Annotated in this window: 53 protein-coding genes, 2 pseudogenes and 1 riboswitch (1 of these 56 only partly in view); of the genes and pseudogenes, 18 read left to right on the top strand and 37 right to left on the bottom strand. The window is 65.0% G+C overall.

Going from position 1 to position 56,172, the window contains the following annotated elements; translation table 11 throughout:
• Positions 1-1,244: the 5' portion of an NADP-dependent malic enzyme gene (locus F6X40_RS29655; RefSeq protein ID WP_184073528.1), read on the bottom strand. Its footprint begins 1,039 nt before the window's first position; 1,244 of the gene's 2,283 nt are visible here — the first part of the coding sequence; it begins with the start codon at positions 1,242-1,244; its stop codon lies off the left edge, out of view.
• Positions 1,245-1,604: 360 nt separating this feature from the next.
• A complete protein-coding gene (locus F6X40_RS29650) occupies positions 1,605-2,843 on the bottom strand; it encodes an MFS transporter (RefSeq protein ID WP_187630257.1) in 1,239 nt (412 codons plus the stop codon).
• A 312-nt stretch (positions 2,844-3,155) separates the two neighbouring features.
• Between F6X40_RS29650 and F6X40_RS29645 the strand changes: the two genes are divergently transcribed.
• Positions 3,156-3,842, top strand: coding sequence for an orotate phosphoribosyltransferase (locus tag F6X40_RS29645; protein WP_184073530.1), 687 nt, complete (start codon positions 3,156-3,158; stop codon positions 3,840-3,842).
• A gap of 144 nt (positions 3,843-3,986) precedes the next feature.
• On the opposite strand, the gene F6X40_RS29640 is transcribed toward F6X40_RS29645, so the two are convergent.
• Positions 3,987-4,676: a response regulator gene (locus F6X40_RS29640; protein WP_187630271.1), complete on the bottom strand. Its 690-nt coding sequence runs from the start codon at positions 4,674-4,676 to the stop codon at positions 3,987-3,989.
• 269 nt (positions 4,677-4,945) lie between these two features.
• Here F6X40_RS29640 and F6X40_RS29635 point away from each other — a divergent pair, with 269 nt between their 5' ends.
• The 4 genes and pseudogenes from F6X40_RS29635 to F6X40_RS29620 form a co-directional block, all read left to right on the top strand.
• Positions 4,946-5,542 carry a YbhB/YbcL family Raf kinase inhibitor-like protein gene (locus F6X40_RS29635; RefSeq protein WP_184073532.1) on the top strand — a complete coding sequence of 199 codons (597 nt, stop codon included), beginning with the start codon at positions 4,946-4,948 and terminating at the stop codon, positions 5,540-5,542.
• A 91-nt stretch (positions 5,543-5,633) separates the two neighbouring features.
• Positions 5,634-6,206, top strand: coding sequence for a flavodoxin family protein (locus F6X40_RS29630; protein ID WP_026225500.1), 573 nt, complete (start codon positions 5,634-5,636; stop codon positions 6,204-6,206).
• Positions 6,207-6,428: 222 nt separating this feature from the next.
• Complete coding sequence (gene argC, locus F6X40_RS29625) at positions 6,429-7,376, top strand: N-acetyl-gamma-glutamyl-phosphate reductase (RefSeq protein ID WP_184034699.1); 948 nt, start codon at positions 6,429-6,431, stop codon at positions 7,374-7,376.
• A gap of 109 nt (positions 7,377-7,485) precedes the next feature.
• Positions 7,486-7,758, top strand: a pseudogene (locus F6X40_RS29620) (OmpW family outer membrane protein); the annotation flags it as partial.
• Positions 7,759-8,000: 242 nt separating this feature from the next.
• On the opposite strand, the gene F6X40_RS29615 reads toward F6X40_RS29620, so the two are convergent.
• The gene (locus F6X40_RS29615; protein WP_187630256.1) at positions 8,001-8,636 is read right to left on the bottom strand and encodes a LysE family translocator; all 636 of its coding nucleotides are present in this window, start codon (positions 8,634-8,636) and stop codon (positions 8,001-8,003) included.
• A 106-nt stretch (positions 8,637-8,742) separates the two neighbouring features.
• Complete coding sequence (locus F6X40_RS29610; protein ID WP_184034705.1) at positions 8,743-9,612, bottom strand: NAD(P)-dependent oxidoreductase; 870 nt, start codon at positions 9,610-9,612, stop codon at positions 8,743-8,745.
• Positions 9,613-9,705: 93 nt separating this feature from the next.
• Between F6X40_RS29610 and F6X40_RS29605 the strand changes: the two genes are divergently transcribed.
• Both F6X40_RS29605 and F6X40_RS29600 read left to right on the top strand, forming a co-directional pair.
• A complete protein-coding gene (locus tag F6X40_RS29605; RefSeq protein WP_187630270.1) occupies positions 9,706-10,464 on the top strand; it encodes a Mut7-C RNAse domain-containing protein in 759 nt (252 codons plus the stop codon).
• Between the two features lie 53 nt (positions 10,465-10,517).
• Complete coding sequence (locus F6X40_RS29600; RefSeq protein WP_187630255.1) at positions 10,518-10,793, top strand: hypothetical protein; 276 nt, start codon at positions 10,518-10,520, stop codon at positions 10,791-10,793.
• A gap of 151 nt (positions 10,794-10,944) precedes the next feature.
• Here the strand turns inward: F6X40_RS29600 and F6X40_RS29595 are convergent, their stop codons facing one another.
• Both F6X40_RS29595 and F6X40_RS29590 read right to left on the bottom strand, forming a co-directional pair.
• Positions 10,945-11,154 carry a hypothetical protein gene (locus F6X40_RS29595; protein ID WP_184056380.1) on the bottom strand — a complete coding sequence of 70 codons (210 nt, stop codon included), beginning with the start codon at positions 11,152-11,154 and terminating at the stop codon, positions 10,945-10,947.
• A 265-nt stretch (positions 11,155-11,419) separates the two neighbouring features.
• Positions 11,420-12,172, bottom strand: coding sequence for an IclR family transcriptional regulator C-terminal domain-containing protein (locus F6X40_RS29590; RefSeq protein ID WP_018418696.1), 753 nt, complete (start codon positions 12,170-12,172; stop codon positions 11,420-11,422).
• 236 nt (positions 12,173-12,408) lie between these two features.
• On the opposite strand from F6X40_RS29590, the gene F6X40_RS29585 reads away from it, so the two are divergent.
• A complete protein-coding gene (locus tag F6X40_RS29585) occupies positions 12,409-13,338 on the top strand; it encodes a DMT family transporter (RefSeq protein ID WP_187630254.1) in 930 nt (309 codons plus the stop codon).
• A 79-nt stretch (positions 13,339-13,417) separates the two neighbouring features.
• On the opposite strand, the gene F6X40_RS29580 is transcribed toward F6X40_RS29585, so the two are convergent.
• The 5 genes from F6X40_RS29580 to F6X40_RS29560 all read right to left on the bottom strand — a co-directional run bounded on the left by F6X40_RS29580 (position 13,418) and on the right by F6X40_RS29560 (position 18,912).
• A complete protein-coding gene (locus F6X40_RS29580; RefSeq protein ID WP_187630253.1) occupies positions 13,418-13,669 on the bottom strand; it encodes a hypothetical protein in 252 nt (83 codons plus the stop codon).
• A 781-nt stretch (positions 13,670-14,450) separates the two neighbouring features.
• The gene (locus tag F6X40_RS29575; RefSeq protein ID WP_187630252.1) at positions 14,451-15,368 is read right to left on the bottom strand and encodes a DUF2242 domain-containing protein; all 918 of its coding nucleotides are present in this window, start codon (positions 15,366-15,368) and stop codon (positions 14,451-14,453) included.
• Positions 15,369-15,563: 195 nt separating this feature from the next.
• Positions 15,564-16,256, bottom strand: coding sequence for a lytic transglycosylase domain-containing protein (locus F6X40_RS29570; RefSeq protein ID WP_187630251.1), 693 nt, complete (start codon positions 16,254-16,256; stop codon positions 15,564-15,566).
• Between the two features lie 125 nt (positions 16,257-16,381).
• Positions 16,382-17,653 carry a cytochrome-c peroxidase gene (locus tag F6X40_RS29565; RefSeq protein ID WP_187630250.1) on the bottom strand — a complete coding sequence of 424 codons (1,272 nt, stop codon included), beginning with the start codon at positions 17,651-17,653 and terminating at the stop codon, positions 16,382-16,384.
• 23 nt (positions 17,654-17,676) lie between these two features.
• A complete protein-coding gene (locus tag F6X40_RS29560; RefSeq protein ID WP_187630249.1) occupies positions 17,677-18,912 on the bottom strand; it encodes an alkaline phosphatase family protein in 1,236 nt (411 codons plus the stop codon).
• A gap of 240 nt (positions 18,913-19,152) precedes the next feature.
• Here F6X40_RS29560 and F6X40_RS29555 point away from each other — a divergent pair, with 240 nt between their 5' ends.
• Positions 19,153-19,413 (top strand): DUF6723 family protein, encoded by a 261-nt coding sequence (locus tag F6X40_RS29555; protein WP_184035068.1) that lies wholly within the window; start codon positions 19,153-19,155, stop codon positions 19,411-19,413.
• 51 nt (positions 19,414-19,464) lie between these two features.
• Here F6X40_RS29555 and F6X40_RS29550 read toward each other — a convergent pair whose 3' ends face one another.
• From F6X40_RS29550 to F6X40_RS29525, 6 genes are all read right to left on the bottom strand, one after another.
• On the bottom strand, positions 19,465-20,064 hold the full coding sequence (locus tag F6X40_RS29550) for a rhomboid family intramembrane serine protease (RefSeq protein WP_187630248.1): 600 nt from the start codon (positions 20,062-20,064) through the stop codon (positions 19,465-19,467).
• Between the two features lie 162 nt (positions 20,065-20,226).
• Complete coding sequence (gene glmS / locus F6X40_RS29545; RefSeq protein ID WP_187630247.1) at positions 20,227-22,044, bottom strand: glutamine--fructose-6-phosphate transaminase (isomerizing); 1,818 nt, start codon at positions 22,042-22,044, stop codon at positions 20,227-20,229.
• Positions 22,045-22,103: 59 nt separating this feature from the next.
• A complete protein-coding gene (gene glmU / locus F6X40_RS29540; RefSeq protein WP_187630246.1) occupies positions 22,104-23,465 on the bottom strand; it encodes a bifunctional UDP-N-acetylglucosamine diphosphorylase/glucosamine-1-phosphate N-acetyltransferase GlmU in 1,362 nt (453 codons plus the stop codon).
• A 141-nt stretch (positions 23,466-23,606) separates the two neighbouring features.
• A complete protein-coding gene (gene ttcA / locus F6X40_RS29535; protein ID WP_187630245.1) occupies positions 23,607-24,608 on the bottom strand; it encodes a tRNA 2-thiocytidine(32) synthetase TtcA in 1,002 nt (333 codons plus the stop codon).
• A 3-nt stretch (positions 24,609-24,611) separates the two neighbouring features.
• Entirely contained in the window at positions 24,612-25,007 is a 396-nt protein-coding gene (locus F6X40_RS29530) for a dihydroneopterin aldolase (protein ID WP_090802589.1), read from the bottom strand.
• A gap of 91 nt (positions 25,008-25,098) precedes the next feature.
• The gene (locus tag F6X40_RS29525) at positions 25,099-25,926 is read right to left on the bottom strand and encodes an SDR family oxidoreductase (RefSeq protein ID WP_184065800.1); all 828 of its coding nucleotides are present in this window, start codon (positions 25,924-25,926) and stop codon (positions 25,099-25,101) included.
• 13 nt (positions 25,927-25,939) lie between these two features.
• Between F6X40_RS29525 and F6X40_RS29520 the strand changes: the two genes are divergently transcribed.
• Together F6X40_RS29520 and F6X40_RS29515 are read left to right on the top strand one after the other, a co-directional pair.
• The gene (locus F6X40_RS29520) at positions 25,940-27,142 is read left to right on the top strand and encodes a class I SAM-dependent methyltransferase (protein WP_187630244.1); all 1,203 of its coding nucleotides are present in this window, start codon (positions 25,940-25,942) and stop codon (positions 27,140-27,142) included.
• Positions 27,143-27,173: 31 nt separating this feature from the next.
• Positions 27,174-27,368, top strand: coding sequence for a DUF2905 domain-containing protein (locus F6X40_RS29515; protein ID WP_018418711.1), 195 nt, complete (start codon positions 27,174-27,176; stop codon positions 27,366-27,368).
• A gap of 50 nt (positions 27,369-27,418) precedes the next feature.
• On the opposite strand, the gene F6X40_RS29510 is transcribed toward F6X40_RS29515, so the two are convergent.
• The 4 genes from F6X40_RS29510 to F6X40_RS29495 form a co-directional block, all read right to left on the bottom strand.
• Positions 27,419-28,651, bottom strand: coding sequence for a multifunctional CCA addition/repair protein (locus tag F6X40_RS29510; RefSeq protein WP_090802586.1), 1,233 nt, complete (start codon positions 28,649-28,651; stop codon positions 27,419-27,421).
• Positions 28,648-29,301 carry a glutathione S-transferase family protein gene (locus F6X40_RS29505; RefSeq protein ID WP_187630243.1) on the bottom strand — a complete coding sequence of 218 codons (654 nt, stop codon included), beginning with the start codon at positions 29,299-29,301 and terminating at the stop codon, positions 28,648-28,650. The genes F6X40_RS29510 and F6X40_RS29505 overlap by 4 nt, the downstream gene beginning before the upstream one ends.
• Positions 29,302-29,328: 27 nt before the next feature.
• On the bottom strand, positions 29,329-30,282 hold the full coding sequence (locus tag F6X40_RS29500; RefSeq protein ID WP_187630242.1) for a complex I NDUFA9 subunit family protein: 954 nt from the start codon (positions 30,280-30,282) through the stop codon (positions 29,329-29,331).
• Between the two features lie 82 nt (positions 30,283-30,364).
• Positions 30,365-32,332 (bottom strand): lytic transglycosylase domain-containing protein, encoded by a 1,968-nt coding sequence (locus F6X40_RS29495; protein ID WP_187630241.1) that lies wholly within the window; start codon positions 32,330-32,332, stop codon positions 30,365-30,367.
• Positions 32,333-32,409: 77 nt separating this feature from the next.
• Here F6X40_RS29495 and F6X40_RS29490 point away from each other — a divergent pair, with 77 nt between their 5' ends.
• Positions 32,410-32,952, top strand: a complete 543-nt coding sequence (locus F6X40_RS29490; protein WP_262421584.1) for a 5-formyltetrahydrofolate cyclo-ligase — start codon at positions 32,410-32,412, stop codon at positions 32,950-32,952.
• Between the two features lie 51 nt (positions 32,953-33,003).
• Here the strand turns inward: F6X40_RS29490 and F6X40_RS29485 are convergent, their stop codons facing one another.
• The gene (locus tag F6X40_RS29485) at positions 33,004-33,516 is read right to left on the bottom strand and encodes a winged helix DNA-binding protein (RefSeq protein WP_184073558.1); all 513 of its coding nucleotides are present in this window, start codon (positions 33,514-33,516) and stop codon (positions 33,004-33,006) included.
• 210 nt (positions 33,517-33,726) lie between these two features.
• Between F6X40_RS29485 and pxpB the strand changes: the two genes are divergently transcribed.
• From pxpB to pxpA, 3 genes are read left to right on the top strand one after another with little or no spacing between them, the layout of a single operon-like run.
• A complete protein-coding gene (pxpB, locus tag F6X40_RS29480) occupies positions 33,727-34,380 on the top strand; it encodes a 5-oxoprolinase subunit PxpB (RefSeq protein WP_184073560.1) in 654 nt (217 codons plus the stop codon).
• A complete protein-coding gene (locus tag F6X40_RS29475) occupies positions 34,377-35,429 on the top strand; it encodes a biotin-dependent carboxyltransferase family protein (protein ID WP_187630239.1) in 1,053 nt (350 codons plus the stop codon). The genes pxpB and F6X40_RS29475 overlap by 4 nt, the downstream gene beginning before the upstream one ends.
• A 20-nt stretch (positions 35,430-35,449) precedes the next feature.
• Positions 35,450-36,202: a 5-oxoprolinase subunit PxpA gene (pxpA, locus tag F6X40_RS29470; protein WP_187630238.1), complete on the top strand. Its 753-nt coding sequence runs from the start codon at positions 35,450-35,452 to the stop codon at positions 36,200-36,202.
• Positions 36,203-36,386: 184 nt separating this feature from the next.
• On the opposite strand, the pseudogene F6X40_RS29465 reads toward pxpA, so the two are convergent.
• The 13 genes and pseudogenes from F6X40_RS29465 to F6X40_RS29405 form a co-directional block, all read right to left on the bottom strand.
• Positions 36,387-36,509 (bottom strand): annotated as a pseudogene (locus F6X40_RS29465) (tlde1 domain-containing protein); the annotation flags it as partial.
• Positions 36,510-36,728: 219 nt separating this feature from the next.
• Positions 36,729-37,979 carry a TraB/GumN family protein gene (locus tag F6X40_RS29460; RefSeq protein ID WP_187630268.1) on the bottom strand — a complete coding sequence of 417 codons (1,251 nt, stop codon included), beginning with the start codon at positions 37,977-37,979 and terminating at the stop codon, positions 36,729-36,731.
• Positions 37,972-38,991 (bottom strand): peptide ABC transporter ATP-binding protein, encoded by a 1,020-nt coding sequence (locus tag F6X40_RS29455; protein ID WP_090802569.1) that lies wholly within the window; start codon positions 38,989-38,991, stop codon positions 37,972-37,974. Before F6X40_RS29455 ends, F6X40_RS29460 begins: the two co-directional genes overlap by 8 nt.
• Positions 38,988-39,992: an ABC transporter ATP-binding protein gene (locus F6X40_RS29450; protein WP_187630237.1), complete on the bottom strand. Its 1,005-nt coding sequence runs from the start codon at positions 39,990-39,992 to the stop codon at positions 38,988-38,990. The genes F6X40_RS29455 and F6X40_RS29450 overlap by 4 nt, the downstream gene beginning before the upstream one ends.
• A gap of 2 nt (positions 39,993-39,994) precedes the next feature.
• Positions 39,995-40,912, bottom strand: a complete 918-nt coding sequence (locus F6X40_RS29445) for an ABC transporter permease subunit (protein WP_090802566.1) — start codon at positions 40,910-40,912, stop codon at positions 39,995-39,997.
• Positions 40,913-40,918: 6 nt separating this feature from the next.
• Entirely contained in the window at positions 40,919-41,929 is a 1,011-nt protein-coding gene (locus F6X40_RS29440; protein WP_187630236.1) for an ABC transporter permease subunit, read from the bottom strand.
• A 155-nt stretch (positions 41,930-42,084) separates the two neighbouring features.
• Positions 42,085-43,716, bottom strand: coding sequence for an ABC transporter substrate-binding protein (locus F6X40_RS29435; protein ID WP_187630235.1), 1,632 nt, complete (start codon positions 43,714-43,716; stop codon positions 42,085-42,087).
• Positions 43,717-43,921: 205 nt separating this feature from the next.
• Positions 43,922-45,580, bottom strand: a complete 1,659-nt coding sequence (locus F6X40_RS29430) for an ABC transporter substrate-binding protein (RefSeq protein ID WP_262421583.1) — start codon at positions 45,578-45,580, stop codon at positions 43,922-43,924.
• 166 nt (positions 45,581-45,746) lie between these two features.
• Positions 45,747-46,577 carry a methylenetetrahydrofolate reductase [NAD(P)H] gene (gene metF, locus F6X40_RS29425; protein WP_187630266.1) on the bottom strand — a complete coding sequence of 277 codons (831 nt, stop codon included), beginning with the start codon at positions 46,575-46,577 and terminating at the stop codon, positions 45,747-45,749.
• Positions 46,578-46,588: 11 nt separating this feature from the next.
• Positions 46,589-46,942, bottom strand: a complete 354-nt coding sequence (locus tag F6X40_RS29420; protein WP_090805530.1) for a phage holin family protein — start codon at positions 46,940-46,942, stop codon at positions 46,589-46,591.
• Between the two features lie 173 nt (positions 46,943-47,115).
• Positions 47,116-48,534 (bottom strand): adenosylhomocysteinase, encoded by a 1,419-nt coding sequence (gene ahcY / locus F6X40_RS29415; RefSeq protein WP_184073574.1) that lies wholly within the window; start codon positions 48,532-48,534, stop codon positions 47,116-47,118.
• Positions 48,535-48,567: 33 nt separating this feature from the next.
• A riboswitch (S-adenosyl-L-homocysteine riboswitch) is annotated at positions 48,568-48,702 on the bottom strand.
• Between the two features lie 65 nt (positions 48,703-48,767).
• Positions 48,768-49,493, bottom strand: a complete 726-nt coding sequence (locus tag F6X40_RS29410) for an LrgB family protein (protein ID WP_187630234.1) — start codon at positions 49,491-49,493, stop codon at positions 48,768-48,770.
• Positions 49,490-49,981, bottom strand: coding sequence for a CidA/LrgA family protein (locus F6X40_RS29405; RefSeq protein ID WP_090802556.1), 492 nt, complete (start codon positions 49,979-49,981; stop codon positions 49,490-49,492). Before F6X40_RS29405 ends, F6X40_RS29410 begins: the two co-directional genes overlap by 4 nt.
• A 112-nt stretch (positions 49,982-50,093) precedes the next feature.
• Between F6X40_RS29405 and F6X40_RS29400 the strand changes: the two genes are divergently transcribed.
• On the top strand, positions 50,094-51,062 hold the full coding sequence (locus tag F6X40_RS29400; RefSeq protein WP_187630233.1) for a LysR family transcriptional regulator: 969 nt from the start codon (positions 50,094-50,096) through the stop codon (positions 51,060-51,062).
• Positions 51,063-51,169: 107 nt separating this feature from the next.
• Here the strand turns inward: F6X40_RS29400 and F6X40_RS29395 are convergent, their stop codons facing one another.
• Positions 51,170-52,789 carry a GMC family oxidoreductase gene (locus F6X40_RS29395; protein WP_187630232.1) on the bottom strand — a complete coding sequence of 540 codons (1,620 nt, stop codon included), beginning with the start codon at positions 52,787-52,789 and terminating at the stop codon, positions 51,170-51,172.
• Positions 52,790-53,105: 316 nt separating this feature from the next.
• Here F6X40_RS29395 and F6X40_RS29390 point away from each other — a divergent pair, with 316 nt between their 5' ends.
• Complete coding sequence (locus F6X40_RS29390) at positions 53,106-54,791, top strand: isovaleryl-CoA dehydrogenase (RefSeq protein ID WP_187630231.1); 1,686 nt, start codon at positions 53,106-53,108, stop codon at positions 54,789-54,791.
• A 109-nt stretch (positions 54,792-54,900) separates the two neighbouring features.
• On the top strand, positions 54,901-56,172 hold a 1,272-nt coding region (locus F6X40_RS29385), incomplete at its 3' end, for a coniferyl aldehyde dehydrogenase (protein ID WP_187630230.1).

Here is a 56,172-nt window from a genome sequence, read left to right as displayed (position 1 = left end):
TACGCATCCATGTCCTGGATCGGGCGGGTCGCGACGCCCGAATCCATTGCGGCCTGCGCGACGGCCGGCGCGATCTTGATGATCAGGCGCGGATCGAACGGCTTCGGAATCAGGTATTCGGGACCGAATTCGAGCGAGTGGCCTTCGTAGGCCTTCGCGACTTCATCGCCCTGGTCGGTTTCCTCGGCCAGTTCGGCAATCGCGCGCACGCACGCGAGCTTCATTTCTTCGGTGATCGTCGTCGCGCCGACGTCGAGCGCGCCGCGGAAGATGAACGGGAAACACAGCACGTTGTTGACCTGGTTCGGATAGTCCGACCGGCCGGTCGCGATGATGCAGTCCGGGCGCACCTTGCGCGCTTCTTCCGGACGGATTTCCGGCTCGGGGTTCGCGAGCGCGAGAATCAGCGGCTGCGAGCCCATTTCGGCGACCATCTCCGGCTTCAGCACGCCTGCGCTCGAGCAGCCGAGGAACACGTCCGCGCCGCGGATCGCATCGGCGAGCGAGCGCGCTTCGGTGTGCGCGGCATAGCGCTCCTTCGACGGATCGAGGTTGCCGCGCCCTTCGTAGATCACGCCCTTCGAGTCGGCGACGAGAATGTTCTGCTTCGACAGACCGAGATTGACGAGCAGATCCAGACACGCAATGGCCGCCGCGCCCGCGCCCGAACAGACCAGCTTCACTTCGTCGAGCCTCTTGCCGACCACCTTGAGGCCGTTCAGGATCGCCGCCGACGCGATGATCGCGGTGCCGTGCTGATCGTCGTGGAAGACCGGAATCTTCATACGTTCGCGCAGCTTCTTCTCGATGTAGAAGCACTCGGGCGCCTTGATGTCCTCGAGGTTGATGCCGCCCAGCGTGGGCTCGAGCATCGCGATCGCCTCGACGAGCTTGTCCGGATCGGATTCGCTCAGCTCGATGTCGAACACGTCGATGTCCGCGAACTTCTTGAACAGACACCCCTTGCCTTCCATCACCGGCTTCGCGGCAAGCGGGCCGATGTTGCCGAGGCCGAGCACAGCGGTGCCGTTCGTGATCACGCCGACGAGGTTGCCGCGCGACGTGTACTTCTGCGCGTCGAGCGGTTCCTCGTGAATTGCCATACAGGCTGCCGCCACACCCGGCGAATACGCGAGCGACAAATCCAGCTGGTTCGACAGTGCCTTGGTAGGCGTCACCGAAATCTTGCCAGGTTTCGGATTCTGGTGATATGCGAGAGCGCTTTGCTTGAGTTGTTCGTCCATTTCTAGGCCTGCGAGACGTAAGTGATTGGGCCCGGCGACACACATCGTTGCAGCGCTTTCATCTGTCGGACGGATAGACGACCGAGGCGGTTTTCGCACGCGCCCGGTCAGGCGCGACGGCTTACCTCGACGAACACGGGACGATGTGGAGTGCTTCGCGGGTCGATCAGTGTACACCCCGGACGTGTCGATGCACTGAGTGGTTAACAGGACTCGCCATTAGCGAAACAGGCGCTCAGGACGCTGCGTCGCCACGACCCGGCCGTGCTTTTCCGCCACGCGGCGAGGCGCCATGCGGGCCGCATGGTCCACGCATTCGCAGTATTCGAAGCGATTGAAGGACGCGCTTCGTCGACGCGGTCAGTCGAGTTCGGCGCCGCGTCGCTCAGGTATCAGAACCAGGGTCGCGAGGATGTCGAGCAGGTAAATCGACGCCAGTAGCGCGAGCGCCGCGCCGAACGAGTAGCGCGCCGCCAGCGCGCCCACGACGACCGGCCCAAAGCCGCCCACCGCGCGACCCGCGTTGAACAGCACGTTTTGCGCGGTGGCGCGCGCATCGGTTGGATAGAGCTCCGAAATCAGCGCGCCGTAGCCGCCGATCATGCCGTTGACGAACACCCCCATCGCCGCGCCGCCGATCAGCAACGCCATCGGCGTCGTCAGTTGCGCATAGACGAACACCATGACGACGGCGCCCGCCTGGTAGAACAGGAACGTCGGCTTGCGGCCGAAGCGGTCGGCGGCGATGCCGAATAGCCAGATGCCGGCCGCCATGCCGAGAATCGTCGCGGCGGTCCACAGCCCCGATTTGGTCAGCGAGTAGCCGAAGGTCTTCGACAGATAGCTGGGTAGCCAGATCATCAGCCCGTAATAGCCGAAGTTCTGCACCGAGCACAGGATCGTGACGCCGAGGCTCGCGCGCGTCGTGCGTCCATCGACGAACAGCAGTTTCAGCGGCAGCTTGCGCATGCCGCGCGCGACGCGTTGGTTGAAAATCGCCGGCTCCTCGACGCGGCGCCGCACGAAGAACGACACGGCCGCCGGCAGCAGCCCGAGCGCGAACATGCCGCGCCAGCCGATCACCGGCAGCAGCAGCGGCGTCAGCAACGCGGCCGCCAGCACGCCAAGCTGCCAGCCGAGCCCGACATACGACGACACCCGCGCCCGCTGCGACGCCGGCCACGCTTCGGCGACCAGCGTCATACCGATGCCGAATTCGCCGCCCAGCCCGATCCCGGCGATGGTCCGATAGATCAGCAGGTCCGTGTAGCCTTGCGCGAGCGCGCACAGGCCGGTGAACACCGCGAAGATCAGGATCGTCCACGTCAGCATGCGCACGCGGCCGAAATAATCGCTGAGCACGCCGAAGAGCACGCCGCCCGCCACCGCACCGATGAGCGTCCATGTGACCAGCGCACCGGCCTGCGAGGAACTCAGATGCAGGTCGGCGGCGATCACCGGCAGCATGAAGCCGAGAATCAGCAGATCGAAGCCGTCCATCGCATAGCCCAGCACCGACGCAAGCAGCGCGCGGCCCGCATAGCCCGGTTCGACGGCGGAGCGGGTTTCGGTGGCGGAGGCGGGTGGAGCGGCGTTCATTGAAAGCATTCCGTAGGTCTGAAGGCGGCTGGGTGGGAAGCGTCCCGGGAAAGTCGCGTGAGTGTAAAGGCGGCCTCACCCGGTCACAAGACGATGCGCGCGCCAAAGCGCCCGCCGGCTGCGCCGCCGCGCACGACGGCCTCCTCGGTGCGACCCATTTCAGGTAAAATAGCGGCCCACGCGCGCAGCAAAAGCCGGTCTGTGCTCTTCCCCCGGCCGCGTATCCCGCCCAGCATGGCGCGGCATACCCCGCTTGCTGCGCCACCGGGCCCAGCGCCCGCTTCTCCCCCGCTCACTCCGAAGGATCCGCCCATGACAGGCTTCGATCGCCAGACGATCTCCGACACCACCGCCAAGATGCTGCTCGAAGTGCAAGCAGTGCATTTCAATGCGGAGAAACCGTATATTTTCACGTCCGGCTGGGCGAGCCCGGTGTACATCGACTGCCGCAAGCTGATCTCGTATCCGCGTGTGCGCCGCGGCCTGATGGAAATGGCCGAAGCGACGATCCTGCGCGACGTCGGCTATGAGCAGATCGACGCGGTCGCCGGCGGCGAAACCGCGGGCATCCCGTTCGCGGCATGGCTGTCCGACCGCCTGATGGTGCCGATGCAGTACGTGCGCAAGAAGCCGAAGGGTTTCGGCCGCAACGCGCAGATCGAAGGTCTGCTGACCGAAGGCCAGCGCGTGTTGCTCGTCGAAGACCTGACAACCGACAGCCGCAGCAAGATCAACTTCATCAACGCGCTGCGCGCCGCCGGCGCGACGGTGAACCACTGCTTCGTGCTGTTCCACTACAACATCTTCAAGGAAAGCGTGTCGGTGCTGAAAGACATCGACGTCGATCTGCACGCGCTCGCCACGTGGTGGGACGTGCTGCGCGTCGCGAAGCAGAACAACTACTTCGACACGAAGACGATCGACGAAGTGGAAAAATTCCTGCACGCGCCGGCCGAGTGGTCCGCTGCACATGGCGGTGCGACGTCTACGCCGCAATAAAGCCATCGCGCTAAGGCAGTGACAATAAAAACGTAGCCGCTTTATGCGGATTGAATGAAAAAGCCGCCTGTTTCGCAACAGGCGGCTTTTTTTATCGCCGATTGTTTATCGCCGATTACCAGGCGGACGAAACGAGGCCCGATATCAGGACTGGTTCGCGATGTCCTTACTCGAGTTCGACGAAAGATTCAGCAAACCATTGCTCTGCGCATACTGGAATAGTTGGGAGTCGCGATCGATTCCGAGCTTGCGCATGGCCGCGTTTTTTTGTGTGCTGATCGTCTTGATGCTGCGATTCAAACGCTCCGATATTTCCTTGATCGTCATACCCGATACGAACAGGCGCACGACTTCGAGTTCGCGCCGCGACAGCTTCGAGTCGTCGCGCTTGCCGGCTGAATTGACCCGCAACCCATCGAGCACCGTTTTCACCGACGGACTCATATAGGTCATACGACGGCCCACGTGTTGTACCGCAAGCGCAATATGGCTGAGATCGTCCGATTTGTTCACGACCGACGTCACGCCAAGTTCCTTGAGCCGTTTGAGCAATGCGGCGTTCTCGAGCATGGTGAGCACGACGATCGGCAGATTCGGGAAATTGCGGCGCAAATAGTCGATGAGTTGCAAGCCGTCGCCGTACTGACCGCCCGGCATGGCCAGGTCGGTGACGAGCACGTCGCATTCGGTGGATTGCAACATTTTGATAAGTTCAGTCGACTGCCTTGCGCGCCCAACGACTTGCATACCGGGAAATTTGAGCAGCGCATTTTCAGCGCCAAACAGAATAACCGGATGATCGTCTGCCACCATGACCCTGAGTGAAACTTGCATCGTCCTCCTCTGGACGGATAAACCGGTCTCCACAACTTCTAACACTGCTTTTGACGCTCGCTATTTAAACGAGTCAAATGCAGTAAGGGTCGCGCGACAACCCCCTTACTATAGCTGATTTCCTGTCTGCGAATTCCGCGGCACGCGAACATATTGCGTCGCAGAGCTAATCAGCGCTGATGTTAGACTTGATTCGACCGTGGGGCACAATTCAGGACAACGACAGTCGCGAGCACCCGCGCCTCGCGCCCTTACAGGAGAACCGGCATATGCGCGTGCGTTGCCTGGTTGTTTCGCTGGCTTCATCTTGGCGGCATCAATCGCTCGCCGTCGGCGCGATGCTCGCGCTATTCGCAGCGCATAGTGCCGGTGCGCGGGCCGACGAGCCGTTCACGCTGACGAGCGCGAGCGTACGCGCGGGCGGCACCGTGCAGAATGCGCAGGTGTTCGACCGGAACGACTGCAAGGGCGGCAACCGTTCACCGCAGCTCTCATGGCGCGACGCGCCGGCCGGTACGCGCGGCTTCGCGATCACGATGTTCGACGAGGACGCGCCGGGGCGCGGCTGGTGGCACTGGGCGGTCGCGGGCATCCCCGCCACGGTCGACAGCCTGCCCGAGAATGCGAGCTCGTCCGGTTTCCTGGGCAAGCTCGGCGCGGTCGAAGCGCGCAACGACTTCGATACCGACGGCTATGGCGGCCCGTGCCCGCCGCCCGGCAAACCGCATCGCTATATCATCACCGTGTACGCGCTGAACTCGGCCGATTTGCGTCTCGCGCAAGGACGTCCCGCGTTGATGTTCGATCACGAGATCGGCACGGCCGCGATCGGCAGCGCGCGGCTCGAGGTCAATTACGGGCGCTAGTGGCGGCCGTCGCGGTCGTGATGGGGCGCCGCCGCGCCGCATCGCCTGGCTTGCGCCGTTCGCCTTCCCGATCGCTTTGCTGGAGCACTTCATGTCGAAGATCGTCATCGTTTATCACAGTGGCTACGGCCACACGAAGAAGGTCGCCGAAGCCGTGCTCGCGGGCGCGCTGGAAGCCGGTGCGCAGGCGAAGATGATGCCGGTCGGCGACCTCGACGACGCCTCGTGGGACGAACTCGCCGCCGCCGACGCGCTGATCTTCGGCGCGCCGACCTACATGGGCGGCCCGTCGGCCGACTTCAAGAAGTTCGCCGACGCCAGTTCGAAACCGTGGTTCGCGCAGGCGTGGAAAGACAAGATCGCAGCCGGCTTCACGAACTCGGCGACGATGAACGGCGACAAGTTCTCGACCATCCAGTACTTCGTCACGCTGGCGATGCAGCACAGCATGATCTGGGCCGGCACCGGCATGATGCCGTCGAACACGAAGGCCGCGACGCGCAACGATCTGAACTTCGTCGGCGGCTTTACCGGACTGCTTACGCAATCGGCGGCCGATGCGTCGCCCGACGAAGCGCCGCCGCCGGGCGATCTCGAAACCGCGCGCCTATTCGGCGCGCGCATTGCGGGCGTCACCGCGCGCTGGATCGCGCCGCGCGGGTAGCGGCGCGCGGCTAATGGCTGAACGGCGCCGAAACGACGTCGCGGCTCATCGGCGGTTCATCTTCGGTCATCAGCCCGCATTCGCCGCGCAACGGGTCACGCCAACGTCACGTTGTGCGCGCATCGTCGTTTTTTCGCGCTGCACCGCACGGTCGCGGCGATGACGTCTTAAAATAACGTTCCGGCGCGGCGTCGCGCCCCGTTTCCAGCGAGTGAGATCGAGATGAGCACGAAAGTTTTTGTCGACGGACAGGAAGGCACGACCGGCCTGAAAATTTTTGAATACCTGTCGCAGCGCGCCGACGTCGAAATCCTGCGTATCGAAGAAGCGAAGCGCAAGGACCTGGACGAGCGCCGTCGTCTCATCAACGCGTCGGACGTCACGTTCCTGTGTCTGCCCGATGTCGCCTCGCGCGAGTCGGCCTCGCTCGTCGAGAACGACCGCACGGTGCTGATCGACGCGAGCACCGCGTTCCGCACCTCGCCCGACTGGGCCTACGGCCTGCCCGAGCTGGCTCGCTCGCAGCGCGAGCGCCTGCGCACCGCCAAACGCATCGCCGTGCCGGGCTGCCACGCCTCGGCGTTCGTGCTCGCGATGCGCCCGCTCGTCGAAGGCGGCGTCGTCGCGCCCGAGTTCGCCGCGCACGCCTATTCGATCACTGGCTACAGCGGCGGCGGCAAGAAGATGATTGCCGACTACGAGGCCGGCGGCAACGACAGACTCAAGAGCCCGCGCCCGTACGCGCTCGGCCTCACGCACAAGCACCTGCCGGAAATGGCCACGCATACGGGCCTGAAGTCGGCGCCGATCTTCACGCCGATCGTCGGCGACTTTTACAAGGGCCTCGCGGTCACCACGTACTTCTCGCCCGGCCAGCTCGCGAAGAAGACGACGCCGCAGGACGTGCAGGCTCAGTTCGCCGAATACTACGCGGGCGAAGCGTTCGTGCACGTCGCGCCATTCAACGCCGACGCGAGTCTCGACAACGGCTTCTTCGATGTGCAGGCGAACAACGACACCAACCGCGTCGACCTGTTCGTGTTCGGCAACGAAGAGCGCTTCGTGACCGTCGCGCGGCTGGACAATCTCGGTAAGGGCGCGTCGGGTGCGGCGATCCAGTGCATGAATCTCGCGATCGGCGCGGCCGAAGACACCGGTTTGAAACGCTAGGCGAGTCGACCCGCATCCGCGGTGCCACGAAAAAAGCCGGTCTTTGCAGACCGGCTTTTTTGTTTTAAAGCCCGCTCATTAAAATTGATACAAGACATTTCTGCCTGGTAGCCTCGGCGCCATACTCGCCGCCGGTGCGGGCAAGCCGGGGCTGCCGCAGGTGTCGGCGAAGGCGTCGTCGTGGGCGCCGGTGTTCAACGCGGGCCTTGCCTACAACATCACCGAGCACTGGGGGCTCGTTGCGTCGGTCACGTATATCCCGCTGAAGACGACGTCGTCGGTCATCATCAAGGCGGCCGATGGGACGGAGCTTGGTATGTCGAAGGCGGATCTGGGCGCAAACCCGATCATTTCCTTCCTGGCCGTGTCGTATAAGTTCTGAATTTGATTTTCCGCGGTCGCGACGCCGCTTTGGGCGCGCGGCGAATTCCGGGCAAAAAAAAGCCCACCTAGGTTGGCGGGCTGAATCCATATCAGAGGAGACATGGAGGAGACAAGACGAACTATAGCAGACCGCTTGGTGCGTTGCAACATGCAAATTAGGGTTGACCCTCAATGTTGCAGACATACAACGGTCACATGGGTACGGCTCAGTTTTCCCTTGTCTACCGACACGCGCGGTGCTTAGTGCCTCACCAGCGCCATCATCGCGCCGAAACCGACGAACACACCGCCCGTCAGCCGGTTGAACATCCGCGCGACGCTGCGGCTCTTCAACCTGGCGCCGATGCGCGTGCCAAAACCCGCATACACCAGATACCAGCTGACCTCGATCGACGCGAACGTCGCGAGCAGCACGCCGAACTGCGGCAACTTCGGCTGGATTGCATCGATGAATTGCGGCAGCAGCGCGGCCGCGAACAGGATCGCCTTCGGATTGCTGCTCGCGACCAGAAAGCCGTTGCGAAATAGCGCGAAGCGCGAGCGCGCGGGCCGGGCTGTCAGGTCGTCGACGTTGTGCGCGGCGGTTTCGTCGGCCGGCGCGCGCCATGCCTTGATGCCCAGATATACGAGGTAGGCCGCGCCGATCATGCGCAGTGCATTGAACATGGTCGGCCATGCCGCCAGAAACACGCCGAGCCCCGCCGCCGATACCGCCAGCATCAGCACCAGCGCCGACAGACAACCGGCCATCGTCGCGCTCGCGCGACGCAGGCCGTGCTGGGCGCCGTGCGTCATCACGAGCAGCATGTTGGGACCGGGAATCGCGGAAACGACGAAAACGGTGGCGGCGAACAGCCACCAGGTATGCAGAGTCATCGAAATCGGGTGTAGGGGGATCGGGCGGCTATTATGCCTTGCCGCCCAGCGTGACTCATGCGGCCACGCTGCGTCGATCGCTCGCGTCGGGCGATCGACAGCGCCGTCAGCGGCCGGCCCGGCGCGTCGCGACCTGACCCAGCACCGCGAAATCCTTCTCGCCGTCGCCGTGCGCGATCGCCTCGATCAGGCTGTCGCGAACCACGCTCGCGACCGGCATCGGCGTCGTCACCGCATCGGCGGCGGCGAGCGCGAGGCGCACGTCCTTCAGTCCCAGACGCGCCTTGAACAGCGCCGGCTCGAAGCGCTGCTCGGCGATCAGCTTGCCGTAGCCCGAGTACACCGGTCCCGGGAACAGACCGCTCGTGATCACGTCGAGAAAGTCCTGCATCGCGAGGCCGTGGCCCGTCACGAGCGCGGCCGCTTCGCCGAGCGTCTCGATCGCCGCGCCGAGCATGAAGTTCGCGGCCAGCTTCATCACGTTCGCCTGCTGCGGCAGCGAGCCGATGCGCCAGGTCTTCTGGCCGAGTGCGTCGAAAATCGGCTGGATCCGGTCGATCGATTCGGCCGGGCCGCCCGCGACGATCGTCAGCTTGCCCGCGGCCGCGACGTCGGGCCGCCCGAGCACCGGTGCGGCGACGTAATGCACGCCGCGCGACGCGTGCGCGGTCGCCAGTTCCTCGGCGAGCGCCACGGAAATCGTCGCCATATTCGCGTGGATCAGCCCGCGCGGCGCATGTTCGAGCAACGACGCGGTGATGACTTCGCGCAGCGCGGCATCGTCGGCGAGCATCGAGAACACGGCGTCGCCCGCAAACGCTTCAGCCGGCGTCGCGACGACTTGCGCGCCCAGCCCGGCCAGCGGCTGAGCCTTTTCCGGTGAGCGGTTCCACACGCGCACCTGGTGCCCGGCTTTCAGAATGTTTGCAACCATCGCGGCGCCCATCTCGCCGAGACCGATAAAACCGATGTCCATCTATCGCTCCGTCTTCTATAGAACCCGAAGTAGAGCACACTCATGCGACAAGCGCAGGACAACGCGCAACCCGAGCGGTGCGATACTGCAGGCATGGTCACCGCGACATTCCGCTTCTACGAGGAGCTGAACGACTTCATCGCCCGGCCGCTGCGCCGGCGCGCGTTCACCTGCGTCTGCGCGCGCGGCGCAACGACCAAGCACATGATCGAAGTGCTCGGTGCGCCGCATACCGAGGTCGAACTGATACTGGTGAACGGCGACTCGGTCGGTTTCGATCATCCGCTCGCCGACGGCGACCGCGTCGCGGTCTATCCGAAATTCGAGGCGCTCGACATCCAGCCACTGCTGCGCGTGCGCGAGCGGCCGTTGCGCGTGATGCGCTTCATCGCCGATGCGCATCTCGGCGGCCTCGCGCCGCTTCTGCGGCTTGCGGGCTTCGATACGCTGTACGACAACCACTTTCCCGACGCCGATATCGAGGCGCTCGCCGCCGCGCAGCAGCGCATCGTGCTGACGCGCGACCGCGAGTTGCTCAAACGCCGCAACATCACGCATGGCTGCTACGTGCGCGCGCTGCGGCCGCGCGAGCAGTTGCGCGAAGTGTTCGACCGGCTCGATCTCGCGCGCAGCGCGCAACCGTTTCGGCTATGCCTCGTATGCAACGCGCCGCTGCGACGCATCGCACGCGAGGAAGCCGGCCCGCGCGTGCCGCGCGGCGTGCTGCAGCGGCACAGCCGCTTCGTGACCTGCGATGTATGCGGACGCGTGTTCTGGGAAGGCACGCATTGGCAGAGGATGCGCGCGTTGATGGACAGCGTCTCCGCCGGCGCACCGGACGGTGTCGGCTGACGCCCCGCGCTTGCGTACAATGCGGGTTGATCTATTTGGCAGAGGCCTTTCCGATGATGAAAAAAACCGACCTTGAAAAGAACAAGGCGCTGAAACTGGGCAACGCGATGAAACAGGCGACCGCTAACCGCGGTGGCAAGAACGCGGCGACCGAGCCGAAGATCGACCGGCGCGAGCAGCGCAAGCTCGATCAGGCGCAAGGCCTCGTCCCGTTTGCGTGCAAGCTCAACGGCGAGCTGGTGGAGGAGCTGAAAACGCGCGCCGCCAGACATCCGGACGGCCTGAACGGGCTGCTGGATGAAGTGATCCGGCGCGGGCTCGCGGGCTGATCTTCCCGCGCGCAATATCCGCCGCAACAGCAAAAAGGCCAGAGCGCGAGCTCTGGCCTTTTTGCTGGCAACGCATCTGCCGTCACCGGCTGCACCGACCGGCAACCGGTGCGGCGCAGCGCTATGTCGCGCCCAACGAGCGCGCGTTGGCTTAGTTCTGCACGCCCTTGTCGTTCGTGCCTGCTGCCGAAGCTGCGGCGGAAACGTGTGCCTTCTTGCCGTGGGTCTTCAGCTGCTTGACGTGGTGCTTCTTCGGTGCGCTTGCTGCTTCCATAGCAGCGGCATCCGATGCCTGCGCGAAAGCCTGAACGGAAACGAGTGCGATCGAAGCGGCTGCGAGCGAGACGATAACTTTTTTCATGTGTTGATCCCCAAACCAGACGACTGAGTCAATGTGAATGAATACAGCTGCACGGTAGAGCGGCTGGACTTCGAGGTGCCTTGTGCTCCCCGCGGGAGAGTATTACCCAGGCGTAGGCGGTTTGTCATGCGCAAAACTCGATATGTATTTTCCGGGAGACAGCCTGCTTTCAGCGTGCTTTCATCTACCTGCAAGCCGCAGCGGGGACCCTGCCAGGTCCCCGTGAAGCCGCCGCCCGCGCGCCTCGCCGACCGCTTCGCGGCGCTCAAACCAGGTTCCGCAGCAGGCTTGCGGTCTCCTGCAGCGCCGGCAAAACGCGGTGCAGCGCGGCGTTCGCCGACTCCTCGCCGATCGGCATGCTGACGCTGATCGCCGCGACCACCGTACCGTGCCGGTCGCGCAGCGGGACCGCGACGCCGCGCACACCGATCTCGAGCTGCTGGTCGGTGACCACGTAGCCGTTGCGGCGGATTTCGCCAAGCACTTCTCTGAGCCGTTCGACGGTCGAATAGGTGTACGGCGTGAAAACCTTGATCGGATAGGACGCGAGCCACGGGTCGATACTGTCGGGCGGCTGGAACGCGAGCAGCACGAGCCCCGCCGACGATAACGGCGCCGGCGCGCGCGAGCCGGTCACGAAGCCGACCGCCATCGCCCGATTCACGCCGTTGCGCGCGACGTAGACGACGTCGTGTTCGTCGAGGATCGCGACCAGCGCGGTTTCCTGCACGGTCGCGGTGATCCGCTGCAGGAACGGTTGCACCGTGCGCGGCAGCCGCGCCGAATCGAGGTAAGACTGGCCGAGCCGCAGCACGCGCGGCGCGAGCCAGAACAGCTTGCCGTCGGTGTCGACGTAGCCGAGCTCGCGCAGCGTCAGCAAATAGCGGCGCGCAGCCGTGCGCGACAGGCCGGCGCGCGCGGCGACCATCGTTGGCGTCATGCGCGCGTGCTCTTCGTCGAATGCTTCGATGATCGCGAGCGCCTTCGCGGCGCCCGCGATCCAGTCCTTGTCGTCCATGTCGTTTGCTCGTGGAAGGAGCGGGGGATCGCGGTCCGATCCGCAAGTCGCTTGATCACCGCGATCCGCAGGCCGGCGACCGCACGGCCGTTGCGCGATTATCGCGCGACTCGCGGGGTTTGCCTGCCCGGCGCGCAACGCCCGCGTATCATGTGAGCGATTCCTTACCGGCTGAGCACCGCGTGGCGCGCCTGCGCGGCTTCCCAGCGCGATCCCAAGACAAATCAGAAGAAATCTTGAATCCCGATACCCGCCAACACCTGCGCGCGAACGTGCTGATGCTGATCGCCGCGATGATCTGGGGCTCCGCGTTCGTCGCACAGCGACTGAGCCTCGATACGATCGGCCCGTTCCTGTTTACCGGCTTGCGCTTTCTGCTCGGCGCGCTCGTCGTGCTGACGATGATCGTCTGCGTGCGCCGCCCGGCGCTCGCCGAGCTGACGAAGCGCGCGCCCGGCGGAGCCCGCGAACTGCTTGGCGCGGGCGGGCTGCTCGGCGTCGTGCTGGCCGTGTCGATCTCGCTGCAGCAGATCGGCCTGCAGTACACGAAGATCGCGAACGCGGGCTTCATCAGTTCGCTGTATGTGGTGATCGTGCCGCTGCTCGGCGTGCTGTTTCGCCACCGGACTGGCCTCGGTACGTGGCTTGGCGCGCTACTGGCGGCCGTTGGCATGTACTTCCTGAGCGTCGACGAGCACTTTTCGATGCTGCACGGCGACTGGTATCAGCTCGCCGGGGCGCTGGTGATTTCCGCGCAGATGATGCTGGTCGGTCGCTTCGCGGCGCGCCACGACACGCTGATGCTCGCACTCGCGCAGTTCGTGACCTGTGGGCTCGTGTGTCTGTCGATCGGCCTTGCCGTCGAACCCTTTAGCGCCGCGATAATTGCGCGAGCCGCGCCGACGATCGGGTACGGCGGTGCGTTATCGGTGGGCGTCGCGTATACGATCCAGGTGGTCGCGCAGCGCTACGCGGCGCCCTCGCATGCGGCGGTGATTTTCAGCATGGAAGGCGTGTTCGCGGCGTTTGCGGGCTGGCTCGTCCTCGGCGAAACGCTGACGACTCGCGCGTTGTTCGGCTCTGCGCTGATGCTCGCGGGATTGATCGTGTGTCAGATACTACCGGGCTGGAAACGCGCCCGGCAGCATGCGCCGCAGGTGATGTGATTTACAGCGTTATAAAACGATTCGACGCCAACGCTCGGTGCGCGATGCGCGCCGACAGGCGTCTTGCCCCTTCGCCCAACTATGCCGCACGCGGATGAGCGAAGGGGCTCGCCGTATCGGCGGTTGGCGGAAACACGCACCAGCAGCCGTCGTCGTGGCGAAAGAAGAACAAACCCCGCCCGCCCTGTTCCGGCGACGTCTCCACCCGCACATAGCGCCGGCCGCCCGCACGTGTGCGGCTGAACTCCGTCACGTGAACCGGCTCGGCCGGCGATGGCGAAAGCCACTTCTCGACCAGAAACCGCAACGACTGTTCGCTCGCGGCTCTCATGATCTGCTCCGGAACAGCTTGTCGCGCTGCGCATCGCGCGTGGACTCGGGACTGTCGTCGTCGCGAGCGGCGTCGCCGTTCTCGGCGGCCTCGGCGGCTGCCAGCGCCATCATCCGACTGGTCGCGACCGCGCGCAACGAGCTGCAATGGGCCGCATGTCGAAGGTCCGACAGAAGACGGACTAGCTGTCGTGCTGATCTGCGTTTCATACATCCCCCGCACTGCACCAGAAACCTCACAAAGCACTTTAACTCTATGCCGGATTGTTCGCTGGGCAAATGGTTTTGACTAAATAGCAACAGTTGCGCTTGCAATAAGACGGCGCGCAATCTTCGTACCGAGTTATCAGTGTGCGTGTTCGGTGGGTGGAAATCTGTGCGTTGGCGAGCCCTTCGCGTCGCGCGAAGCGTCGATGCGGGAGCAACGGGAAGTGTCGGTCGGAGGCGTGGTTATCCACAGCGACCTCTGAATAACTTCGGGATAGTGCGACGAACAGCCTGTGCGCGAAATCTTGATAAAGATCAGGGTCGGCTAACGGCGTTCGAACTTATCCCAGTTATGTAGTTTTTCTACCGACGTGTTCCGCAGGGTTATAGGTTTCGCATGATGTTGAAGCGGCGCGACATTTGCGACTTATCCACAGAATCGGTTAACCCTTGTTAACTACTACTACGTATGTATACGTATCAAGTAAACACCATAAGGTGAATATCGCTGCGCGCCTGAATCAGAGGCTGATCGGACCTTGATCAGCCTCGATGCGAAAGCCGCTGCACGGCTGTCACGGCACCAGAGGCGCCGTGCCGCTCGCGGGTTCGATCGCTGCAGCCTGGCCAATCGGGTCGGCGGGCTGGACCGGCGAGGATGTCGACGGTGTCGTCAACGGAACCGGTGCGGGCGCGGTTAACTGCGCTGGCGCGGGCGCTGACTCGACCGCCTGAGCCACAGTTGGTGGCGTCACGGCGACAGGCTTGTCGGTCGTCGGTTGGGCGAGCGCTGGTGACGTCGTCTGAACCGGCACGGTCGGCGTCGCTCGAACTGCAGCGGAGGTGGTCGCCGCTACCGGCTCGGGCACCGGCTCAGGGATCGTCAGTTGAAGCGGCGCTGCTACCGGCATCGGCAGCGCCCGCGTCTCGATCGGGCTGCTCGTCACCGGCTGCGTGCGCACGACCGTCTGCAAGTAATGATCGACGAGACCGAAAAAGCGGTCATAGAACTTGCCCGACGGAATCGTCTCGCTCGAGATCTTCACCATCGCGTCGCTATTCGAGCGAATCGGCAGCGACAGCGAACCGAGCACGCTGAGCCCGACGCTCGCCGACGTATCGCTCTTCTTCAATGCGAAGCCGTTCTGCACCGCGTTCACGTACACGATGCTGGTATCGGCCGCCTCTTCGCCGGGCGTGCACACGACGTGAAATTCGACGACCACGTGCGAATCGCCGGTCGGCTGAAAATTCTTCGTGCCGTCGACGGTATCGGGACGCGACATCGTCGTCAGATAGCCTTGGCTCAGCAATGCGCGGCGCGCGGCTTCGCAGCTATCGCCCGTACTCGAATTGAAATTGCGCGCGTACGGGCTTGCGCCGGTTTCGAATAGTTCCTGAGTGAATTGGGGTTGCGGCGTGCTGCTGCATGCCGTGAGCGCGACCAGCCCGAACAGGGCCGCGGCGGTGGTGCGGGAAAAGGGGTTCTGCATGATCGGTTGCGAGAAGCGCCTCGTGAGCGCGAATGGAAATGCATTGTAGAGCGGGCAGCGTCACGTGCGTAAAAAGCGTGCAAGGTACAGCCCGGACCCTATTACAGCGGGAAATAGGGCGTCAACTTGAAGCACGCCGCCGCGCCCTCGCAGTGCAAACGGGTGAAAATACGAGAAGAGACCGCGCGTGCGTGCCTAGTTCGACGTCGTGCGCGCCGAGCCCACCGTCGCGGCCGAAGTCGACCCAGAGGTCGCGGCCGACGATGCCCCGGCTGCCCCGCTCGCGGCGGGTGCCGCCGATGCAATGAACGCCGCCGGCACGCTGAACGCGTCGGCCCACGGGTTCGCGCTGGCGCAACGATCCGCCTCGCACGACGCGGCCCGCCCAGCGGCCCCGGAAGCGCCGTCAGCGGGTGTCGCAACCGCCGCGAAATCCTCCACGCGCAGATTCACCTTCTGCGCATAAGCCTTTGAGCCGCCATAGCTCTTGAGCGCGGTATTCAGATCGCCGTTCGCCGAGCGCATGTAGCCGTACAGAATCGCCGAGCCCGCTTCGATGTTCGCACCCGGCTCGGTCAGATCCTTCACGTTGCGCAGCAGGCCGCGGTGCGCCTGCGGCACGACCTGCATCAGCCCCGTCGCGCCATTGGCGCCGCGGGCTTTTTCCTTGAAGCGGGATTCGATCGAGATGATGGCGAGCAGCAGCGCCGGAGGAAGGGAGTATTTGTTGGCGGCGGATTGCACCGCGTCGGAGATCTTTTGAGCCTTTTCTTTGCCCACACCGAACTTCTGCGTCAGGTACGCCGATATTCGGTCGGTGTTTTCGTCGGCCGCCGCGGTTTGCGCGAGGCCGAGCGAAAGCACGATCAGGCAAAGTAACCGGCTCATAGTGGACGTCGGAGGAAGCAAAGATCCGCGCATTATAGCGCCGCCGCATCGGGCGGCGCCTTTCCTCGGCAATTTTTGTCTTTTAAATCAAGGGTGAGCGGAACTCGTCCCGCTTTCCGATGGGTTCATTTGACCGCTTTTGACTTCAGGTCATAGCCGTCGCTCAGCGTCGCGAGGAACGCGGCGACGTCCTCGATATCACGCTCGGACCAGACCGGACGCTCGCCCGTTTTGCGCGTCAGCGGCTTGTCGGTCGTATCGACGTTCACGCGCAGTGCGACCGGCAGATCGTTGAATTTGTCGACTTTGCCGTGCGCATCCCTTGGATACCACTTGTCCGGGTTCGTATCGCGTTGCACGTAGAAACGCAAGGCCTCTTTCAGCGTGTGGAAGCGACCGTTGTGAAAAAACACGTGACGCGTCGCGGTATTGCGCAGCGATACCGACTTGAACAGTCCGCAGTTCAGCTTGTCGCTCTGATCCGTGCGCAATGGTCCGCACAGGCCCATGTCGAAATACTTCGGATCGGCGTTGACCTTCAGTTCAGCGTTGCGCGGCACGCCAAGCGCCTGAAAGTTGAAGTCGGTGAAAAGCGGATGAGCGCCGTTCACGCCCGACTGGTCGATATGACAGGATGCGCAATTGCCGCCGGCGGGGTCGTCGAACAGTTTTTTGCCGCGCAACTCTTGTGCAGTTAGTTGCACTTTCCCGTCCAGGTAGTAGTCGAACTTGCTCGTGTACGGATGAAAACTCGGGTCTTCGAGCTCGAAGCGCTCGATCGCGTACATCGCCTGGGTGAACGCCTTGGTCGGATCGGCAAAAATGTTCTGGCCGAATACTTCCTTGAAGCGCGCAGCGTATGGCGCGCGCTGCATCTTCGCGAGCAATGCGGCCGGATCCTTGTTGGCCATCTCGTTCGGATTGAACAGCGGGAAGTTCGCCTGATCGTGCAGATAGTTGAAGCGCCCGTCCCAGCCGAAGCCGCCGACCGGCGCGTTGTCCGTTTCGCTGAGCCGCTCGGACAGGCTCGCCGCCTGCGCATGCGTCCAGATCGGCGTACGGTTCAGCACGTAGCGCAGGCTCGGCACCGCGCGCGTGCCCTGCTGATGCAAGTCCACGCCGCCCAGTTGCGCGGCGAGACCGTTGGGCGGCCCGTACGCGTGCTCGGGACTGTGACAGCTCGCGCACGACATCTTGCCCGAAGCCGACAGCGCCGGATCGAAGAACATCAGTTTGCCGAGCGCGGCGGCGTCACTATAGACGGGCTTCGCATCGGCGGATGCCGGTGTCGCATTCGACGCAACAGCGCGCGCCGCACCGGCGCCCCCCAGTAACGCGCCGCCCATCAGGGCGGCGAGCGCTATCCGACGCGCGCTCGCGCGCGTCGTGAATCGCATGACAGAAGACAGCATCGAGTCTTTTACAGGTTCGTGAAGATGTCGCTGCCGAACCCCACCAGACCGGCCTGTCCCGCATAACCAAGGTGGTCCAGCTGGAAGATGTCCTCGATGCTCTTCAGCATCGAATAGTGGTTGTACGGCACTGTGGACACCGTACCCGGCTTGATGAACTTCGAGATCATCACAGCGCCGGTCTGGTCGCCGCCGTAGCTCGACTTGGTCAGGTTGATCGTGATGCCGTTATAGGCGAGCGACGAAGTCTCCGGGAACGACGGCAGGTTCGGGCCGGGTTGCTGGCTACAGCAGGTCGTGCCCGCAAATACCAGATCCTCGCCCGACGCGGACTGCGTGACCGTCGCGTAGCTGCTTTCGTCGAAGTTGATGATCAGCAGGCCATCCTTCTGGAACGCCGGCGATGCGGTGATGATCGGCACCCACTTCTGCAGGAACGTGTTCGCGCTCGTCAGGCCGCCCGGCTGGCCGTTCACGCAAGGTGCGTCGTGGCCGTCGTCGCACAGGTTCGGCGTGATCAGGTTGAAGTTCGCCGTGGTCGAGACCGATTGCAGATCGTTCTGCAGGTTATTCAGATTGACGACGTGCTGTCCGCAGTCCGGCGAATCGATGATCGAGTGGAAGTACATGAACGGATTGTGGCGCGTCGCATACTGGTCGCCGAGCGGCACGGCCGCGCTCGGCGCTTCGGCCGACTGCGTCAGGTCCGTCGTGTTCAGCGTCGGATGGCCGCAGGTAGCCGCTTCGCGCGACGGATCGTTGCCCATGTCGCCTTCATAGCCCTTCCACGTATAGCCCGCTGCCTTCAACTGGTCCGGCAACGTCTTCACGCTCGCCGGATACACGCAGCCCGAGCCGATCGCCTGGCCATCGGACGTCATGCCGGTCAGCTTGAAGTCCTGATAGGTCATGCAGTCGTTGTCGGTCTCGTTGGTCGGCGACTGGCCGCTGATCATCGAGATGTAGTTGTCGAGACTCACGTGGCCCGTGCCGTAGTACTGCTGCACGAGCGCGCCTTGCGATGCCAGCGTTTGCGCGAGATACGGCGCTTTGGTGTTGGCGCCGAATGTGGTCGCGTAGTTTTCGTTTTCGAGCGTGATCACGAAGACGTGGCGAATCTGCTGCTGTCTGGTCAGTTGCAGCCCGCCGGACGAAGAAGACGAGCCACAGGCGGCCACGATCAAAGCGATTAAAGCCGCGCAAGCGGCCATGATGAGTGCGCGTAGCCCAATGCGGTGTGACATGTTCGTTGCCCTCTGTTGCTGTCTCTTTGTTGCCCTGTCGGGAATGCGGTTTTATTTGCGGGCAGACTTTATGGAGCACCTATGACATTGCCGTGAAAGTTGACGTTCGTTCACCGATAAAACCATTGGCGAACCAGCGGGTTGCCGACTCGATTCACGCTTCGCGCCGATTTGAGACAATGCGCGTCGGCCGCGCGCATCGTTGCGCGCCGCCTCAACGAACAACCGATGTTTTCAGCTATGAGCAAGACCGCGTTTATTCCCAGCGTCCCCGGCACGTCGGAGGACGACTTCGAGATTTCGGCGAGCGCGAAAATGGCCGGCTACCGGCGCTTCTTCGGCGTGTTGAAGGTGCTGCGCACGACCGACGGCCGCGTGCTGTTTCCATTCGATGGCGCGCCCGAACTGGGCCCACACGCGAGCCGACTCGAAGCGCTCGCGGCCGCGCAGGTGTATGGCGAACACATCGTCGCGAGCGATCTGGCGCGGCCGGAGTTGTAGGATTCGTCGATCACCCGGCGATATGCCGATACGCGAAAAAATGCGGATGGGTCAGCGCACGCGTACCCGGTTTGCCGCGCCGGCCCCCGCACGCGCGGCGAGCACCCCACCGAGCACGCCGCCGACATGGCTCTGCCACGACACATCCGGATAGATCGGCAGTACGCCGAACAGCAGGCTCAGACCGTAGCTGCTGACGACGACCAGGGCCACGAGGATCGACACGAGATTGCGCGTGTAGTAGCCGCGGGCGACCAGGTAGCCCGCATAGCCGAACACCAGCCCACTCGCGCCGATATGCACCGAATACGGCGCGCCGAATAGCCACGCGCAAAGACCGGCGCCGAGCATCGCGCCGATGGTCGCGCGCCAGAAGCCGGCGATGTTCGGCCACGTACACAGCCAGCCGAGTACGACGAGCCCGCTCGTGTTGGCGGCGATGTGTCCGACGCTCGCATGCAGCCACGGTGCGAACAGGATGCCCTGCAAGCCGTCGAGCGAACGCGGCACGACGCCGTGTTCGTTCAGATGCAGGAACGGCAACGCAACCGACAGAAAGAACACCGCCCACATCGAACCGACGAACAGCGCGATTAGCACGACGCGTGACTTCAGCTTTTCGGTTAGCGTGTTGGGAGATGAGGTCTTCATGATGACGAGGCCACGTGGGATGTCGACAGAGGGTAGTCGATGTGGCGTCGTCACGTCGAGGCATCGTGGCAAGACAGATGCCGATGGTGTTTCGTCCGCCGGACCGCATGGCGGCGCGGCGGAATGCGTGAGCTTGCGGCCCGGTTTGCCGCTACGTCTTCGTCACTCCACCGTCACCGACTTCGCCAGGTTCCGCGGCTTATCCACATCCGTGCCACGCGCACAAGCGGTGTGATACGCGAGCAACTGCAGCGGCACGACGTGCAGGATCGGCGACAGCAAGCCATAGTGCTCTGGCATCCGGATCACATGCAGCCCTTCGCCGTTGACGATCTTCGTATCGGCATCGGCGAACACATAAAGCTCGCCGCCGCGCGCGCGCACTTCCTGGATGTTCGACTTCAGCTTTTCGAGCAGCGCGTCGTTCGGCGCGACCGTCACCACCGGCATCGCTTCGGTCACGAGCGCCAGCGGCCCGTGCTTCAGCTCGCCAGCCGGATACGCCTCGGCGTGGATATACGAAATCTCCTTGAGCTTCAGCGCGCCTTCGAGCGCGATCGGATAGTGCATGCCGCGTCCGAGGAACAACGCGTGTTCCTTGCGCGAAAACTCCTCCGACCACGCGATGATCTGCGGCTCCAGCGCGAGCACGCTGTTGAGCGCCGCCGGCAGGTGGCGCAACTGCTTCAGATAACTCGCTTCCTGGTCGTCGTTCAAACGTCCGCGCAGCTTCGCGAGCGTTGCCGCCAGCGTGAACAGCGCAACCAGCTGCGTAGTGAATGCCTTGGTCGACGCGACGCCGATCTCGCGGCCCGCGTGCGTGAGGAACGACAACTCGGTCTGCCGCACCATCGCGCTCGTGCCGACGTTGCAGATCGCGAGCGTGTGCTTGTGGCCGAGCTCCTGCGCGTGCTTGAGCGCCGCGAGCGTGTCGGCGGTTTCGCCCGACTGCGAAATCACCACCACCAGCGACTTCGGATTCGGCACCGACTCGCGATAGCGATACTCGCTCGCGATCTCGACCTGAGTCGGAATCTTCGCGAGCGATTCGAGCCAGTACTTGGCGGTGAGCCCCGAGTAGTAGCTGGTGCCGCACGCGAGAATCAGCAGGCTGTCGATGTCCGCGAACACCTGGCGCGCGCCTTCGCCGAAGATCGAGGCATCGAACGCGTCGGCCTGCGGAATCGTGTCGGTGATCGCGCGCGGCTGCTCGAAGATTTCCTTCTGCATGAAGTGGCGATACGGGCCGAGTTCGACCGCGCCGCCATAGGCGGCCACCTGGCGCACCTCGCGTTGCGCGGCCTCGCCCTGGCGATCGGCGATGCGCACGCCATCGAGCGACAGTTCGCAGACATCGCCTTCCTCGAGGAAGATGAAGCGCTCGGTGCTGCCTGCGAGCGCGAGCGCGTCCGATGCGAGGAAGTTTTCGCCGTCCCCGAGCCCGACCACGAGCGGCGAGCCCTGACGCGCGCCGACCACCGTATGCGGCTGATCCTTGTGCAGCACCGCGATCGCATACGCGCCGTGCAGTTGCGCGATCGCCTCGCGCACCGCAGCGAACAGGTCGCCGCGATACAGGCTATGGACCAGGTGCGCGATAACCTCGGTGTCGGTCTGCGAGACGAACTCGTAACCCTTGCCGCGCAGCATTTCGCGCAAGGTCTCGTAGTTTTCGATGATGCCGTTGTGTACCAACGCCAGCGCATCCCGCGAGAAGATCGGGTGCGCGTTGTCGGTGACCGGTGCGCCATGCGTGGCCCAGCGTGTATGCGCGATGCCCGTCACGCCTTCGAGGTGACCGTCGCGCACCTGGCCTTCGAGGTCGGCCACGCGCGCGACGCTGCGCGCGCGGCTCGGCCCGCGAGCGCCGAGCACGGCGACGCCGCACGAATCGTAGCCGCGATATTCGAGGCGCCGCAGTCCTTCGACCAGGACGGGAACGATATTACGTTGCGCAACCGCGCCGACAATGCCGCACATGGTGTATTCCTTTTCAGTGCCGGATTCAGTGAGCGCGCCTCGTGGGCACGCCGTATCGATCAGCTTTTCTTTTTGACAGGGCGCACATAGCCCGTCTTGCTCGTCTGGGTTTTATCGTTCAACACCAGCGCGTCGGCGGCGACGTCCTTCCACACCGTGGTGCCGGCCGCGATCGTCGCGCCGCGCTGCACGCGCACCGGTGCGACCAGTTGCGTGTCCGAGCCGACGAACACGTCGTCCTCGATCACGGTGCGGAATTTGTTGGCGCCGTCGTAGTTGCAGGTGATCGTGCCCGCGCCGATATTCACGCGCGCGCCGACATCCGCATCGCCGATGTAGGTGAGGTGGTTGGCCTTCGAGCCATGACCGAGCACCGCGTTCTTGATCTCGACGAAGTTCCCTACATGAGACTCGTCTTGCAGCGCCGCGCCTGTGCGCAAGCGCGCATACGGACCGACAACGGCCTTCGCGCCGACTTCCGCGCCTTCGATGTGCGTGAACGCATCGACGCGCGTACCGGCGCCGATACTCGCGTTGCGAATCACGCAGTTCGGCCCGATGCTGACGTTGTCGGCCAGCGTCACACGGCCTTCGAACACGCAGTTGACGTCGATCGACACGTCGCGGCCGCATTCGAGCGTGCCGCGCACGTCGACGCGCGCCGGGTCGGCGAGCGTCACGCCCGCGACGAGTAGCGCGTCGGCGACATTGCGCTGATGAATCCGCTCGAGCTCGGCGAGCTGCTGCTTGCTGTTGACGCCGAGCGTTTCCCACTCGTCGTCGGGCTGCGTGGTGACGACTTCGACTCCGGCTTCGATCGCCATTTCGACCGCGTCGGTCAGATAGAACTCGCCTTGCGCGTTGTCGTTTTTGAGCGCCGCGAGCCAGCCGGCAAGGCGCGCGGTCGGCGCGACGATGATGCCGGTGTTGATTTCGGCGATCTTCAGCTGCTCGGGACTCGCGTCCTTCTGCTCGACGATGCGTTGCACGTTGCCGTGCTGATCGCGCACGATGCGGCCGTAACCGGTCGGGTCGTCGAGCGTGACGGTGAGCACGCCGTAGCCGTCCTGGCCGGCACGCCCGGTCAGTGCGCGCAGCGTTTGCGCACGCGTGAGCGGCACGTCGCCATAAAGCACCAGCGTGGGCAACGATGGATCGAGCAGCGGCAGCGCCTGCTGCACCGCGTGGCCGGTGCCGAGCTGTTGCTCCTGTACCGCGAACTGGATATCGGGCGCCGCGACGGCTTCGCGCACGGCTTCGGCGCCGTGGCCGATCACGACGATCAGGCGGGCGGGCTTCAGCGCGCGGGCGGTGTCGATGACATGAGCGAGGAGCGGCCGGCCGGCCAGAGGATGGAGCACCTTGGGAAGCGCGGACCGCATGCGCTTGCCGGTACCTGCCGCCAAAATGACGATGTTCATGGCGTCGGCAAATAGACGAGTTTGGAGCGGACGATTCTATCATGCTGCACCTGCAAAAAAGGCCGCAGACGCGGCCTCGGCAGGGCTTGCAAGCCAGCGGAAAAGCGCCGGAATGCCGCCGGAACAGGCACTTTTCGCTCGTTACAGGTCGTCGAACTGGACCAGCGAAATGGTCTTCGCACTGGTGAGCGGCGCGCCTTCGTCGCCGCTCGAGCATGGTTCTTCGTCGAACGCGATGTCACCTTGCGGGTCGGCTTCGCCGCTCGCGCGCAGCCCCGCGAACGCAAACAGCTGGTGATCCATCAGATGCGACGGCACCACGTTCGACAACGCATTGAACATGTTCTCGATGCGGCCCGGGAAACGCTTTTCCCAGTCGCGGACCAGCGCCTTCATTTCCGCGCGCTTAAGGTTTGGTTGGCTACCGCACAGATTGCACGGAATGATCGGGAATTCACGCAGCTCGGCGTACTTCTCCAGATCGGTTTCCTTCACGTAGGCGAGCGGCCGAATCACGATGTTCTTGCCGTCGTCCGATTGCAGCTTGGGCGGCATACCCTTCAACTTGCCGCCGTAGAACAGGTTCAGCAGCAGCGTTTGCAGGATGTCGTCGCGATGATGGCCGAGCGCGATCTTGGTCGCGCCGAGCTCGCCGGCGACGCGATACAGGATGCCGCGCCGCAGCCGCGAGCACAGCGAACAGGTGGTCTTGCCCTCCGGCACGAGCCGCTTGACGATGCTGTAGGTGTCCTGATTCTCGATGTGAAACGGGATGTCGAGCTGGGTCAGATACTCGGGCAGCACGTGCTCGGGGAAGCCCGGCTGCTTCTGGTCGAGGTTTACCGCGACGATGTCGAAATTGATCGGCGCGCGCTCGCGCAGCCGTATCAGGATCTCGAGCATCGCGTAACTGTCCTTGCCGCCTGACAGGCACACCATCACCTTGTCGCCGTCCTCGATCATGTTGTAGTCGCCGATCGCCTGGCCGACCTGGCGCGCGAGACGCTTGAAGAGCTTGTTGTTCTCGTACGCTTCCTTCTGCTCGCGGCGCGTGAGCGGCGATTTCGAGGCGCGGGCGGCGCTCGGTGCCGCGGTGGCGTCAGCGGCTTCGTTGTCTGCGGTCAGGATTTCCGGTGCGTTCATCGCTCAGTCCTCCTTGATGCGGAAGACTTCGACGCCGACCGCATCGCAGTCCGGATACACGTCCGGCTTTTCGGTCGACACGCGGGCACCGCGCACCTGCGGATGTTCGAGCATCGCGCGCACGAGGTCGTCGCACAGCGTTTCCTGCAGATGAATATGGCCTTGCGAGACGCGCCTCGCGATCGTCGAGCGCATGAAGTCGTAGTCGACGACTTCGGTGAGCTTGTCGTGCACCGGCGTGGACATCGCGAGCGGCACGAACAGTTCGACGTTGATCACGACGCGCTGCTCGCCGCGCTTTTCGAAGTCGTGCACGCCGATATTGATGTGCACTTCGTAATTGCGCAGAAAAAGCCGGCGGCAATCGGCGAGCCGGGGGTGCGAAAGAGCGGCAAACATGTTCGTTCCAGTCCAAAAAAGCGTGCGAGGCACGCAAAGGGGCGCTTCGCCACACGCGATGGCCGCCTCGAAGGCCGGCCACGCGCGCGGGTCAGGCGCCCGTCAAAAACATCACGTCGCGCGGCAGCGGCACGAGATGCTGCCCGCCGTCGACCACCAGCGTCGTTCCGGTAACGCCGGCTGCATCCGCGAGATACAGCGCGGCGGCGACGATATCCTCGGGCCGCGACGCACGGCCAAGAGGCGTCATACGGTGAGCGGCCTCGAACCCGTGCTGGGTCTGGTCGCCCGATTGCATGGTCAGCCCGGGCGCGAGCCCGACCACCCGGAGCTTCGGCGCGAGCGCCTGAGCGAGCGCGACCGTCGCGGTCTGCAGCGCCGCCTTCGACAGCGTGTACGACAGATAGTCCGGGTTCATGTTGTACAGCTTCTGATCCAGCACATTGATGACGACGCCGCGCTGGCTTTCGTCGCGCAACGCCGCATCGGGCGTCGCGTCGTAAAGCATGCGCGCGAGCACGAGCGGCGCGCCGACGTTCATCGCGGTCAGCTTCAGCAGCAGCTCGTAGCCGACGTCGCGCGCCGTGTCTTCCTCGAAGCGCGACGCGTTATTGACGATGCACGACGGCCGTCCGAGCGCAGCGGCGCAGTCCGGCAGCAGCCGGGCGACCTGCGCCTCGTCGCCGAGCTCGGCGTGCAGCGCGACCGCGCGGCGGCCCAGCGCGACGATCTGCGCGACCACTTCGTCGGCGTCCTCACGCGAGGCACCGTAGTGCACGGCCACGTCCCAGCCGCGCGCGGCGAAGCCGAGGGCGAGCGCGCGCCCGATGCGGCGCGCGGCGCCCGTAATCAGCACGACGCGGGGCGTTTCGGGCGGCAGTTCAGCCGCGCGGGCAGCGATGTCCGGAGAAACGGTCATTTACAATGCGGGGATGAATCCCAAAGCTCACCAACCCGATAGTTTACCTGCTCCCGGCCCGAGCGCGCTCGCGCAGTCCGACGCGCTCGTCGCCGAGATCCGCGCGCAGCTCGACGCGGCCGGCGGCTGGCTGCCGTTCGACCGCTACATGGAGCGCGCGTTGTACGCGCCGGGTCTCGGCTACTACAGCGGCGGTGCGCGTAAATTCGGCCTGCGCGCCGACGACGGCAGCGACTTCGTCACCGCGCCGGAATTGTCGCCGCTGTTCGCCGCGACGCTCGCGCGCCCGCTCGCCGAAGCGTTGGAGGCGAGTGGCACGCGCGACGTGATGGAGTTCGGCGCCGGCACCGGCAAGCTCGCCGCGGGCTTGCTCAATGCGCTCGACACGCTCGGCGCCGAGATCGACAGCTATTCGATCATCGATCTATCGGGTGAGCTGCGCGAGCGGCAGCGCGAAACGATCGCGGCGGCCGCGCCCGCGCTGCTCGCGAAAGTGCGCTGGCTCGACGCGTTGCCGCAGCGCTTCGAAGGCGTGGTGATCGGCAACGAGGTGCTCGATGCGATGCCGGTGCGGCTCTTCGCGCAAAACGGCGGTGTCTGGCGCGAGCGCGGCGTGGTGTGGCGCGACGGCGCCTTCGCGTTCGACGACCGGCCCGTCGCGGCCGCCGCGGACCTCGCGCTGCTGACCGAAATCGATGCGACCCGCGAACCGGCCGGCGACGACTACGTGACAGAAACGCACGAAGCCGCGCGCGCCTTCACGCGCACCATCTGCACGATGCTAGCGCGCGGCGCGATCTTGCTGATCGACTACGGTTTTCCGCGCCACGAGTACTACCACGACCAGCGCGCGCAGGGCACGCTGATGTGCCACTACCGGCACCGCGCGCACGGCGACCCGTTCCTGTACCCCGGTCTGCAGGACATCACCGCGCACGTCGAATTCACCGGCATCGCCGAGGCGGGCGTCGAGACCGGCGCGGACCTGCTCGGCTTCACATCGCAAGCGCGCTTTCTGCTGAACGCGGGCGTCACCGAGGTGCTCGGCGAAATCGATCCCGCCGACGCCGCGCGCTTTCTTCCCGCCGCCAACGCGGTACAGAAGCTGCTGTCCGAGGCGGAGATGGGCGAGCTCTTCAAGGTGATCGCGTTTTCGCGTGGACTCGACGATACGCTGCGCGCCTTTTCGAGCGGTGATCGTTCGCATACGCTGTGATTGTGAATCCGCTCTGGCTCGAGGACTCGCGATGATTCGCTGGCTTTTGACGACCTTCGTTGCCGTCGCGGTGCTGTCGTCGTGCTGGCCGTGGCTGAGGAAGCTCGGCATCGGCCGGATGCCCGGCGACGTGACCTTGCGGCTGTTCGGCCGCGAGTATCCGTTTCCGTTCATGTCGACGCTGGTGCTGTCGATGCTGTTGTCGCTGTTGGCGCGGGTGTTGTAGGCGCCGTCGCGCGCTACCGCCGTCGCGCGCTACTTTACGCCCGCGCGACTTCAAGCCAGCGCAGCCTCTACCGCACGCACGCGCTCCTCATGCACGGCGTCCTTGATGCCGGCCGGCGCATCGGCGAGCCGCTGCGCCACTGCCCCTGCATCCACGCCTCGCGCGGCCACCAGCGCAAGCCTCAGCCGCTCGGCCTGCGGGTACGCGCTCATCTCGAGGCCGAGCCGCCCGCGTGCATCCGACTCGCAGGCCTGCAGCGCCTCGGCGAAGCGCGCCGGCTTCCTGATCGCGTCGCTGCGCTCGAGCAGGCGCACCAGAGCCGCCGCCCCCATCTCCATCACGCGATGAATATTGCCGTGCTCGCGCGCGACCAGCACCGCCAGATCGCGGCACTCGTTCGGCACGCGCAGCCGCTCGCACAGCGGCTTCAGCAGATCGACGCTGCGGCCCTCGTGGCCGATGTGCCGCGGCAGCAGGTCCTCCGGCGTGGTCGCCTTGCCGAGGTCGTGCGTCAGCGCCGCGAAGCGCACCGGCAGCGCGTAGCCCTGCTGCGCGGCATGGTCCAGCACCATCATCACGTGGACACCGGTATCGACCTCGGGGTGATAGTCGGCGCGCTGCGGCACGCCGAACAGCGCGTCGATTTCCGGCAGAATCCGCGCGAGCGCGCCGCAGTCGCGCAGCACGCCGAACATCCGCGACGGCTTCTTCTCCATCAACCCGCGCGACACCTCCTGCCACACGCGCTCGGCCACCAGCGCATCGGCTTCGCCGTCGGCGACCATCTCGCGCATCAGCGCCAGCGTTTCCGGCGCGACCGTGAAATCGACGAAACGCGCCGCGAAACGCGCGATGCGCAGAATCCGCACCGGATCTTCGAGGAACGCGGCGCTGACATGGCGAAAAAGCCGCGCCTGCAAGTCAGCCTGGCCGTTGAACGGATCGATGACGGGGCCGGTCAGCTCGCCGTCCGGGCGCACCTCGCGCGCCATCGCGTTGATCGTCAGATCGCGGCGCGCGAGGTCTTCTTCGAGCGTCACGTCGGGCGCATAGAAAAACTGGAAGCCGTGATAGCCGGCCGCCGTCTTGCGCTCGGTGCGCGCGAGCGCGTACTCCTCCTGCGTCTGCGGATGCAGGAATACCGGAAAGTCCTTGCCCACCGGCCGATAGCCCTGCGCGACCATCTGCTCGGGTGTCGCTCCCACCACCACGTAGTCGCGGTCCTGCACCGGCACGCCGAGCAGCTCGTCGCGGACCGCGCCACCTACTGCATAGATGTTCATGGGCATTCGTCTTGATAGGCGATCGCGTGCGTTTCGCGGCGCGAGGCGTCGATCCATGCATTGACAGCGGGCAGCTCGGTGAGCCGCTCGACATAGGCGGCTGCGGTCTCCGACAACGCCGGCTTCCACGTGTTGAAGCGCATCGCGACCGGCGCGAACATCGCGTCGGCAATGCCGAATTCGCCGAACAGGAACGGACCGCCGTAGGTCTCGAGGCAGTCGCTCCAGATCGTCTCGATCCGCGCGATATCGGCGAGCGCGCCCGGCGTCGCGTTCTTGCCCGGGAACGACGCACGGATGTTCATCCACATCTTCGAGCGCAACTCGCCGAACCCCGAATGCATCTCGGCGCTGACGCTGCGCGCATGCGCGCGCGCCGCCGCGTCTCGCGGCCACAGCGCGTGTTGCGGGAAGCGCTCGGCGAGCGTTTCGGCGATCGCCAGCGAATCCCACACGGCCTGCCCGGCGTCGTCGATCAGGCACGGCACCTTGCCCGGTCCACGCGGCGCCTGAGCGCGGATCTTCGCATTCGTGTCCGCTTCGTCCAGCAGGATCAGTTCCTCGTCGAACGGAATGCCGAAGTGCGTGAGCAGCAGCCACGGACGCATCGACCACGACGAATAGTTCTTGTCACCAATCAGCAGTTTCATACTTGTTATCAGGTAGAGGGAAAGGCTTCAGCGCCCGGCGTTGGCGCGGAACGTGTCGAGTCGCGAACCCGAGGCAGCACCGCTCAGGTACGTCGGCACGATCGCTTCGATGCTGACCGGTTCGAGTCCGAGCTCGGGCGCGAGCGGCCCGCTCAGAATGTTGGCGACCTTCATCGAATCGAGATTGTCGCGCGAAATCACCGGTTCGCCCGGCGCCAATTCGAAGCTCAACGCCTGCAGGCGCGCGAGCGGCTCGGGCAGACGGATGATGCGCGCATGCTTGCCGATCACGTCGCCGCAGTACGAAACCAGGTCTTCGAGCGTGTAGACGGTCGGGCCGCCAAGCTCGTAGGTGCGGCCGCTCGCGCCATCGAGATCGAGCACGTTGACGATCGCCTTCGCGACGTCGCCGACATAGACCGGTTGGAACTGCGCGTCCGGCATCGCGAGCGGAATGGCCGGAAACACGCGCTGCAGGAACGCGAACTTGTTCAGAAACGCGTCCTCGGGTCCGAACACGACGGACGGCCGGAAGATCGTCCACGCGACGTTGGCCGCATGCACGGCCTTCTCGCCGTCGGCCTTCGAGCGCGAATACATGCTCGGGCCGTTCGGATTGGCGCCTAGCGCGCTCAGATGAATCAGCCGATGCACGCCCTTGCCTTCGCAGGCGGCGACGATGCGCGTCGGCAGCTCGACGTGCGCATGCGCGAACTCCCGCCCATAGGGCTTGCCGCGTTTGCCGTTCAGGATACCGACGAGATTGATTACGCAATCCGCGCCCTCGACGAAGCGCGCGAGTTGCACCGGATCGAACACGTCGGTTTCGAGCACGTCGATCGGCAGCATGGTCAGATGTCGCGCGTTGTAGCGTCGCCGTGTGGCGACGCGCACGTCCTTGCCCATCTCGACGAGCGCGTTGACGAGGTAGCTGCCGATGAACCCTGAACCGCCGATGACCGCGATGGCTTGATGTCGCATTTTTCGACTCCCTGATGGAAGCCGCGGCAACGGCTGGCGAAGCGCGCCGCAACCTCGAAGCGAGATTGCGGCGCCAAGGCGCTTACGGTGCGATGTAACCCAGGCGCGCCTTCAGCGATTGCGGACGGCCTTCGAACAATGCCGCGTAGTAGACCGTGTTGGACAACACATTTTTCACGTAGTCGCGAGTTTCCTGAAACGGAATCGCCTCGGCGAAGACCGCGCCTTCGACCGGGCGCTGCAGCGACTGCCGCCAGTTGCGCGGACGGCCCGGACCTGCGTTGTAGCCAGCGGTGGCCAGCACGGCGGACCCGTCGAACTGATTGTAGATCATCGCCAGGTAGTTCGTGCCGAGCAGGATGTTGGTGTCGATGTCGTTCATCTGCTCGCGCGACACGGGTCCCAGACCGATCTTCTTCGCGACCAGTTGCGCGGTGGCGGGCATCAGCTGCATCAGTCCGCCCGCGCCGACGTCAGAGCGCGCGTTGATGATGAAGCGCGACTCCTGGCGAATCAGCCCGTACGCCCACTCGACGTCGAGCCCGCTCGACTGCGCGTCCTGCTCGACGATGTTGCGGAACGGCGATAGATAGCGCAGCGAAAAATCGTGCTCGCTCTTCGTGCGGTCCGCGGTGTTGACGGTGCGGTCGTACAGCTCGATGCGGCGCGCGTACTCGGCGGCGGCGAGCAGTTGCCGGTCGGACATGTTGCGCAACGGCCAGTTCCACTCGCGATTGCCTTCGAGCCGCAGATTCAGCCCATAGAAGCGCTGCGCGAGATCGAAGCCCGGCGTGGTGCCGGCTTGCTGCACTTCTGCGTCGGTCACGGTGGTTTTCGGCGGCACGGTGATCTTCTGGCCGAGCTCTTCGAGCGCGAGCTGGCCGTAGAAGTTGAAGTTCGCCGCGATCGACTGGAATTCCTGACTGGCCGTGGCCGTGTCGCCGGCCTGCTTCAGCGCGCGCGCGTGCCAGTACACCCACGACGATTGCTTGCGCAGCGACTCGGGCATCTGCTCGATCGACCAGCGCACCATGTTCCAGTCGCCTGCGAGCAGCGCGCTGCGTGTGCGCCATTCATACGCGGGATTCGACAGCGGCGCGTTGGCCGACAGCCGGAACCAGTCGACCGCGCCAGGCATCTGCTTGAGCGCGCCCTGATAGCCGATCGTGCCCCAGCCGATCGCGCGCTCCGGCGAATTCAGCGACGGCGCGACCGACGCGAACGTGGCCGCGGCCATGGCCGGATCGTTGCGCGCCATGCGCGTGATGGCGAGCAGCGCCAGCTGGTGCGATTGCGCATCCGGTCCGACGCCGCGCGCGAGCAATAGCGGCGGCGTATTGGTCGCCTGGCTGAACAGCACCGGGTCGGGCGGCTGGTCGCCGAGCGCGTCGACGAGCTTGCTGCCGGTGCTCGTGTAGTTCTGCTCGTACGCGAGACGAATTTGCGCCCAGATGTCGTCGGCGCTGAACTGGTGGTTCACGCCGAGCACCGTGATCAGATCGACGCAGCCGTCGCCGTACCACTTCGGCTCGACGAGCAGCGCGCGCGCCGCGTCCGCGACGTTCTCGCCGCGCGAGGCGCGCGATTCGAGCGCGTAGCACTTGACCTGAGTGTCGTCGTCGAGCACGAACTTCGCGTACTGCTGGTCAAAGTTGCGCCAGTCGTGACGCGTGCCGAGCACCGTCAGGTAGTCATTGCGCATGCGATCGGCGATCGCCTGGCCGTCGTACTTCTGCAGGAACGCGAGCACGGGCGCGTCCGGCGCGTCGATGCGCGCATGGCCGGTCGAATCGAACAGCTGCGGCTTGATCTGGAAGTACTCCAGATACGAGGGCGCCGGATAATTCGGGATCATGCTCGCGAGCTGGGCTGCGCGCGCCGCGTCGTTAGTACGCGAGGCTTCGCGAAGCTGGACGAAAATCTGGTCGTCGTTCGTGAGTTGCGAGATCGGAAGGGGCTTGACGGCCGAGGCAGTGCTGCAGGCCACGAGTGCCGCTGCGGCAAGCGCGATACTGGCCGCGCGATATACTCGAAAAAGGCGTTTTGACATCGTTGTTTCTGGAGCGCGAATTGGACCCAAGCATAGCATGCAACCCTGTCCCGGCAACGAAAAAGGCGCTGCGCCGGATGTTGCTGGAAAGCCGTATACAAGCGGCTTGCGAGCCGGCGAAGAATGCCGCGCTCGGGCGTCGGATGCTCGACGCGCTGAAGCACTACGCGGTACGCAGCGCGGGATTCTACTGGCCGCTTGCCGGCGAGTTCGACGCGCGCGGGGCGATTTCGATCTGGCTTGCCGCGGACTCGCACCACGAAGCCAGTCTGCCAATCATTAAAGAACGTGGCATGGCGCTCGAATTCCATGCCTGGACGCCCGCGACGCCGATGAAAACCGGCCATCACAAGATTGCCGAGCCCACCTCGGGGCGCGTGGTGCTGCCCGAGCTGCTGTTCGTGCCCTGCGTGGGTTTCGACTCGGACGGCTACCGCCTCGGCTACGGCGGCGGCTATTACGACCGCACGCTGGCCGGCTGGCCGGCGGCGCACAAGCCGATCACGGTCGGCATCGCCTACGAAGCGTGCCGCACCGACACGCTGGAACGCGAGGCGCATGACATTCCGCTCGATCTGATCGTCACAGAGGCAGGGTTTCATCCGGCGCTGCCGGGCTGAACGCGCGATGCGCGGCGTGTGACGCGCCGGCGCTTGCGCGGTGTTTCGTCGTTACAGCGAAGCCGCCGCGCGCGCCGCCGTGTCGTACAGGCCCGACGCATTGCGCATCAACTGCGCGGCCTCGCCGATCTGCTGGTTGGTCAGGCCGCTTTCCTTGAGCGTCGAGATCAGGCAGTTTTCGCGCACCTCGCGATACTTCAGGCATAGTTCGCGGCCCGCGTCGGTTGCGGAAAAGAACACTTCCTTGCCGGTCTTTTCGCTTTTTACGTACCCTCTAGCTACGAGCTTTTTCAACGCGTACGTCGCGACGTGCGTGTCCTCGATGTTCAGCACGAAGCAGATGTCCGCGAGCTTCTTGCGGCGTTCGCGATGGCTCACGTGGTGCAGCAGCGACACCTCGATCGCGGTCATGTCCTTGTCGCCGGCCGCCGACATGCAGCGCACCATCCAGCGGTTGAACGCATTGCCCGCCATGATCAGCGCGTATTCGAGTTCCGAGAGTTCCGCGCTGTTCTCGGAGACGAGATGTTCCGACGAAACGATCTTGGTGGGATGACGCGTCATACGAGGTTCCCGTGACGAAAATGGGCTGAAAAAGTGTCGCAAGTGTACGACGATGCTCGCCACCGACGAGCCTGGCAAAAACGCTTATTGGTAAATCGTCGATATTTTATTGATAATGTACGCTCCAAACGTCGCCGACTTCGCGCCGGGCATGCGCCAACGCACCGCGCTGTCCGCCTCATCCTCCGACTCGATCCGGGCCGCCCAGTCATGAGCCAACCACGAATTTTTCCCCTCGGCGATGCCGCGCTCGTCTGCGAAGCGCCGCCGCCCGCCACGCTGGAGTGCCAGCAGCGCGTGTGGGCTGCGGCCGAAGCCGCGCGCGACTGGCCGCAGGTGCTCGAAGTCGTGCCCGGCATGAACAATCTGACGCTCGTGTTCGACCCGCTCTCGACCGACGCCGACGCGCTCGGCGAGCAGTTGCTGACGGCCTGGAACGCAGCGGCCAAAGCCGTCGCGCCCGGGCGCGACGTCGAGATTGCAGTGCAGTACGGCGGCGCATTCGGCCCCGATCTGCGAGCGGTCGCCGAACATACGGGCTTGAGCGCGCGCGAGGTCGTCGAACGTCATGCGGGCGGCGTCTACGTGGTGTTCTTTCTCGGCTTCCAGCCCGGCTTCGCCTATATGGGTGGGCTCGACGCCGCGCTGCACACGCCGCGCCGCGCGTCGCCGCGGCTCGAGGTGCCGGCGGGCTCGGTCGGCATCGGCGGCGAGCAGACTGGCATCTATCCGGCGGTGTCGCCGGGCGGCTGGCAGCTGATCGGCCGCACCGAGGTGCCGCTGTTCGATCCGGCGCGCCGTCCGCCCACGCTGCTCCAGCCCGGCGACCGGGTGCGCTTCACGATCGCGGGGATGCACGCATGATCGACGTGATCCGCGCGGGTCTCCAGACCACGATCCAGGACCTCGGCCGCCACGGCTATCGGCATCTCGGCGTCGCGATGGGGGGGGCGCTCGACCGGCTGTCGCTCGAAGTCGGCAACCGGCTGGTCGGCAACCGCCCCGACGCGGCCGGCCTCGAAATCACCTTCGGCCCGACCGCGCTGCGCTTTTTGCGCGCGACGCGCGTCGCGATCACCGGCACCGAGTTCGGCGCGACGCTCGACGGCAAACCCGTCTATTCATTTTGGAGTCTGCCCGTGCAGGCCGGCCAGGAGCTCGTGCTGCACGCGGCGAAGCGCGGCATGCGCGGCTATGTCTGCGTGGCGGGCGGCATCGACGTGCTGCCGATGCTCGGCTCGCGCAGCACCGACCTTGCCGGCCATTTCGGCGGACTCGGCGGCCGCGCGCTCAACGACGGCGACCGTCTGCCGGTCGGCGCGCCGCAGCAGCGCGGCCACCTCGGCTTCACGCCCGAGGCGCCCGAGTTCGGCGTGAAGGCGCCCGCCTGGTGCAAGTTCGTGCTGGTCAACGAGCCGCTGCGGCGCGGTCGTCATCCGTCGGGCGTGCCGTGGGCCATACCGATCCGCGTGCTGCGCGGCCCCGAATACACTAGCTTCACCGCGGATGCACAGCAGTCGTTCTGGTCCGACGAGTGGCTCGTGACGCCGAACAGCAACCGCATGGGCTATCGCCTTGCCGGCACCGAGCTGAAGCGCACGCACAAGACTGACCTGCTGTCGCACGCGGTGCTGCCCGGCACGATCCAGGTGCCCCCGAACGGTCAGCCGATCGTGCTGATGAGCGACGCGCAGACCACCGGCGGCTATCCGAAGATCGGCGCGGTGATTCAGGCCGATCTGTGGAAGCTCGCGCAGGTGCGCCTGAACGGTGCTGTCCGTTTCATCCCGACGACGCCCTACGAAGCGCGCCAGGCTTTGCTGGAAGAACGCACGTATCTGCGGCAGATCGATGCCGCGATCGCGATGCATGAAGAGCGTTGCGCGCGCCGGGTGGCGCTCTCGGCGTTGTGACACTAAGTAAAGGAATCCCCATGGAAATCGATCTGAACGCCGATCTCGGCGAAGGCTGCGGCTCCGACGAGGTGCTGCTCGACCTCGTGAGCTCGGCCAACATCGCATGCGGCTGGCATGCGGGCAGCCCCAGCGCGATGCGCGACTGCGTGCGCTGGGCCGTGCAGAAAGGCGTGTCGATCGGCGCGCATCCGAGCTTCAACGATCCCGAGAATTTCGGCCGCAAGGAAATGGATCTGCCGGCGGGCGAGATCTACGCGGGCGTGCTGTATCAGCTCGGCGCGCTGTCGGCGATCGCGCAGGCCGAGGGCGGGCGCATCGCGCACGTGAAGCCGCACGGCGCACTGTACAACCAGGCCGCACGCGAGGCGAAGATCGCTGACGCGATCGTCTCCGCGGTGCACGATTTCGATCCGTCTGTCGCGGTGTTCGCGCTCGCCAACAGCGGGCTCGTGAGCGCCGCGCGCAACGCGGGCCTGACCGCGATCGAGGAGGTGTTCGCCGACCGCGGCTATCGCGCGGACGGCTCGCTCGTGCCGCGCAAGGAGCCGGGCGCGCTGCTCGACGACGAGGACGAAGTGCTCGCGCGCACGCTCGTGATGATCCGCGAGCAGCGCGTGAAAGCCGTCGACGGACAGTGGGTGCCGTTGAACGCGCAGACCATCTGCCTGCACGGCGACGGCCCGCATGCGCTGGCGTTCGCGCGACGCATTCGCGGCGCGCTCGCCGAGGCTGGCATCGAAGTGCATGCGGCGGCCGCCGCGCGCGTCTGAGCGTTCGCATCACCGTCGATCACACCGCACGCCGATCCGATCCGGCGGTTCCTTTCATATCGACGAGGTGCTGGCCATCTGACGCAGTACCTCGTCGTCCGAAAGCGGCTGCTGTCCAATCAACGGTGGCGCGGCCGACGCAAATGACTAACGATCGCTAATAGAGCGACGGCCAATATCCACGATCTCCGAATCGTCCTACCGGGTGCAACCGAAAGCTACCGCGTCGCACACCGTCTACGAACGTCCAATCATCAATGTGTTGGTCGATGTGGTAAAGAGCAAACCATTCCGTGCGGTGCGTGTCCGCCAATAGGATCTCCTTCCTGTTAGTCGCCTGCGAAAAAAAGTTCTGACGAAGCTAACAGGCACAGGATGCAACACGACTCGGACGCCTCCGAGAAATGCGCCAGAGATTCACGGCGCTGATCGCGATGGCCTGGCTCAGCACGGCGATCGCGCTATACGGTGGTCTGCAGTTGCCTTCTGATCGATCCCGCCGCTACGGCCGCAGTCTCGAACCGACTCAACCCGCCTCAACCACGAAGCCGTGCTGCCGCAACAGCTGCAGCACGCCCTTCGGCCCACCCAGATGCAGCGCGCCGATCGCGACGAACAGCGGCTTGTTCGGCGCGGCGAGCTGCAACATTCTTGCGACGAAGCGGCGATTGCGCTCGTAGACGATCCGGTTGTCGATCGAATTGGAGACGCGCGGGTCGCGCGCGAGCTTCTCCGATTTGGCAGCCTGCCACGCGGCGATCGCATCGGCATCGCCGACCCGCCACAGCCGGTGCAGCGTGCGCACGTCCTCGACGTTCTGCGCGGGCGTCTGCACCAGATCCTGCGCGAGCATCTCCCGCTGCTGCGCGGCCGACAGTCCGGTGAACGCGCGCATCTGTTGCGCGAGCGTTTCGAGTCCGACGATCTTGCCGCGCGTCTTCAGATAGACGTTCTGCAATTGCGCTTCGGTGCCGTATTCCGTTTGCAGCCCCGCGGACAGCGAGTCATAGGTCTCGACCACCAGCGACGCGAGCCACGGCCGCATCTTTTTGATCGCATCGAGCGCGGCCGGGTTGCCGCGCAGCCGCAACGCGAGCTTGTGCCACAGCGGCTCGGGCAGCAGACCCGGCAGGCAGTCGTGCTTGCATACGCCGTACTTCGACACGTCGTCCTGCGACACCAGCAGCTCGTCGGGCGACAGTTCGAGCGCGAGCGTCGGCGACGCGGCGAGCGCCGCGAGGATCGGCGCGCGGAACGGCTGCCCCGCCGGATAGTCGGCGGGATCGCCGACGTGCAGCGTGCCGAGCACGTAGATCGTCGTACTGCCGCGCGTCGCGACATAGAACGGCATGCGCGCCGGTTGCTGGCGCACCGGGCCGCTCGCCGTGGTGCCGGGGACCGGGGGCGGCGCAATCGACGGCGGTGGCGGGCTTGGCACCGTGACGGCAGGACGGGCCGCCTGGGCTGGCGCCCTGGCCGCCGCGCCGGCCGCGTGAGCGATGCAGGGTACGGCCGCGCCGACCGACAGCGCGCAGCCTACGCGAAATAAAGCGGACAGCGACGCGGGAAGAAATACGGAGAAAAAGGCGCGCGCGAGCGCATGAACAAACGCGCAGAGAAACGTGCGAAAAAACTTGCCGGCGAACCTTCCAGCAAATGCGCCGCAGGGCGCGGCGCCTCCCAGCGCACGCGCCCCGCGGCGCCGCGCGAAGACGGCTATCCAGCCGCCCTCACACAAGCGGCGCGCAAGACGACGCGCCGCCACCACATCAGGCATCCACGTCCCCCACCTCTTCAGCGCGGTGACAGGAGACCAGGCGGCCATCCACTTCTCGCAGCTTCGGCTCCTCGCTGCGGCAGCGGTCGATCACGTACGGGCAGCGCTGATGGAACGTGCAGCCCGACGGCGGATTCAGCGGCGACGGCATTTCGCCTTGCAGCTTGATCTTGATCGTGCGGTCGGCCTCGAAGATCGACGGGGTCGCCGACATCAGCGCGCGCGTGTACGGATGACGCGGCTTCGAGAAGATGCGCTGCTTGTCGCCGAGTTCAGCGACGCCGCCGAAGTACATGACCATCACGTCGTCGGCGATATGCTCGACCACCGACAGGTTGTGCGAGATGAACACGTAGCTCGTCTTGAACTCGTCCTGCAGGTCCATGAACAGGTTCAGGATCTGCGCCTGGATCGAGACGTCGAGCGCCGAGACCGGTTCGTCGGCGACCACGATCTGCGGATCGAGGATCATCGCGCGCGCGATCGCGACACGTTGACGCTGGCCGCCGGAGAACATGTGCGGATAGCGCTTCGCGTGCTCGGGCCGCAGGCCGACCGTGCGCATCATCTGCGCGATGCGCTCGGCGCGCTCGGTCGCGCTCATCTGCGTGTTGATCGCGAGCGGTTCGCCGAGCGTCTGCTCGACGGTCTTGCGCGGATTGAGCGACGCAAACGGGTTCTGGAACACCATCTGCACGCGGCGCCTGAGCGCCGCGATCTTCTCGTGATTCGCGCCGGCCACGTCCTCGCCGTCGATCAGCAGGCGGCCCGCGCTCGGCGTTTCGATCATCGTCAGCTGACGCGCGAGCGTCGACTTGCCGCAGCCGGACTCGCCGACTACCGCCAGCGTCTTGCCGCGGTCGAGCGCGAACGACACGCCGTTCAGCGCCTTCACCGTGCCGTGCGCGAACATGCCGCGCTTGACCGTGTAGTAGCGCGCGAGCTGGTCGGCGACGAGCACGTGATCGCCAGTACGATCCGACTGGCGACGGGTTTCGGGTACTGCGCTCATCGGGCGCCTCCTTGCGTGTGAACGTTGGCGTCCTTCTCGAGGTTCAGCGGCTTGATGCAGCGCACGCGCGCGAGCTCGGCGTGCGCGGGCAGCGGCGCGAGCGCGGGGCGTGCCTTCATGCAGTCGTCGACCACGTACTTGCAGCGCGGCGCGAACAGGCAACCCTTGGGCCGGTCGTCGCGGCCCGGCACCATGCCCGGCAGCGCCGCGAGCCGCACCGCGCCGACGTTGTGCTCGGGAATCGCGGCCAACAGCGCTTCCGTGTACGGATGATGAGGCGCGGCGAAGATGTCCGGCACCTTGTTCGTCTCGATCACCTCGCCCGCATACATCACGGCGACGCGCTGCGCGACCTCGGACACCACGGCCAGATCGTGCGAAATCAGCACGAGCGCCATGCCGCGTTCCTTCTGCAGGCGCATCAGCAATTCCATGATCTGCGCCTGGATCGTCACGTCGAGCGCGGTGGTCGGCTCATCGGCGATCAGCAGCTTCGGGTTGCAGGCGATCGCCATCGCGATCATCACGCGCTGGTTCATGCCGCCCGACATCTGATGCGGAAACGAGCCGATACGGTTCTTCGCGTCCGGAATGCCGACCTGATCGAGCAGTTCGAGCGCGCGTTTGTCTAGCGCGCTGCCGCGCAGGCCCTCGTGCAGCTTCAGCACTTCCTTGATCTGGTAGCCGACCGTGTAGCTCGGGTTCAGGCTCGTCAGCGCGTCCTGGAACACCATCGCGATGTCCTTGCCGATGATCTTGCGGCGTTCCCTCGCGGAGGCCTTCAGCAGGTTCTTGCCGTCGAACGTGATTTCGTCGGCGGTGACCTTGCCGGGCGCGTCGATCAGGCCCATCAGCGCCATCATCGTCACGCTCTTGCCCGAGCCCGATTCGCCCACCACGCCGACCACTTCACCGGCCGCAACGTCGAGATTGATGCGGTCGACCGCCGGCAGGCCGCCGAAGTTGACCGCGAGATTGCGGATGGTCAGTAGATTGCTCATGATCAGGCCATCCGTTTCAGTTTGGGGTCGAGCGCGTCACGCAGCCCGTCGCCGAGCAGGTTGATCGCAAGCACCGAGATCAGGATGGACAGGCCGGGCATCGTGACGATCCACCATGCGCTGTCGATGTAATCGCGCGCCGACGCGAGCATCGCGCCCCACTCCGCCGACGGCGGCTGCACGCCGAGGCCGAGGAAGCCGAGCGCGGCGGCATCGAGAATCGCCGACGAAAAGCCAAGGGTTGCCTGCACGATCAGCGGCGCGGTGCAGTTCGGCAGCACCTGCGAGAACATCAGCCGCAACGTGCTCGCACCCGCGACGCGTGAAGCGGTCACATACTCCTTCTGCAACTCGCCCTGGGCGGACGCGCGCGTCAGACGCACATAGCCCGGCAGCGCGACGATCGCGATCGCGAGCATCGTGTTGACGAGACCCGGACCGATGATCGCGACCACCGCGACCGCGAGCAGCAGCGACGGCAGCGCGAGCAGCACGTCCATGATGCGCATGATCGGCGTGTCGGCCCATTTCTCGAAGAACGCGGCGACGAGGCCGAGCACGACGCCCGGAATCAGCGCGAGCACCACCGAGACGAAGCCGATCCAGAACGACAGCCGCGCGCCGTACATCAGACGCGAAAGGATGTCGCGGCCCGCTTCGTCGGTGCCGAGAATGAACTTCCAGTTGCCGCCGTCGAGCCACGCCGGCGGGATCTTCACGGAGTCGCGGTATTGCTCGATCGGACTGTGCGGCGCGATCAGCGGCGCGAAGATCGCGATGAAGACCAGCACCAGCACGATGATGCCCGCGCCGACCGCACCGCGGTTGCGCGAGAAGTTCGCCCAGAATTCGCGTGCCGCGATGCCGCGGCCGCTCGGCGGGGTAACCGCTTGGGGGACGGTGTTTTGAATGTCAGCCATCGTGATTTACCTCGTATGGCGAATGCGCGGGTTGAGCACGCCGTACATCAGATCGACGACGAGGTTCACGACGATCACCAGCGTGGCGATCAACAGGATACCGCCCTGCACGACCGGATAATCGCGCCGGCCGATCGCGTCGATCAGCCACTTGCCGATGCCCGGCCATGAAAACAGCGTTTCGGTCAGCACCGCGCCCGCAAGCAGTGTGCCGACCTGCAGGCCGATCACGGTGACGACCGGAATCAGCGCATTGCGCAGCGCATGCACGACGATCACGCGTCCCGGCGACAGCCCCTTCGCGCGCGCGGTGCGGATGTAGTCCTCGCGCAGCACTTCGAGCATCGACGAGCGCGTCATGCGCGCGACGACCGCGAGCGGAATCGTGCCGAGCACGATCGCGGGCAGGATCAGGTGACTGAGTGCGGATTTGAACGCGCCTTCGTCGGTGGACATCAGCGAGTCGATCAGCATGAAGCCGGTCACGTGCGGAATGTCGTATTCGACCGCGATGCGGCCCGACACCGGCGTCAAGCCGAGCTTGACCGAGAACACCATGATGAGGATCAAGCCCCACCAGAAGATCGGCATCGAGTAGCCGGTCAGGGCGGTGCCCATCACGCCGTGATCGACCACCGTGCCGCGCCTCAGCGCCGCGAACACGCCCGCCGGCAGGCCGACGATCAGCGCGAACAGCATCGCGCAGAACGACAGTTCGACGGTGGCGGGAAAGCGCGCGAGGAATTCGCCCATCACGCTCGTGTTGGTGATGATCGAAGTGCCGAGGTCGCCGTGCACGGCACGGACGATGTAGTGGAAGTACTGCATTGGCAAGGGCTCGTCGAGCCCGAGGCGGTGCATCGCGGCCGCATGCATGGCCGGATCGACGCCGCGCTCGCCCATCATTACTTCGATGGGGTCGCCCGGGATCAAGTGAATCAGCGCGAACGCGAGGATCGTGATGCCGATGAACGTCGGTATCACCATGCCGATGCGGCGCAAAACGAAGCGGAACATGGTTCGCTCCCATGGTACTGGTGATGAAAAAACGCAACCGGCGACGAGGGCTCGTGACCCCGGTCGCCGGACCATTTCGACCAGTTTTCTAACCGTGCGAAAAGTGTACTGTGTTGCGGCGTACTGTATTGCGGCCTACTGCGCGAACTTTACGATTACTTGACGCTGACGCCGTCGAAGCGCGCGTAGCCGAGCGGTTCGATGCGCATGTCGACCACCTTCTTGCTGACCGGCTGATAGACGGTCGAGTGCGCGATCGGCGAGAACGGCAGTTGCTGCGCGAAAATATATTGCGCTTCGCCGTAGATCTTCGTGCGCGTCGCCACGTCCGAAGTCGTGCGGCCTTTCTGGATCAGATCGTCGAACGGCTTGTAGCACCACTTCGAGAAGTTGTTGCCGTTGATCGCCTCGCAGCCGAGCAGCGTGCCGAGCCAGTTGTCCGGATCGCCGTTGTCGCCGGTCCAGCCGATCAGCATCGTGTCGTCTTCGCCCGCGTGCGCGCGCTTGATGTACTCACCCCATTCGTACGTGACGATCTTCGCCTTCACGCCGATCTTCGCCCAGTCCGCCTGGATCATTTCCGCCATCAGACGCGCGTTCGGGTTGTACGCGCGCTGCACCGGCATCGCCCACAGCGTGAGGTCGAAGCCGTTCGGGTAGCCCGCCTTCGTCAGCAGATCTTTCGCCTTGGCCGGATCGTACGAGGCGGCCGGCAGGTTCTTGACGTACGACCATTGCGTCGGCGGCATCGGGTTCGTGGCCAACTGGCCCGCGCCCTGGTAGACCGACTCGATGATCGCCTTCTTGTTGATCGCCATGTCGAGCGCCTGACGCACTTCGAGCTTGTCGACCGGCTTGTGCGTCACGTTGTACGCGAGATAGCCGAGGTTGAAGCCCGGCTGCGACGGCATGTCGATGTTCGGCTCGGCCTTCAGCGGCGCGATGTCGGCCGGGCGCGGATAGCTCATCACCTGGCATTCGTCGCGCTTGATCTTCTGCACGCGCACGCCGGCATCCGGCGTGATCGAGAAGATCAGCTTCGAGATCTTCACCGCGCCCGGCTTCCAGTAGTCCGGGTTGCCGTCGAAGCGGATCGTCGCGTCCTTCGTGTAGCTGCGGAAGATGAACGGACCAGTGCCGACCGGGTACTGATTGATGTCGGCGGCCTTGCCTGCCTTGAGCAGCTGATCCGCATATTCAGCCGACAGGATCGACGCGTATTCCATCGCCAGATTCTGGATGAACGGCGCGTTGACTTCCTTCAGCGTGAACTTGACCGTGTACGGGTCGACTTTCTCGACGCTCGTGATCAGCTTGTCGAGGCCCATGTCGGTGAAGTACGGGAACTGCACCGGATACGCCTTGCGGAACGGCTGGTTCGGGTCGAGCATGCGCTGGAACGAGAAGACCACGTCGTCCGCGTTGAATTCGCGCGTCGGCTTGAAGAACGAGGTGGTCTGGAACTTCACGCCATGACGCAGATGGAACGTGTAGGTCTTGCCATCGGGCGACACGTCCCACTTCTCCGCGAGGCCGGGCTCGACCTTGGTGCCGCCGCGTTCGAACTCGACGAGGCGGTTATAGACGGTGAACGTGTTGGCCGTGAAGTCGACGCCCGTCGTGTATTGGGCCGGATCGAAACCCGCGGGACTGCCTTCCGAGCAGTAAACGAGGGTTTTGTTCGGGATCCCAGCGGCCTGCGCGCTCGTGACGCCAAGCAGGGATGCCGCTGCGGCAGCGACGAGCGTGGACCTACGCGCGACGCGCAACAGATTGTTTTGCTTCATGTTTCCTCCAGGTTCGGGGCCGGCTTGCGCCGGCGTAGCGGGATATTACTTGAGCTTGGGCCGGCTACCAAGCGGAGCAAAATCCCTCTGTTGACGACAGGAAACACTTCGTGCAAACGTTTTGCCACGGTTTTGTCACGGGCCGGGCGGGCTCATTCGAGCCGCCCGGCGACGAATGCGGCGCAAAAAAGCGCGCCGCGCCCGCTTATTTCACCCCAACTTCCAGGAATTGCGTCGGCCCGAACGGATCGATCTTGAAGCCTGTCACGTTCTTGCTGATCGGCTGATAGACGGTCGAATGCGCGATCGGCGTGAACGGCACCTGGTCCTTGAAGATCTCCTGCGCCTGCGTATAGGCCTTGGTGCGATCGGCCATGTTGGTGGTGCTGCGGCCCTGCTTGATCAGATCGTCGTAAGGCTTGTAGCACCACTTCGAGAAGTTGCTGCCGTTGACCGCGTCGCAGCCGAGCAACACGCCGAGCCAGTTGTCAGGGTCGCCGTAGTCACCCGTCCAGCCGATCAGCATCGCCTGATGCTCGCCGGCGTGCGCGCGGCGAATGTACTCGCCCCATTCGTACGTGACGATATTCACCTTGACGCCGATCTTCGCCCAGTCCGCCTGCAGCATTTCGGCCATCAGGCGTGCATTCGGGTTATACGGGCGCTGTACCGGCATCGCCCACAGCGTCAGCTCGAAGCCGTCGGGGTAGCCCGCCTGCTTCAGCAGCGCTTTCGCTTTGTCGACGTCGTAGGGCGCGTCCTTCAGATTCTTGTCGTAACCCCATTGCGTCGGCGGCATCGGATTGGTCGCTGCCTGGCCCGCGCCCTGGTAGACCGCTTCGATGATCGCCTTCTTGTTGACCGACATGTCGAGCGCGCGGCGCACGAGCACGTTGTCGAGCGGCTTTTTGGTCGTGTTGTACGCGATATAGCCGAGGTTGAAGCCCACTTCGCTTGGCATCGCGAGCGACGCATCGGCCTTCACGGTGGGGATGTCGGCCGGGCGCGGATAGGACATCACCTGGCATTCGCCGCGCTTCAACTTTTGCAGGCGCACGGCCGGATCGACCGTGATCGCGAAGATCAGCTTGCCGAGCTTCGCGACGCCCGGCTTCCAGTAGTCGGGATTGCCGTCGAAGCGGATCGTGTCGTCCTTCGTATAGCTGCGGAAGATGAACGGACCGGTGCCGACCGGGTACTGGTTGATGTCGGACGCCTTGCCCGCCTTCAGCAGCTGATCGGTGTATTCAGCCGACAGGATCGACGCGAACGGCATCGCGATCTGTTGCAGGAACGGCGCGTCGACTTCCTTCAGCGTGAAGCGCACCGTGTACGGATCGACCTTCTCGATTTTGGCGATGTTCTTCGCGAGACCGAGGTCGTTGAAATACGGGAAATTGACTGGATACGCCTTGCGGAACGGGTTCTCGGGATCGAGCATGCGTTCGTAGGTGAACACGACGTCGTCCGCGTTGAATTCGCGGGTTGGCTTGAAGTACGACGTGGTCTGGAATTTGACGCCGTGGCGCAGATGGAACGTATAGGTGAGGCCGTCGGGCGACACGTCCCACTTTTCGGCGAGTCCTGGCTCGATGTCCGTGCTGCCGTGCGCAAATTCGACGAGCCGGTTATAAACCGTGTACGAGCCGGCGCTGAATTCGACGCTGGTCGTGTATTGCGCGGTATCGAAGCCCGCCGGGCTGCCTTCGGAGCAGAACACCAGCGTCTTGTCGGGCAGCGTGGCCGCCTGCGACGCGGCGGGCGCGAGGCCGCTCGTGGCGACCGCGAGCGCGGCGAGAGCCGGCAGGCAGAACTGGTGAAGCGCGAACAGCCGGTGTGTCGCAGTCTTTCTTGTCACTGTCATATCGTCCTCCGCACAGCAGCCGGGTTAGCTGCGTTTCGATGATAGACAGCCCAAAAATGCGCTTCAACAGGGACTTACCACGCTATCCAGGACGAGTTCGAGACACATTCCAGACTGGAAGAAGCCGCGCGGCCGTCACGGCCGCACGGCTTGGCGGGCGTGCCGGTTACACGCCGAGCCGTTCGCAGATCGCCTTGGTCGACGCGGCCGCGTTCAGCGTATAGAAGTGCAGACCCGGCACTTTCGCGTCGAGGAGCCGTTGACACAGAGCCGTCACCACGTCGAGCCCGAACGCGCGGATCGACTCGCGGTCGTCGCCGAAGCTCTCTAACCGGCGCGCGATCCAGCGCGGCACTTCGGCGCCGCACATTTCGGAGAAGCGCATCAGCTGCGAGAAGTTCGTGATCGGCATGATGCCGGGCACGATCGGCACGTCGACGCCGAGCTGGCGCGCATCGTCGACGAAACGGAAGTACGCGTCCGCGTTGAAGAAGTACTGCGTGATCGCCGAGTTCGCGCCGGCTTTCACCTTGCGCGCGAAGTTTTCGAGATCGTGACGCGGCGAGCGCGACTGCGGATGGTATTCCGGATAACCCGCCACCTCGATCCAGAACCAGTCGCCGAACTCGGCACGGATGAAGCTGACGAGCTCCGACGCATAGCGCAGCTCGCCGACCGCGCCCATGCCCGAAGGCAGATCGCCGCGCAGCGCGACGATATGGCGGATGCCGTACGCGCGGTACTCGTTGAGGATCGCGCGCAGGCTGTCCTTCGACGAGCCGATGCACGACAGATGCGGCGCCGCCTCGAGCCCTTCCTTCGCCATGTCGACGACGGTATCGAGCGTGCCTTGCTGGGTCGAGCCGCCGGCGCCGAACGTGACGGACACGAACTTCGGTTTGAGCGACACGAGTTCCGCGCGCGTCGCGCGCAGTTTGTCGATGCCTTCCTGCGTTTTCGGCGGGAAGAATTCGAATGAGAGTTCGATCGGATTCATAGTCAAAAAGGTCAACCGAGACTGCGGTTGCCGAAAATGAGCGCGGACAGTAGCCACGACACGATGCTGTACAGGATCGAGCCGAAGAACGCCGACCAGAAGCCCGACACCTCGAAGCCCTTCAGCAGCGACGCGCACAGCCAGAAGCACAGCGCATTGACGACCAGAATGAAGAGTCCGAGCGTGAGGATCGTGACGGGCAGCGTCAGCAGGATCAGCAGCGGCCGCAGCAGCGTATTGATGAGGCCGAGCACGATCGCGACGATCAGCGCGGTACCGAAGCTACGGATATGGATCGACGGAACGATGTAGGTGATGATCAGCAGCGCGAGCGCGTTGATGAGCCAGGTCAGCAGCACGGTCATGTAGAACTCCTTGTAAGCACCTGTGCGGAGAAGATGTCCAGCAAACGAAAAGCCGCGCTGGCGAACAAAGCGGCGCATTGCGCGCCGCCCCGAGATCGGACCGTCAAGCTTTTACCGCCGCCCGCGTGGCCGGGCGCGCGAGCGCGCGCATCGAGCCGCGGACGGCCGCGTGCTTAATAGCGGTAGTGGTTCGGCTTGAACGGACCGCTCTTGTCGACGCCGATGTAGCCGGCCTGCGCGTCGGACAGCACGGTCAGGTTCGCGCCGATGCGCGCCAGATGCAGACGCGCGACCTTCTCGTCGAGATGCTTCGGCAGCACGTACACCTTGTTTTCGTACTTCGCGCCCTGCGTGAACAGTTCGATCTGCGCGAGCGTCTGGTTCGTGAACGAGTTCGACATCACGAACGACGGATGGCCCGTCGCGCAGCCGAGGTTCACGAGGCGGCCTTCGGCCAGCAGGATCACGCGCTTGCCGTCCGGGAAAATGATGTGGTCGACTTGCGGCTTGATGTTTTCCCACTGGTACTGACGGGTCGACGCGACGTCGATTTCCGAGTCGAAGTGGCCGATGTTGCAGACGATCGCGTTATGACGCATCGCCTTCATGTGATCGTGGTTGATCACGTGGTAGTTGCCGGTCGCGGTCACGAAGATGTCGGCCTTGTCGGCCGCGTACTCCATCGTCACGACGCGGTAGCCTTCCATCGCCGCTTGCAGCGCGCAGATCGGATCGATTTCGGTGACCCACACGGTCGCGCCCAGACCGCGCAGCGATTGCGCGCAGCCCTTGCCCACGTCGCCGTAACCGGCCACGACCGCGATCTTGCCCGCGATCATCACGTCGGTCGCGCGCTTGATGCCGTCGACGAGCGACTCGCGGCAGCCATACAGGTTGTCGAACTTCGACTTCGTGACCGAGTCGTTGACGTTGATGGCCGGGAACGGCAGGCGGCCTTCCTTTTCCATCTGGTACAGACGGTGCACGCCGGTGGTGGTTTCTTCGGTGACGCCCTTGATCGCCGCGAGGCGCTTCGAGTACCACGTCGGGTCGATCTCGAGGTGCGCGGCGATCGACTTGTACAGCGCGACTTCTTCTTCGTTGGTCGGTCTGGCGATCACCGAGCGGTCTTTTTCGGCCTTCGAACCGAGGATCAGCAGCAGCGTCGCGTCGCCGCCGTCGTCGAGGATCATGTTGGCGAACTCGCCGTTCGGCCATTCGAAAATGCGGTGCGAGAACTCCCAGTATTCATCGAGCGATTCGCCCTTGAACGCGAACACCGGCGTGCCGGCCTGCGCGATTGCAGCGGCGGCATGGTCCTGAGTCGAGAAGATGTTGCACGAGGCCCAGCGTACGTCCGCGCCGAGCGCGGTCAGCGTCTCGATCAGCACGCCGGTCTGGATCGTCATGTGCAGCGAGCCGGCGACGCGCGCGCCCTTCAGCGGCTGCTGCGCCTTGTACTCTTCACGGGTCTGCATGAGGCCGGGCATTTCGGTTTCGGCGATCGTGAGTTCCTTGCGGCCCCAAGCGGCGAGCGACATGTCGGCGACAACGTAATCCTGCTTCTGGGAATCGATGACTGCGGCGTTCATCACGCCCTCCTTTCTAAGAAAATGACTAGAAATGTGACGTGAGCGCGGTTTGAGGCAGCATTCGGATTCGCGCGATGCGCATTCCATGCTGCCAATTGAAGCCTTCGAGCCTGGCGGGCAGCCGGCGAATGCGGATTCGCGGTACCCGTCGCAACGCTCCTCGAAGACGAACGGCGATTGTAGCAAATCGAGATGACTTCGGCGCGTGCCGGATGGTGCGGCAGCGCGCCTCTTCAGATCGGCAGCAGCCCCAGCATCGGCGCGAGCAGCACCATGGCGACGCCGGCGATCATCATCGTCAGGCTGGACACTACGCCCTCCTCGCTGCCGAGCTCGCGTGCCTTCGCGGTGCCGACGCCGTGCGCGGCCGCACCGAACAGCGCGCCGCGCGCGAGCCGCGTGCGCAACGGCACGAACGCGAGCACGATTTCGCCGAACAGCATGCCGCAGACGCCGGTCGCGATCACGAACAGCGCGGTCAGGTCCTTCGGCGCGTGAATCCTGTCGGACACCGCGAGCGCGAATGGCGTCGACACCGAACGCGTCATCAGGCTGCGCTGCAAGTCCGGCGACAGGTGCAGCAGCTTCGCGAGCATCAGCGAGCCGCCGACGCCGACCAGAATGCCCACCGTCACGCCGACGGACAGCGAGATCCAGTGGCGCTTCAACAGTGCGCGGTACTCGTAGATCGGCACGGCGAACGCGACCGTCGCGGGGCCGAGCAGCCACATCAGCCAGCGCGTGTCCTGGAAGTAAAGCGAATACGGAATGTGCGCGAGTACGACGATCGCGACGAGCGCGGCCGGCACCGTCAGCATCGGCGTGAGCCACGGCGAGCGCAGGCGCGCATACAGCGCCTTCGACGCGAAGTACAGCGCGATCGTCAGCACGAGGCAGCCGGCCGCGATCAGGCGCGAGGCGTCGTCGGCCAACAGCGAAGCGAACGGGAGCGGGTTCATCGGCGCTCGCGCGACAGACTGCCTGCCTTACGCGCAACCCGCACGCGGCGCAGCGCGAAACGCCGTTCGACGCGCGCGGCCTGATCGACAGCGAACGCCACCGCGACCATCACCATCAGGGTGCCGGCGATCACCACCAGCGCGAGGCGCCAGCCGTCCGCGCGGAACAGGCCGCCGTATTGCACGGCGGCGACCGCCGCCGGAATGAAGAACAGCAGCATGTCGGACAGCAGCCAGTCCGCGCCGGCCTTGACCCAGCGCGGCGCGATACCGCCACAGAACAGCAGCGCGAGCAGCACGACGAGGCCGACCACGCCGCCCGGCACCGGCAGATGCAGCCGCCGCACGATGAAATCGGCGCCAATCCACAGCGCCGCGATCGCGGCGCTTTGCACGGCGATGCGTGCGACACGGCCGAAGCCACCCGCGTCCCCACTTGAGCCGCCACCGGCGGGACGCACGGAACGGGCGAAAACTGGCGCGGACATGACATTCCCTGGCTGGCGTGGAAGGCACTTAGTATGGGGCTCGCCGCGCCATAAACAAAATGACTTACAATCATCGAAATCATTCCAAACTGGAATTCTGGAGACCACGCTCATGGAACTCCGCGCGTTGCGCTATTTCGTCGAAGTGGTCCGTCAGCAAAGCTTCACCGTCGCCGCTGAGCAGATGTTCGTCACGCAGCCGACCATCAGCAAGATGGTCAAGTCGCTGGAAGACGAAATCGGCTCGCCGCTGCTGCTGCGCGACGGCCGCCAGATGGTTCTCACCGACGTGGGCCGGATCGTCTATCAGCGCGGCCAGGACGTGCTCGCCGCGCACGCGCAACTGCAGGCCGAGCTGAACGATCTCGACACGCTCGGGCGCGGTGAACTGGCAATCGGCATTCCGCCGATGGGCGGTGCGCTCTTCACACCCGCAATCGCCGCGTTCCGCCAGCGCTATCCGAAGATCGAGCTGAAGCTGTTCGAGCAGGGCTCGCGCGCGATCGAAGCCGCGCTGATCAACGGTGAACTGGAACTGGGCGGTGTGCTGCAGCCGGTCGACCCCGACAACATCGACGTGCTGCCGATGTCGCACGAGCTGTTGTGGCTCGTCGCGCGCGCCGGCTCGCGCTGGGATGCGTTGAACGAGGTGCCGCTCGCCCAACTCGCCGATGAGCCGTTCGTGTTTTACGGTGAAAGCCTCGCGCTGAATGACGTCGTGCTGAACGCGTGCCGCGCGGCGGGGTTTGCGCCCGCGATCGTCGGGCGCAGCGGGCATTGGGACTTCATGGCGGCGCTGGTGCTGGCCGGCGTCGGCATCGCGCTGCTGCCCGCGCCCTATTGCCGGCGGCTCAACCCCGCGCAGTTCACCTGCCGCCCGGTCGTCGAACCGGAAATCCCGTGGGAGATGGCGATCGGCTGGCGCCGCAACGGCTATCTGTCGCACGCGGCGCGCGCGTGGCTCGACGTCGCGCGCGAAACGCTGCCGACACACGTCAGCGACGATTTCATACTCGGACCGGGGATCGGCTTTAACGGAATCACAGCGCCGCAAGGAGCTCTGCCACCCTCAGGCGAGTGACGGGCGGCGGCCGGCCGCCGGCCGCGTTACGCCGCTCGCGTTTGCCGGCCTCCTTGCAAACGGCGATCAAACCGCCTGCGCCGGCATGTCACCTGGGTTCGGGGGCGTCACCGTCGCCGACCTCCCGCTCCGTCTCGCCGGCTCGTCGCGATCAACTCCGCCGCCCGTTCGCCGATCATCACCGTCGGCGAATTGGTGTTGCCGCCGATCAGGGTCGGCATGACCGACGCATCGACGATCCTCAACCCCGTCACGCCGCGCACGCGCAATTGCGGATCGACGACCGAGCGCGCGTCGCCGCCCATCCGGCAGGTCGCGACCGGGTGATAGATCGTGTCCGCGCGCTCGGCGATCGTCTGGCGCAGTTCCGCATCCGATTGCCCCGGCCGCGTGTACAACTCCTCGCCGCCGTGCAGCGCGAGCGACGGCGCGCCGAGAATGCGCCGCGCCATCTTCGCGCCCTCGACGAGCAGATCGAGATCGCGCGCATCGCTCAGAAAGCGCGGATCGATCAGCGGCGCGACACGCGCATCGGCGCTTGCGAGCGTCACGGTGCCGCGGCTATGCGGACGCAGCACGCATACATGCAGCGAATAGCCGTGGCCCCAGTGCATATGGCGGTTGTGATCGTCGACGATCGCCGCGCAGAAATGCAGTTGCAGATCGGGCCGCGCGAGCGTCGGCCGGCTCTTCAGAAAACCGCCCGCCTCGGCGACGTTGCTCGACAGCATGCCGCGCCCGTGTCGCATGAAGGTCACGAATTGCGGCAGCATCCGTGCGATGCCGCGCACCGAGAAACCCGTGGGCTCGATCGACCTCACGCGCTTGTTGATCGTGAAATCGATGTGATCGATCAGGTTCTGGCCGACCTCGGGCGCATCGTGAAGCACGTCGATGCCGAGCGAGCGCAGATGCGCGGCCGGCCCGATGCCCGAGCACATCAACAGTTGCGGCGAGTTGAACGCCCCAGCGGCGAGCACGACCTCGGCGCGCGCCGCGAGCGTTTCGGCGCGGCCGCCGCGCACGATTTCGACGCCGCTCGCGCGCTTGCCGTCGAACACGACGCGCAGCACGGTCGCGTCGGCCATCGTGTGCAGGTTCGCGCGCGGCCGGTCGTAGATGTACGCGCGCGCGACGCTGCAACGGCGCCCGTCACGTTGCGTGACCTGATAGAAGCCGATACCTTCCTGGTCCGCGCCGTTGAAGTCGTCGTTCGCTTTGTAGCCCGCTTCGAGCGCGGCCTGCACGAAGCGCCTGGAAAACGGATTCCTGAAGCGCAGATCGGACACAGTCAGCGGACCGGCCTCGCCATGCCACGCATCGGCGCCGCGCTCGTTGTGTTCGGCGCGGCGGAAATACGGCAGCACCTCGGCCCACGACCAGCCGTCACAGCCGAGCCGCGCCCACTCGTCGTAATCGAGCGGATGGCCGCGCGTGTAGATCATCGCGTTGATCGCGCTCGATCCGCCGAAACCGCGTCCGCGCGGCTGATAGCCCTGGCGACCGGCGAGCCCCGGCTGCGGCGTGGTCAGGTAGCCGTAGTTGGTCTTCAGTCTATTCGGCACCACGGCCGCGACGCCGACCGGCATGTTCACCAACAGATTGCGCCCGGTATGCGGACCGGCCTCGATCAGCGCGATGGTCGCGTCGGGACAGCTATCCGCGAGACGGCTCGCGAGCGTGCAGCCGCCCGAGCCCGCACCGACGACGATGTAGTCGTATTGCATGCGCTCCTCCTGATGGTCCGCGTTGCTCGCGGACCCTGTCTCGTGCACACTTGTCTACGTGTGTTTTCTGCGCATTGTAGGGAGCGTATTGGGGCTGCGGCGGCTCCCTGACAGAACGATTCCTCTAAACGCCGGCGGCAACGCGCCCCTATGATGAAAGCCGCGTACGGCCCGCGCGCGGCTTCCAAACATGGCGCGACGCGCGCCCTCCTTCCGGCATGCGGCATCACGCGCGGCGCTCGAACAGATGCGACAAAGCGCATCGGGGATGCCGTCGGCGAAGCGGCGCACAATAGCGAAAGCACGGAGACAGCAGATGGAACGGCACGGCTTCGGCCAGACTCACGAGGTGACGAATCAGGCACCGCCGCTCGCGGACTACAACCTGTTCGCGAGCGACGCCGCTTTGAGCGCGGCCGTCGATCGCGACGGCGCGAGCTGGCATCGCGAGGCGCTGCTGCGACACGGCGCGACGCTGACGACGCCCGACACGCTCGCGCTCGCGGAGCTCGCCAACCGCCATACGCCGGAGCTGGTCACGCATAGTCCGCGCGGCGAGCGCATCGACGCGCTCGAGTTCCATCCCGCGTGGCATGAACTGCTCGCGCTGCTGCGCCGCGAAGGGCTACACGCGCTTCCGTTCGCCGAGCCGCGAAGCGGCGCGATGGCCGCGCGCTGCGCCGGCTACTTCATGCATGCGCAGATCGAATCCGGCTCGCTGTGCCCACTGACGATGACATTCGCGAGCATTCCGGTGTTGCAGCGCGAATCCACGTTGTTCGATACGCTGCGCGACCAGTTGTACACACGCGAGCACGATCCGCGCGACGTGCCGCTCACGCAAAAGCGCTCGGCGATGATCGGCATGGGCATGACCGAGAAACAGGGCGGCTCCGACGTGCGCAGCAACCGGACGCGCGCCCATGCGTTCGACAGTGCCGGCGGACGCGGCGGCGCTTACCGGCTCGTCGGTCATAAATGGTTCTTCTCGGCGCCGCAGTGCGACGCGCATCTGGTGCTCGCGCGCACCGACACGCACGAGGGGCTGTCGTGCTTTTTCGTGCCGCGCTTCGCGCCGGACGGCAGCAAGAACGCGGTGCAGATCCAGCGTCTGAAGGACAAGCTCGGCAATCGCTCCAACGCAAGCAGCGAAGTCGAATTTCTCGACGCGTACGGTGTGATGATCGGCGACGAAGGACGCGGCGTGCCGACCATCATCGAAATGGCGAGCTACACGCGGCTCGACTGCGTGATCGGCAGCGCCGCGCTGATGCGTGCCGCGCTCGTGCAGGCGGTCCATCATGCGCGGCATCGCAGCGCGTTCGGCCGGCACCTTGCCGAGCAGCCGCTGATGCGCAACGTGCTCGCCGATCTCGCGCTCGAATCCGAAGCGGCTACGGTGCTGTTCATGCGTCTCGCGCGCGCGTTCGATGAAGCCGACGCGTCGTCGGCTTCATCAGCCGAACGCGCCTGGCGGCGCATTGTTACGCCTGCCGCGAAGTACTGGGTCTGCAAGCGCGCGCTCGAATTCACCGGCGAGGCGATGGAAGTCTGGGGCGGCAACGGCTACGTCGAAACCGGGCCGATGGCGCGCTTCTATCGCGAGGCGCCGGTCAACTCGATCTGGGAAGGCTCGGGCAACGTGATGTGCCTCGACGTGCTGCGCGCGATGGAGCGCGAGCCGCAGGCCGCGCAAGCGCTGTTCGCCGCCTGGCAGGACGTCGCGCGCGCGCATCCGGCGTTGGGCGCGGCGCTCGCGCGTCTCGCCGCGACACTGAACGGACCGGCCGAACCGCGCGAGGCGTCGGCTCGACGTATCGCGCAGCAGATCGTGCTGATCGCGCAGGCGACGCTGCTCGCGCAGCACGCGCCCGCCGGGGTCGCCGACGCGTTCATCGCGACACGTCTCGCCAACGGCTGCGGCGAAAGCGGCCGCGTGTACGGCACGCTGCCGGCCACGTTCGATCACGCGGCGATCGTCGAGCGCGCCTTTCCCGCGTAAACGCGGCGGCCGCGCAAACCCCGAGCGCACCGCTCGCAACTCCGACTCAACCTCAAACCAATATAAGTGCGCTCGACGCGCACGGTCATCCGTCTGGGAGTGGACTCACATGAAGAACGATGTGCCGGAGGTCGCCGCGCTCCAAGCACTGTTGCGCGATCAACGTCATGCGTATCTGCGCGCGCCGTATCCGTCGTGGGACACGCGCGCGACGCATCTGCGTGCGCTGCGCAAGCTGATGCTCGACAATCGCGACGCGCTTGCCGACGCGATGCACGCGGACTTCGGCAATCGCGCGAAGGAAGAGGTGCTGCTCGCCGAATTCCTGCTCGTGAAGGAAGAGATCGACGCCGCGCTGCGTCACGGCAAGCGCTGGATGAAAGCGCAGCGCCGCCGCACCAACAAGTGGCTGCTGCTGGCGCGCGCGAAGGTGGTGCCGCAGCCGCTCGGCGTGGTCGGCATCATCGTGCCGTGGAATTATCCGGTGCTGCTCGCGGTCGGCCCGTTGATCAGCGCGCTGACGGCCGGCAATCGCGCGATCATCAAGATGTCCGAACTGACGCCGCGCACCTCCGCGCTATTCGAGCTGCTGATCGGTCAGACGTTCGCGCGCACTCACGTCGCGGTCGTCAATGGCGATGCGGCGCTCGCGGCCGCGTTCAGCGCGCTGCCGTTCGATCATCTGCTGTTCACCGGCTCGACGAAGGTCGGTCACGAAGTGATGCGCGCGGCGGCCGAGCATCTGACGCCGGTCACGCTCGAACTCGGCGGCAAGTCGCCGGCGCTGATCGGCGTGCATGCGCGTTTCGACAACGCGGTCGACAATCTGATCGCCGGCAAGACCCTGAACGCGGGGCAGACCTGTGTGGCGCCCGACTACGTGCTGGTGCCGCGCGGCAAGGAGCAGGCGTTCATCGAACGGGCGCGCGTGCGGATGGCGAGGATGTATCCGGACTTCGCGCAGAACCCGGATTACACGTCGATCATTTCTTCGCGGCACTTCGAGCGGCTCGAACGTCTCGCCCACGAAGCGCGGGCTGCGGGCGCGCAATTGCATGCGCTGACCAACGCGACGCCCGATGCCGGGAGCCGGCGCTTTCCGCTGATCGCCGTGACTGGCGCGCCGGACGAATGCGCGCTGATGCAGGAGGAGATTTTCGGGCCGCTGTTGCCGCTCGTGCCGTACGACACGCTCGACGGCGCGATCGCGTGGATCAATGCGCGGCCGCGGCCGCTGGCGCTTTATCTCTATGCCGACGACGCGCGGACGGTTGAACGTGTCACGCATGAAACGATCGCCGGCGGCATGGCCGTTAACGAGACGCTGATGCATCTGGCATGTGAGAGTTTGCCGTTCGGCGGGGTCGGGGCGAGTGGGATG

It is taken from the genome of Paraburkholderia sp. UCT31, from assembly GCF_014397655.1.
In the GTDB taxonomy this organism is placed as follows: Bacteria; Pseudomonadota; Gammaproteobacteria; order Burkholderiales; family Burkholderiaceae; genus Paraburkholderia; species Paraburkholderia tuberum.
The sequence above is the reverse complement of the archived record's forward strand: the minus strand, read 5'-3'. Positions and strand labels throughout refer to the sequence as shown.

Coding starts and splice junctions, on each gene's coding strand:
- F6X40_RS29650 (WP_187630257.1), bottom strand. CDS start 2,843: ATGAACGCCGCTCCACCCGCCTCCGCCACCGAAACCCGCTCCGCCGTC.
- F6X40_RS29645 (WP_184073530.1), top strand. CDS start 3,156: ATGACAGGCTTCGATCGCCAGACGATCTCCGACACCACCGCCAAGATG.
- F6X40_RS29640 (WP_187630271.1), bottom strand. CDS start 4,676: ATGCAAGTTTCACTCAGGGTCATGGTGGCAGACGATCATCCGGTTATT.
- F6X40_RS29635 (WP_184073532.1), top strand. CDS start 4,946: ATGCGCGTGCGTTGCCTGGTTGTTTCGCTGGCTTCATCTTGGCGGCAT.
- F6X40_RS29630 (WP_026225500.1), top strand. CDS start 5,634: ATGTCGAAGATCGTCATCGTTTATCACAGTGGCTACGGCCACACGAAG.
- argC (WP_184034699.1), top strand. CDS start 6,429: ATGAGCACGAAAGTTTTTGTCGACGGACAGGAAGGCACGACCGGCCTG.
- F6X40_RS29615 (WP_187630256.1), bottom strand. CDS start 8,636: ATGACTCTGCATACCTGGTGGCTGTTCGCCGCCACCGTTTTCGTCGTT.
- F6X40_RS29610 (WP_184034705.1), bottom strand. CDS start 9,612: ATGGACATCGGTTTTATCGGTCTCGGCGAGATGGGCGCCGCGATGGTT.
- F6X40_RS29605 (WP_187630270.1), top strand. CDS start 9,706: ATGGTCACCGCGACATTCCGCTTCTACGAGGAGCTGAACGACTTCATC.
- F6X40_RS29600 (WP_187630255.1), top strand. CDS start 10,518: ATGATGAAAAAAACCGACCTTGAAAAGAACAAGGCGCTGAAACTGGGC.
- F6X40_RS29595 (WP_184056380.1), bottom strand. CDS start 11,154: ATGAAAAAAGTTATCGTCTCGCTCGCAGCCGCTTCGATCGCACTCGTT.
- F6X40_RS29590 (WP_018418696.1), bottom strand. CDS start 12,172: ATGGACGACAAGGACTGGATCGCGGGCGCCGCGAAGGCGCTCGCGATC.
- F6X40_RS29580 (WP_187630253.1), bottom strand. CDS start 13,669: ATGAGAGCCGCGAGCGAACAGTCGTTGCGGTTTCTGGTCGAGAAGTGG.
- F6X40_RS29575 (WP_187630252.1), bottom strand. CDS start 15,368: ATGCAGAACCCCTTTTCCCGCACCACCGCCGCGGCCCTGTTCGGGCTG.
- F6X40_RS29570 (WP_187630251.1), bottom strand. CDS start 16,256: ATGAGCCGGTTACTTTGCCTGATCGTGCTTTCGCTCGGCCTCGCGCAA.
- F6X40_RS29565 (WP_187630250.1), bottom strand. CDS start 17,653: ATGCGATTCACGACGCGCGCGAGCGCGCGTCGGATAGCGCTCGCCGCC.
- F6X40_RS29560 (WP_187630249.1), bottom strand. CDS start 18,912: ATGTCACACCGCATTGGGCTACGCGCACTCATCATGGCCGCTTGCGCG.
- F6X40_RS29555 (WP_184035068.1), top strand. CDS start 19,153: ATGAGCAAGACCGCGTTTATTCCCAGCGTCCCCGGCACGTCGGAGGAC.
- F6X40_RS29550 (WP_187630248.1), bottom strand. CDS start 20,064: ATGAAGACCTCATCTCCCAACACGCTAACCGAAAAGCTGAAGTCACGC.
- glmS (WP_187630247.1), bottom strand. CDS start 22,044: ATGTGCGGCATTGTCGGCGCGGTTGCGCAACGTAATATCGTTCCCGTC.
- glmU (WP_187630246.1), bottom strand. CDS start 23,465: ATGAACATCGTCATTTTGGCGGCAGGTACCGGCAAGCGCATGCGGTCC.
- ttcA (WP_187630245.1), bottom strand. CDS start 24,608: ATGAACGCACCGGAAATCCTGACCGCAGACAACGAAGCCGCTGACGCC.
- F6X40_RS29530 (WP_090802589.1), bottom strand. CDS start 25,007: ATGTTTGCCGCTCTTTCGCACCCCCGGCTCGCCGATTGCCGCCGGCTT.
- F6X40_RS29525 (WP_184065800.1), bottom strand. CDS start 25,926: ATGACCGTTTCTCCGGACATCGCTGCCCGCGCGGCTGAACTGCCGCCC.
- F6X40_RS29520 (WP_187630244.1), top strand. CDS start 25,940: ATGAATCCCAAAGCTCACCAACCCGATAGTTTACCTGCTCCCGGCCCG.
- F6X40_RS29515 (WP_018418711.1), top strand. CDS start 27,174: ATGATTCGCTGGCTTTTGACGACCTTCGTTGCCGTCGCGGTGCTGTCG.
- F6X40_RS29510 (WP_090802586.1), bottom strand. CDS start 28,651: ATGAACATCTATGCAGTAGGTGGCGCGGTCCGCGACGAGCTGCTCGGC.
- F6X40_RS29505 (WP_187630243.1), bottom strand. CDS start 29,301: ATGAAACTGCTGATTGGTGACAAGAACTATTCGTCGTGGTCGATGCGT.
- F6X40_RS29500 (WP_187630242.1), bottom strand. CDS start 30,282: ATGCGACATCAAGCCATCGCGGTCATCGGCGGTTCAGGGTTCATCGGC.
- F6X40_RS29495 (WP_187630241.1), bottom strand. CDS start 32,332: ATGTCAAAACGCCTTTTTCGAGTATATCGCGCGGCCAGTATCGCGCTT.
- F6X40_RS29490 (WP_262421584.1), top strand. CDS start 32,410: ATGTTGCTGGAAAGCCGTATACAAGCGGCTTGCGAGCCGGCGAAGAAT.
- F6X40_RS29485 (WP_184073558.1), bottom strand. CDS start 33,516: ATGACGCGTCATCCCACCAAGATCGTTTCGTCGGAACATCTCGTCTCC.
- pxpB (WP_184073560.1), top strand. CDS start 33,727: ATGAGCCAACCACGAATTTTTCCCCTCGGCGATGCCGCGCTCGTCTGC.
- F6X40_RS29475 (WP_187630239.1), top strand. CDS start 34,377: ATGATCGACGTGATCCGCGCGGGTCTCCAGACCACGATCCAGGACCTC.
- pxpA (WP_187630238.1), top strand. CDS start 35,450: ATGGAAATCGATCTGAACGCCGATCTCGGCGAAGGCTGCGGCTCCGAC.
- F6X40_RS29460 (WP_187630268.1), bottom strand. CDS start 37,979: ATGCCTGATGTGGTGGCGGCGCGTCGTCTTGCGCGCCGCTTGTGTGAG.
- F6X40_RS29455 (WP_090802569.1), bottom strand. CDS start 38,991: ATGAGCGCAGTACCCGAAACCCGTCGCCAGTCGGATCGTACTGGCGAT.
- F6X40_RS29450 (WP_187630237.1), bottom strand. CDS start 39,992: ATGAGCAATCTACTGACCATCCGCAATCTCGCGGTCAACTTCGGCGGC.
- F6X40_RS29445 (WP_090802566.1), bottom strand. CDS start 40,912: ATGGCTGACATTCAAAACACCGTCCCCCAAGCGGTTACCCCGCCGAGC.
- F6X40_RS29440 (WP_187630236.1), bottom strand. CDS start 41,929: ATGTTCCGCTTCGTTTTGCGCCGCATCGGCATGGTGATACCGACGTTC.
- F6X40_RS29435 (WP_187630235.1), bottom strand. CDS start 43,716: ATGAAGCAAAACAATCTGTTGCGCGTCGCGCGTAGGTCCACGCTCGTC.
- F6X40_RS29430 (WP_262421583.1), bottom strand. CDS start 45,580: ATGACAGTGACAAGAAAGACTGCGACACACCGGCTGTTCGCGCTTCAC.
- metF (WP_187630266.1), bottom strand. CDS start 46,577: ATGAATCCGATCGAACTCTCATTCGAATTCTTCCCGCCGAAAACGCAG.
- F6X40_RS29420 (WP_090805530.1), bottom strand. CDS start 46,942: ATGACCGTGCTGCTGACCTGGCTCATCAACGCGCTCGCGCTGCTGATC.
- ahcY (WP_184073574.1), bottom strand. CDS start 48,534: ATGAACGCCGCAGTCATCGATTCCCAGAAGCAGGATTACGTTGTCGCC.
- F6X40_RS29410 (WP_187630234.1), bottom strand. CDS start 49,493: ATGAACCCGCTCCCGTTCGCTTCGCTGTTGGCCGACGACGCCTCGCGC.
- F6X40_RS29405 (WP_090802556.1), bottom strand. CDS start 49,981: ATGTCCGCGCCAGTTTTCGCCCGTTCCGTGCGTCCCGCCGGTGGCGGC.
- F6X40_RS29400 (WP_187630233.1), top strand. CDS start 50,094: ATGGAACTCCGCGCGTTGCGCTATTTCGTCGAAGTGGTCCGTCAGCAA.
- F6X40_RS29395 (WP_187630232.1), bottom strand. CDS start 52,789: ATGCAATACGACTACATCGTCGTCGGTGCGGGCTCGGGCGGCTGCACG.
- F6X40_RS29390 (WP_187630231.1), top strand. CDS start 53,106: ATGGAACGGCACGGCTTCGGCCAGACTCACGAGGTGACGAATCAGGCA.